The 56,486-nt window shown below is 57.2% G+C and carries 55 protein-coding genes, 3 tRNA genes and 1 other RNA gene (2 of these 59 only partly in view); 15 read left to right on the top strand and 44 right to left on the bottom strand.

Annotation, left to right across the window (positions count from 1 at the left end; translation table 11 throughout):
• On the bottom strand, positions 1-5 hold the 5' portion of the coding sequence (gene bioB, locus HFD94_RS01335; protein WP_010260213.1) for a biotin synthase BioB. The gene continues 1,027 nt to the left of window position 1, outside the view; only the first 5 of its 1,032 coding nucleotides appear in the window; the start codon lies at positions 3-5; its stop codon lies off the left edge, out of view.
• Positions 6-90: 85 nt separating this feature from the next.
• Here bioB and bioA point away from each other — a divergent pair, with 85 nt between their 5' ends.
• Together bioA and HFD94_RS01345 are read left to right on the top strand one after the other, a co-directional pair.
• Positions 91-1,395, top strand: coding sequence for an adenosylmethionine--8-amino-7-oxononanoate transaminase (bioA, locus tag HFD94_RS01340; RefSeq protein ID WP_167432715.1), 1,305 nt, complete (start codon positions 91-93; stop codon positions 1,393-1,395).
• 75 nt (positions 1,396-1,470) lie between these two features.
• Entirely contained in the window at positions 1,471-1,947 is a 477-nt protein-coding gene (locus HFD94_RS01345; RefSeq protein WP_167432716.1) for a kinase inhibitor, read from the top strand.
• A 343-nt stretch (positions 1,948-2,290) separates the two neighbouring features.
• Here HFD94_RS01345 and pgl read toward each other — a convergent pair whose 3' ends face one another.
• Positions 2,291-3,292 (bottom strand): 6-phosphogluconolactonase, encoded by a 1,002-nt coding sequence (gene pgl / locus HFD94_RS01350; RefSeq protein WP_122889084.1) that lies wholly within the window; start codon positions 3,290-3,292, stop codon positions 2,291-2,293.
• Positions 3,293-3,447: 155 nt separating this feature from the next.
• Here pgl and HFD94_RS01355 point away from each other — a divergent pair, with 155 nt between their 5' ends.
• A complete protein-coding gene (locus HFD94_RS01355; RefSeq protein ID WP_010260198.1) occupies positions 3,448-4,266 on the top strand; it encodes a pyridoxal phosphatase in 819 nt (272 codons plus the stop codon).
• Here the strand turns inward: HFD94_RS01355 and modC are convergent, their stop codons facing one another.
• The 4 genes from modC to HFD94_RS01375 all read right to left on the bottom strand — a co-directional run bounded on the left by modC (position 4,267) and on the right by HFD94_RS01375 (position 7,084).
• Entirely contained in the window at positions 4,267-5,325 is a 1,059-nt protein-coding gene (gene modC / locus HFD94_RS01360) for a molybdenum ABC transporter ATP-binding protein ModC (protein WP_122889085.1), read from the bottom strand.
• Positions 5,325-6,014, bottom strand: a complete 690-nt coding sequence (gene modB / locus HFD94_RS01365) for a molybdate ABC transporter permease subunit (protein ID WP_010260189.1) — start codon at positions 6,012-6,014, stop codon at positions 5,325-5,327. Before modB ends, modC begins: the two co-directional genes overlap by 1 nt.
• The gene (modA, locus tag HFD94_RS01370) at positions 6,011-6,784 is read right to left on the bottom strand and encodes a molybdate ABC transporter substrate-binding protein (protein WP_031293050.1); all 774 of its coding nucleotides are present in this window, start codon (positions 6,782-6,784) and stop codon (positions 6,011-6,013) included. The genes modB and modA overlap by 4 nt, the downstream gene beginning before the upstream one ends.
• Before the next feature lie 144 nt (positions 6,785-6,928).
• Complete coding sequence (locus HFD94_RS01375) at positions 6,929-7,084, bottom strand: AcrZ family multidrug efflux pump-associated protein (RefSeq protein WP_010260183.1); 156 nt, start codon at positions 7,082-7,084, stop codon at positions 6,929-6,931.
• A 136-nt stretch (positions 7,085-7,220) separates the two neighbouring features.
• On the opposite strand from HFD94_RS01375, the gene modE reads away from it, so the two are divergent.
• The 6 genes from modE (at position 7,221) to gpmA (ending at position 13,906) form a co-directional block, all read left to right on the top strand.
• Positions 7,221-8,003 carry a molybdenum-dependent transcriptional regulator gene (gene modE, locus HFD94_RS01380; RefSeq protein ID WP_052270815.1) on the top strand — a complete coding sequence of 261 codons (783 nt, stop codon included), beginning with the start codon at positions 7,221-7,223 and terminating at the stop codon, positions 8,001-8,003.
• A gap of 69 nt (positions 8,004-8,072) precedes the next feature.
• A complete protein-coding gene (gene modF, locus HFD94_RS01385; RefSeq protein WP_033771169.1) occupies positions 8,073-9,545 on the top strand; it encodes a molybdate ABC transporter ATP-binding protein ModF in 1,473 nt (490 codons plus the stop codon).
• A 237-nt stretch (positions 9,546-9,782) separates the two neighbouring features.
• Positions 9,783-10,829: a galactose-1-phosphate uridylyltransferase gene (galT, locus tag HFD94_RS01390; RefSeq protein WP_010669661.1), complete on the top strand. Its 1,047-nt coding sequence runs from the start codon at positions 9,783-9,785 to the stop codon at positions 10,827-10,829.
• Positions 10,826-11,974, top strand: coding sequence for a galactokinase (gene galK / locus HFD94_RS01395; RefSeq protein ID WP_122889086.1), 1,149 nt, complete (start codon positions 10,826-10,828; stop codon positions 11,972-11,974). The genes galT and galK overlap by 4 nt, the downstream gene beginning before the upstream one ends.
• Positions 11,968-13,002, top strand: coding sequence for a galactose-1-epimerase (gene galM, locus HFD94_RS01400; RefSeq protein WP_010669659.1), 1,035 nt, complete (start codon positions 11,968-11,970; stop codon positions 13,000-13,002). The genes galK and galM overlap by 7 nt, the downstream gene beginning before the upstream one ends.
• 151 nt (positions 13,003-13,153) lie before the next feature.
• Complete coding sequence (gene gpmA, locus HFD94_RS01405; RefSeq protein WP_033756988.1) at positions 13,154-13,906, top strand: 2,3-diphosphoglycerate-dependent phosphoglycerate mutase; 753 nt, start codon at positions 13,154-13,156, stop codon at positions 13,904-13,906.
• 202 nt (positions 13,907-14,108) lie between these two features.
• On the opposite strand, the gene aroG is transcribed toward gpmA, so the two are convergent.
• Positions 14,109-15,161 carry a 3-deoxy-7-phosphoheptulonate synthase AroG gene (gene aroG, locus HFD94_RS01410; RefSeq protein WP_010669658.1) on the bottom strand — a complete coding sequence of 351 codons (1,053 nt, stop codon included), beginning with the start codon at positions 15,159-15,161 and terminating at the stop codon, positions 14,109-14,111.
• 287 nt (positions 15,162-15,448) lie between these two features.
• On the opposite strand from aroG, the gene HFD94_RS01415 reads away from it, so the two are divergent.
• The 4 genes from HFD94_RS01415 (at position 15,449) to zitB (ending at position 20,517) form a co-directional block, all read left to right on the top strand.
• Positions 15,449-15,817: a YbgS-like family protein gene (locus HFD94_RS01415; protein WP_022626030.1), complete on the top strand. Its 369-nt coding sequence runs from the start codon at positions 15,449-15,451 to the stop codon at positions 15,815-15,817.
• A gap of 98 nt (positions 15,818-15,915) precedes the next feature.
• Positions 15,916-16,497: a response regulator transcription factor gene (locus tag HFD94_RS01420; protein WP_033756983.1), complete on the top strand. Its 582-nt coding sequence runs from the start codon at positions 15,916-15,918 to the stop codon at positions 16,495-16,497.
• Between the two features lie 14 nt (positions 16,498-16,511).
• Entirely contained in the window at positions 16,512-19,556 is a 3,045-nt protein-coding gene (locus HFD94_RS01425; RefSeq protein ID WP_181955340.1) for an ATP-binding protein, read from the top strand.
• Positions 19,534-20,517 (top strand): CDF family zinc transporter ZitB, encoded by a 984-nt coding sequence (zitB, locus tag HFD94_RS01430; RefSeq protein ID WP_122889089.1) that lies wholly within the window; start codon positions 19,534-19,536, stop codon positions 20,515-20,517. The genes HFD94_RS01425 and zitB overlap by 23 nt, the downstream gene beginning before the upstream one ends.
• Here zitB and pnuC read toward each other — a convergent pair.
• The 3 genes from pnuC to HFD94_RS01445 all read right to left on the bottom strand — a co-directional run bounded on the left by pnuC (position 20,511) and on the right by HFD94_RS01445 (position 22,988).
• The gene (pnuC, locus tag HFD94_RS01435; protein ID WP_167432717.1) at positions 20,511-21,233 is read right to left on the bottom strand and encodes a nicotinamide riboside transporter PnuC; all 723 of its coding nucleotides are present in this window, start codon (positions 21,231-21,233) and stop codon (positions 20,511-20,513) included. The genes zitB and pnuC overlap by 7 nt on opposite strands.
• A 24-nt stretch (positions 21,234-21,257) precedes the next feature.
• Positions 21,258-22,319 (bottom strand): quinolinate synthase NadA, encoded by a 1,062-nt coding sequence (gene nadA / locus HFD94_RS01440; protein ID WP_022626034.1) that lies wholly within the window; start codon positions 22,317-22,319, stop codon positions 21,258-21,260.
• A gap of 126 nt (positions 22,320-22,445) precedes the next feature.
• Entirely contained in the window at positions 22,446-22,988 is a 543-nt protein-coding gene (locus HFD94_RS01445; RefSeq protein ID WP_010260149.1) for a methylated-DNA--[protein]-cysteine S-methyltransferase, read from the bottom strand.
• 158 nt (positions 22,989-23,146) lie between these two features.
• Between HFD94_RS01445 and HFD94_RS01450 the strand changes: the two genes are divergently transcribed.
• The gene (locus HFD94_RS01450) at positions 23,147-24,622 is read left to right on the top strand and encodes an AlkA N-terminal domain-containing protein (RefSeq protein WP_167432718.1); all 1,476 of its coding nucleotides are present in this window, start codon (positions 23,147-23,149) and stop codon (positions 24,620-24,622) included.
• A gap of 572 nt (positions 24,623-25,194) precedes the next feature.
• Here the strand turns inward: HFD94_RS01450 and HFD94_RS01455 are convergent.
• The 23 genes from HFD94_RS01455 to sdhC all read right to left on the bottom strand — a co-directional run bounded on the left by HFD94_RS01455 (position 25,195) and on the right by sdhC (position 45,010).
• A non-coding RNA gene (locus HFD94_RS01455) (RtT sRNA) lies at positions 25,195-25,328 on the bottom strand.
• Between the two features lie 43 nt (positions 25,329-25,371).
• Positions 25,372-25,447: transfer RNA gene (locus HFD94_RS01460), tRNA-Lys, on the bottom strand.
• 46 nt (positions 25,448-25,493) lie between these two features.
• A tRNA-Lys gene (locus HFD94_RS01465) sits at positions 25,494-25,569 on the bottom strand.
• Positions 25,570-25,639: 70 nt separating this feature from the next.
• Positions 25,640-25,715, bottom strand: a tRNA-Lys gene (locus HFD94_RS01470).
• Positions 25,716-25,879: 164 nt separating this feature from the next.
• Positions 25,880-26,674: a cell division protein CpoB gene (cpoB, locus tag HFD94_RS01475; protein ID WP_010260773.1), complete on the bottom strand. Its 795-nt coding sequence runs from the start codon at positions 26,672-26,674 to the stop codon at positions 25,880-25,882.
• A 9-nt stretch (positions 26,675-26,683) separates the two neighbouring features.
• A complete protein-coding gene (pal, locus tag HFD94_RS01480; RefSeq protein WP_010260771.1) occupies positions 26,684-27,214 on the bottom strand; it encodes a peptidoglycan-associated lipoprotein Pal in 531 nt (176 codons plus the stop codon).
• Positions 27,215-27,264: 50 nt separating this feature from the next.
• Positions 27,265-28,560 (bottom strand): Tol-Pal system beta propeller repeat protein TolB, encoded by a 1,296-nt coding sequence (gene tolB / locus HFD94_RS01485; RefSeq protein WP_010260769.1) that lies wholly within the window; start codon positions 28,558-28,560, stop codon positions 27,265-27,267.
• A gap of 115 nt (positions 28,561-28,675) precedes the next feature.
• Entirely contained in the window at positions 28,676-29,977 is a 1,302-nt protein-coding gene (gene tolA, locus HFD94_RS01490) for a cell envelope integrity protein TolA (protein ID WP_022626037.1), read from the bottom strand.
• A gap of 27 nt (positions 29,978-30,004) precedes the next feature.
• Complete coding sequence (tolR, locus tag HFD94_RS01495) at positions 30,005-30,433, bottom strand: colicin uptake protein TolR (RefSeq protein WP_010260764.1); 429 nt, start codon at positions 30,431-30,433, stop codon at positions 30,005-30,007.
• Positions 30,434-30,446: 13 nt separating this feature from the next.
• Entirely contained in the window at positions 30,447-31,133 is a 687-nt protein-coding gene (gene tolQ, locus HFD94_RS01500) for a Tol-Pal system protein TolQ (protein ID WP_010260762.1), read from the bottom strand.
• On the bottom strand, positions 31,130-31,534 hold the full coding sequence (gene ybgC / locus HFD94_RS01505) for a tol-pal system-associated acyl-CoA thioesterase (protein ID WP_010260759.1): 405 nt from the start codon (positions 31,532-31,534) through the stop codon (positions 31,130-31,132). The genes tolQ and ybgC overlap by 4 nt, the downstream gene beginning before the upstream one ends.
• 178 nt (positions 31,535-31,712) lie before the next feature.
• A complete protein-coding gene (ybgE, locus tag HFD94_RS01510) occupies positions 31,713-32,006 on the bottom strand; it encodes a cyd operon protein YbgE (RefSeq protein WP_061704228.1) in 294 nt (97 codons plus the stop codon).
• Complete coding sequence (cydX, locus tag HFD94_RS01515) at positions 32,006-32,110, bottom strand: cytochrome bd-I oxidase subunit CydX (protein ID WP_010260755.1); 105 nt, start codon at positions 32,108-32,110, stop codon at positions 32,006-32,008. Before cydX ends, ybgE begins: the two co-directional genes overlap by 1 nt.
• Before the next feature lie 15 nt (positions 32,111-32,125).
• On the bottom strand, positions 32,126-33,265 hold the full coding sequence (gene cydB / locus HFD94_RS01520) for a cytochrome d ubiquinol oxidase subunit II (protein WP_122889093.1): 1,140 nt from the start codon (positions 33,263-33,265) through the stop codon (positions 32,126-32,128).
• Between the two features lie 11 nt (positions 33,266-33,276).
• The gene (cydA, locus tag HFD94_RS01525) at positions 33,277-34,848 is read right to left on the bottom strand and encodes a cytochrome ubiquinol oxidase subunit I (protein WP_122889094.1); all 1,572 of its coding nucleotides are present in this window, start codon (positions 34,846-34,848) and stop codon (positions 33,277-33,279) included.
• 574 nt (positions 34,849-35,422) lie between these two features.
• Positions 35,423-36,298, bottom strand: a complete 876-nt coding sequence (gene sucD, locus HFD94_RS01530; protein WP_010260744.1) for a succinate--CoA ligase subunit alpha — start codon at positions 36,296-36,298, stop codon at positions 35,423-35,425.
• Positions 36,298-37,464: an ADP-forming succinate--CoA ligase subunit beta gene (gene sucC / locus HFD94_RS01535; RefSeq protein WP_003853151.1), complete on the bottom strand. Its 1,167-nt coding sequence runs from the start codon at positions 37,462-37,464 to the stop codon at positions 36,298-36,300. Before sucC ends, sucD begins: the two co-directional genes overlap by 1 nt.
• A 70-nt stretch (positions 37,465-37,534) precedes the next feature.
• Positions 37,535-38,758 carry a 2-oxoglutarate dehydrogenase complex dihydrolipoyllysine-residue succinyltransferase gene (gene odhB / locus HFD94_RS01540; RefSeq protein ID WP_010260740.1) on the bottom strand — a complete coding sequence of 408 codons (1,224 nt, stop codon included), beginning with the start codon at positions 38,756-38,758 and terminating at the stop codon, positions 37,535-37,537.
• Between the two features lie 15 nt (positions 38,759-38,773).
• Positions 38,774-41,581, bottom strand: coding sequence for a 2-oxoglutarate dehydrogenase E1 component (gene sucA / locus HFD94_RS01545; protein WP_010260738.1), 2,808 nt, complete (start codon positions 41,579-41,581; stop codon positions 38,774-38,776).
• Between the two features lie 200 nt (positions 41,582-41,781).
• Positions 41,782-42,498: a succinate dehydrogenase iron-sulfur subunit gene (locus HFD94_RS01550; RefSeq protein WP_010260736.1), complete on the bottom strand. Its 717-nt coding sequence runs from the start codon at positions 42,496-42,498 to the stop codon at positions 41,782-41,784.
• A 14-nt stretch (positions 42,499-42,512) separates the two neighbouring features.
• Positions 42,513-44,279 carry a succinate dehydrogenase flavoprotein subunit gene (gene sdhA, locus HFD94_RS01555; RefSeq protein WP_022626042.1) on the bottom strand — a complete coding sequence of 589 codons (1,767 nt, stop codon included), beginning with the start codon at positions 44,277-44,279 and terminating at the stop codon, positions 42,513-42,515.
• Positions 44,280-44,627, bottom strand: coding sequence for a succinate dehydrogenase membrane anchor subunit (gene sdhD, locus HFD94_RS01560; protein ID WP_009091417.1), 348 nt, complete (start codon positions 44,625-44,627; stop codon positions 44,280-44,282).
• Positions 44,621-45,010, bottom strand: a complete 390-nt coding sequence (gene sdhC, locus HFD94_RS01565; RefSeq protein WP_029519433.1) for a succinate dehydrogenase cytochrome b556 subunit — start codon at positions 45,008-45,010, stop codon at positions 44,621-44,623. Before sdhC ends, sdhD begins: the two co-directional genes overlap by 7 nt.
• A 633-nt stretch (positions 45,011-45,643) precedes the next feature.
• Between sdhC and HFD94_RS01570 the strand changes: the two genes are divergently transcribed.
• Complete coding sequence (locus HFD94_RS01570) at positions 45,644-46,927, top strand: citrate synthase (RefSeq protein ID WP_010260725.1); 1,284 nt, start codon at positions 45,644-45,646, stop codon at positions 46,925-46,927.
• Between the two features lie 368 nt (positions 46,928-47,295).
• Here HFD94_RS01570 and nei read toward each other — a convergent pair whose 3' ends face one another.
• From nei to HFD94_RS01625, 11 genes are all read right to left on the bottom strand, one after another.
• Complete coding sequence (gene nei / locus HFD94_RS01575; RefSeq protein ID WP_159227183.1) at positions 47,296-48,084, bottom strand: endonuclease VIII; 789 nt, start codon at positions 48,082-48,084, stop codon at positions 47,296-47,298.
• 11 nt (positions 48,085-48,095) lie between these two features.
• Positions 48,096-48,743 carry a pyroglutamyl-peptidase I gene (gene pcp, locus HFD94_RS01580; protein WP_010671296.1) on the bottom strand — a complete coding sequence of 216 codons (648 nt, stop codon included), beginning with the start codon at positions 48,741-48,743 and terminating at the stop codon, positions 48,096-48,098.
• Positions 48,744-48,749: 6 nt separating this feature from the next.
• A complete protein-coding gene (locus tag HFD94_RS01585) occupies positions 48,750-49,766 on the bottom strand; it encodes a DUF979 domain-containing protein (protein WP_031592206.1) in 1,017 nt (338 codons plus the stop codon).
• Positions 49,766-50,494: a DUF969 domain-containing protein gene (locus HFD94_RS01590; protein WP_010671295.1), complete on the bottom strand. Its 729-nt coding sequence runs from the start codon at positions 50,492-50,494 to the stop codon at positions 49,766-49,768. The genes HFD94_RS01585 and HFD94_RS01590 overlap by 1 nt, the downstream gene beginning before the upstream one ends.
• 53 nt (positions 50,495-50,547) lie before the next feature.
• On the bottom strand, positions 50,548-51,285 hold the full coding sequence (pxpA, locus tag HFD94_RS01595) for a 5-oxoprolinase subunit PxpA (protein WP_033766692.1): 738 nt from the start codon (positions 51,283-51,285) through the stop codon (positions 50,548-50,550).
• Positions 51,275-52,204: a 5-oxoprolinase subunit PxpC gene (gene pxpC / locus HFD94_RS01600; RefSeq protein WP_010671294.1), complete on the bottom strand. Its 930-nt coding sequence runs from the start codon at positions 52,202-52,204 to the stop codon at positions 51,275-51,277. Before pxpC ends, pxpA begins: the two co-directional genes overlap by 11 nt.
• Positions 52,198-52,854 (bottom strand): 5-oxoprolinase subunit PxpB, encoded by a 657-nt coding sequence (pxpB, locus tag HFD94_RS01605; RefSeq protein ID WP_167432719.1) that lies wholly within the window; start codon positions 52,852-52,854, stop codon positions 52,198-52,200. The genes pxpC and pxpB overlap by 7 nt, the downstream gene beginning before the upstream one ends.
• A 159-nt stretch (positions 52,855-53,013) precedes the next feature.
• Entirely contained in the window at positions 53,014-53,757 is a 744-nt protein-coding gene (locus HFD94_RS01610) for a type 2 GTP cyclohydrolase I (protein ID WP_010260703.1), read from the bottom strand.
• A gap of 18 nt (positions 53,758-53,775) precedes the next feature.
• A complete protein-coding gene (gene phrB, locus HFD94_RS01615; protein WP_022626044.1) occupies positions 53,776-55,200 on the bottom strand; it encodes a deoxyribodipyrimidine photo-lyase in 1,425 nt (474 codons plus the stop codon).
• A 12-nt stretch (positions 55,201-55,212) separates the two neighbouring features.
• On the bottom strand, positions 55,213-56,169 hold the full coding sequence (locus tag HFD94_RS01620) for a 2-thiouracil desulfurase family protein (protein WP_010260698.1): 957 nt from the start codon (positions 56,167-56,169) through the stop codon (positions 55,213-55,215).
• A gap of 154 nt (positions 56,170-56,323) precedes the next feature.
• Positions 56,324-56,486: the 3' portion of a DUF2517 family protein gene (locus tag HFD94_RS01625; RefSeq protein ID WP_010671290.1), read on the bottom strand. The gene runs 38 nt beyond the window's last position; 163 of the gene's 201 nt are visible here — the last part of the coding sequence; its start codon lies beyond the right edge, outside the window — the gene reads right to left on this strand; it ends in the stop codon at positions 56,324-56,326.

Genomic DNA, 56,486 nt, shown 5'->3' on the forward strand with positions numbered 1-56,486 from the left:
GCCATTACTTACTCCAAAAAGGGTGTCATCCCGACGAAAAGCAGGGTTATACTTGTAAACTATATTTTTTTATTTTGGTTTACAACCCCGATGACTATCCCCGTTTTCTCCTCAGACGATGCCCGCTTTGACCGCCAGCATATCTGGCATCCCTACACCTCTATGCAGGATCCGCTGCCCTGCTACCCGGTGGTCGCCGCACAGGGTTTTCAGCTGCAACTGGCCGATGGCCGTGAGCTGGTGGATGGGATGTCCTCGTGGTGGGCGGCGATCCACGGTTACAACCATCCGCGCCTGAACCGGGCACTCACAGAGCAGGTCACCCAGATGTCGCACGTGATGTTTGGCGGCATTACCCATCCGGCGGCGGTGGCGCTCTGCCGTCAGCTGGTGGCGATGACGCCTGAGGCGCTGGAGTGCGTCTTCCTGGCCGACTCAGGCTCGGTGGCGGTGGAAGTGTCGATGAAGATGGCGCTGCAGTACTGGCTGGGGCGTGGCGAGACGCGCCAGCAGTTCCTGACGCTGAAACGCGGCTATCACGGCGATACCTTTGCAGCGATGTCGGTGTGCGACCCCGAGAACTCGATGCACAGCCTGTGGCGCGGCTATCTGCCCGAGCATCACTTTGCGGCGGCCCCGGCCTGCGGCTTTGATGATGAATGGCACCAGCCTGATTTCGATGATTTCGCCAGCCTGATAGAACAGCATCACCGGCAACTGGCAGCGGTGATTCTGGAGCCGATTGTGCAGGGTGCGGGCGGCATGCGTTTCTACCATCCGCGCTATCTGCAGCAGGTACGGGAAGCCTGTGATCGCTATGGCGTGCTGTTGATTGCGGATGAGATCGCCACCGGGTTTGGCCGTACCGGCAAACTTTTTGCCTGCGAGCATGCGGGCATTACCCCGGATATTCTCTGCGTCGGCAAAGCGCTGACCGGCGGCATGATGACGCTGGCGGCGACCCTGACCAGCCGCGAGGTCGCGGACACCATCAGCCGCAGCGCGGCGGGCTGCTTTATGCATGGCCCGACCTTTATGGGCAATCCGCTGGCCTGTGCGGTAGCGGCGGAGAGCCTGACCATGCTGGCGGAAGGTCACTGGCAGCGCCAGGTGGCGGCGATCGAACAGCAGTTACGGGCTGAGCTGCTGCCGCTGCGCAGTTCACCGCAGGTGGCCGATGTGCGCGTGCTGGGCGCGATTGGCGTAGTGGAAACCCATCAGGCGGTTAATATGGCGGCGCTGCAGCAGTTCTTTGTTGAACAGGGCGTCTGGATCCGGCCTTTTGGCCGGCTGATCTACCTGATGCCACCCTACATCATCACGCCGCAGGCGCTGAGCAGGCTGGTGCAGGCGATTGGCGGCGCGCTGGAGCATTCTCAACATTTTGCCGCCTGAAGCGGGCTGACCGCTGGCACTGACGGCACTTTTGGTTATGATGACAGGCTATTCATCGACAATTAAGGAGATGTGATGCGCGTTTTTAGTCAGGATTTTAATGACGGCGAGAAGATGCCTGAAAAACATGTTTTCAACGGCATGGGTTATCAGGGCGAGAATATCTCTCCCCATCTTGCCTGGGAAGCGGCGCCGGAAGGCACCAAAAGTTTTGTGGTGACCTGCTACGATCCTGATGCCCCGACCGGTTCCGGCTGGTGGCACTGGGTGGTGGCGAATATTCGGGCCAGCACGACGTCACTGCCGCAGGGTGCCGGTTCCGGCAAAGCGTCACTGCCAGCAGGCGCAATCCAGACCCGTACCGATTTCGGTCAGGCGGGTTACGGTGGCGCGGCGCCGCCACAGGGCGAAACCCATCGCTACATTTTCACCGTGCATGCGCTGGATGTGGAGACGATTGAAGTAAATGAAGGCGCCAGTGGCGCAATGGTCGGCTTTAATGTGCATTTCCACGCACTGGCGAGCGCCTCGCTGACCGTGAATTATCAGTAATTCAGCACGCCAGACTACTGGCAAACCCAAGGCTGGGTGACCTGGCAGCAACGTATTAGCTCAAAACGCAGGGAACGGCGTCAGAAGAGGAAAGCGTCCCACGCCCAGGGACAAAAACGCCGGGAGCGTTTTTGAACAACGCAAAGCGTTGGCCCGGCTACGGGCGCACCTCAGGGATGAGGTGCGTAATCGCGGGGGCAGAGCGTGCCATGGATGGCGGTTTTTGCGTCTTTTCGATCTGACGCCGTTCCCTGTGTCTGCTCGATCTCACAGCTGGGCTGTGGCAGACTTCGTCAACTATCTCATACCTCTCCCTGACAGGAGAGGCGTTTTTCGTAGCGGGTTACGCCTGTAACTGATGAATCACAACCCACATCGGGCCCTGCCCCACCGCATAACGTCCCAGCGGCTTTAACAGCCCTTTCGGTTCGGTAATCGCATAAACTTCGATGTGATGAGATTTCTGTCCCGCCGCCACCAGATAGCGTCCGCTGTGGTCGATATTAAATCCGCGCGGCTGCGTTTCCGTCGGCTGGAACCCTTCCAGGGTCAGCTCATCGCCCAGGTCGCTGACGCTGAAGACTGCCAGCGTGCTGCTGGTGCGATCGCAGGCATAGAGGAAACGGCCATCCGGCGTCAGATGAATATCGGCTGCCCAGCGCGTACCGCTGAAGTCAGGCGGCATCATATCCAGCGTCTGCACGCTTTCTGCTTCGCCTTCGCCCGTATTTAATGCCCAGACCTCAACCGTGCTGTCGAGCTCGTTCACGCAGTAAGCGTACTGACCGCCCGGATGGAACTGCATATGTCGCGGGCCAGCGCCTTCTACCGTCGTGACCTGCGTCTGTTTACGCGGCGTCAGATGACCATCTTCGCCCAGCGTAAACAAACAGATACGGTCCTGCTTCAGAGCCGGCACGTAGAGCGTCTTGTTGTCATTATCGATGTTGGCCGAGTGACAACCATCCAGTCCGCTGATCACCTGCAGCGGGGCCTGCGGAATGCCGTCATCGCCAATCGGGCTGACGCTGACGCAGGCATCATTGTAGGAGCCGCAGAACAGGAACCTGCCCTGGCGATCGGTGGAAATGTGAGTCGGACTGCCGGGCAACGGCGCCTGACCCGCTTCGGTCAGCGTGCCATCGGCGGCAATGCGAAACGCCAGCACGCGGAAATTGGGACGCACACCGACATAGAGAAAATCGCGGTTCGGACTCACCACCATCGGCTGAACCTGGCCGGCGACATCGGTCACCTGAAGCAACGTCAGCCCGCCCTCATCATTCATCTGCCAGACGTGGATCTGCTGGCTCTCGGGACTGGCGGTGTAGACAACTTGTTTCATGCATTCTCCTTTTTTGCTGCCTGATCATGATCTGTGAATCACTGTAGCCTGTTTTATTGCCCTACGCTGGGATCATTTGTGCCCTGTTTTTTGTCTCCGGGCCGTGGTGAGGTGTAGACTTCAGCCCCTGCAAACCAGGAAAAACGAGAGGATTAATGAACTACCGTGTAATTGCCCTCGACCTCGACGGCACGCTGCTGACCCCAGCCAAAACGATTCTGCCGCAGTCAATCGAAGCGCTAAATCAGGCACGCCAGGCGGGCGTTCATGTCGCTATCGTGACCGGACGCCATCACTGCGCTATCCACCCTTTTTATCAGGCGTTACAGCTGGATACACCCGCAATCTGCTGTAATGGCACCTATTTGTATGATTACCAGGCGAAAAAGGTGCTGGCGTCCGATCCCCTCGACCCGCAGCTGGCGTTGCAGGTGATTGAGATGCTGAATCAGCAACAGATTCACGGGTTGCTCTACGTGGATGATGCGATGCTCTATCAGACCCCGACCGGCCACGTGATGCGCACCCTGAAGTGGGCCGAATCGCTGCCGGCCCACCAGCGTCCACTGTTCCGCCAGGTGCCCGACCTGGCACAGGCGGCACGCGACGCCGGTTCGATCTGGAAGTTTGCCCTGTCGCACAACAACATCCCGGAACTGCAGCAGTTCGCCACCAGGGTGGAAGCGGAACTGGGGCTGGCCTGCGAATGGTCGTGGCACGATCAAGTGGATATCGCCAAAGGCGGTAACAGCAAAGGCAAACGACTGGCGCAGTGGGTTGAATCACTGGGGCTGAGTATGTCCGATGTGATCGCGTTCGGTGATAACTATAACGATCTCAGCATGCTGGAAACGGCCGGACTGGGCGTGGCGATGGGCAATGCCGATGAGGCGATTAAAGCGCGGGCGAAAATGGTCATCGGCACCAACCTTGAAACCGGTATTGCCGATACCCTCTATCAGTACGTGTTGTAATCAGGGCGTCACCGAGACGCTTTTGATCTGGGCATAAAGCCACTGATCCGGCCGGATGCCCAGCTCATCCCGCGCCCACGGCGTGATGCGCGCCCAGAGTTCGCTAATGCCGATGCGCAGCTTCACCTCAACCTGGTCCCCGACCTCCAGCAATTCCACCACCTGTGCCGGTAAAATGTTGCGGATAGAGCTGTGTTGCGGCGGTTGCAACGCCAGCGAGACATCGGCCGAGGCAATGCGAATACGCAGCGGGGTTTTAACCGGCTGATTCACCCGGCTGACCCAGATGTGCTGATCGCCCAGCGACAGCGCGGTCATCGGATAGTCGGGATGCTGCTCCAGCACCTGCACCCGCAGCACGCTGGTCAGTTCACTCACTGGCAGCCAGGGCCGCATCGCGCTGCTGCTCCAGACCCGCTCCAGCGGACCAAAGGCTTTGACCTTGCCCGCATCCAGCACCAGCACGTTATCAGCCAGCTGCAGGATCTCCTCCAGACTGTGCGAAACGTAGAGCATCGGAATATCGACCTGCTTCGCCAGCTTTTGCAGATAGGGCATCAGTTCACGTTTGCGTGGCAGATCCAGTGACGCCAGCGGCTCATCCAGCAGCAGCATATCCGGTGCGGTCAGCAGCGCACGGCCAATCGCGACCCGCTGCTTTTCCCCGCCCGACAGCGACAGCGGAAAGCGCGGCAGCAGCGTCTCCAGACCCAGCAGAGAGACCAGACTGTCGAACTGCGCTTTCATCTTAGGTGCCATACCATATTGCAGGTTGCCTCGGACCCGATAGTGCGGGAACAGCCGCGCATCCTGGAACACATAACCGATACGCCGTTTTTCCGGCGGCAGCGCAATCTTCTGCTCCGCATCAAACAGCAGACGATCGTGCAGCTGGATCCGTCCCCGCTGCGGCTGGGTCAGTCCGCTGATCGCGTTGATCAGGGAGGTTTTTCCGGCGCCTGACACGCCGAAAATAGCGGTGATCCCTTTGGCCGGGATCTGCAGGTCGACCTCCAGCACGTGATCGCCCTGCTGCTGCATAACGTTGAGTGATAGCATCAGTTTCCCATCCGCTTACGGCCTGCACGTGCCAGCCATTCCGACGCCAGCAGTGACGCCAGCGCCAGCACGATCGCGATGACGCAGAGCCGTGCCGCCGCCCCTTCCGCACCCGGTGTCTCTATCAGGGTAAACATCGCCAGCGGCAGCGTCCGCGTCTCGCCGGGAATATTAGAAACAAAGGTGATGGTGGCGCCGAACTCACCCAGCGATCGGGCAAACGCCAGTACCGTACCGACGATGACGCCAGGCAAGGTCAGCGGGAGCGTAATGGTGAAAAAGACCCGCCAGCGTCCGGCGCCCAGCGTGCGCGCCGCCTGCTCCAGCCGGCTATCCACCGCCTCCAGCGCCAGCCGGATGGCGCGCACCATCAATGGAAAAGCGATCACGGCAGAGGCCAGTGCGGCACCGCGCCAGCTAAAAGCAAAGCTGAAGCCAAACCAGTCATAAAGCTTTTCGCCTATGATGCCGCGCCGCCCAAGGCTAATCAGCAGCAGATAACCCACCACCACCGGCGGCAGCACCAGCGGCAGGTGGATCAGGCTGTCGAGCAGCGCTTTACCAGGAAAACGGCAGCGCACCAGAATCCAGGCCATCAGGATGCCAAACGGCAGACTGCCTATCACGGCTATGCCAGAGACTTTAAGGCTAAGCAGTACCGCCTGCCATTCGGGATCGCTGAGTATCATTTCGTCGGTGTGAATCCGTAATGTTTAAAGATAGCCGCGGCCTGAGGCCCTTTCAGATAATCATAAAACGCTTTAACGGCAGCGTTGTCGTGATCGTTCACGATCGCCATCGGATATTCTACGGGTTTATGGCTGGTTGCCGGAAAATGCCCGACGACCTGCACTTTGTCGCTGGCGACCGCGTCGGACCCGTAGACAATGCCATAGGGCGTTTCATTACGCTCCACCAGCGCCAGTGCTGCCCGCACATTATTGGCTGGCGCTAACGAAGGCGCAACGCCTTCCCAGGCACCCAGCTTTTGCAGCGCCTCTTTGGCGTAGATGCCCGCAGGAACGTGGTCCGGATCGCCGACTGCCAGACGCTCACCGTGCAGCAAGGTTTTCCAGTCAGTCTGCGGGTCCAGCGTCACCGCTTTCGCGGCGGCACTGCGTGGCGCAATCAATACCAGATCGTTGCCCAGCAGGGTATAGCGGCTGCTGGTAATCACACTTTTTTTCGCCACCGCATCATCCATCCACTGCTGATCGGCAGAGATAAAGAGATCGGCAGGAGCCCCCTGCTCAATCTGGCGCGCCAGCGTTGATGAGGAGGCAAACGAAGAGACCACCGTCACCCCCTTTTCCTGCTTGTAACGGCTGGCAATATCCTGCATCGCGTTGGTCAGTGAAGCCGCGGCAAACACAGTAATGTTGTCGGCGGCCACAGCCTGTCCGGCCAGCGAAACGGTGATCAGGGCCGCGACGCCCCAGCGATAGTGTTTAAATGACATGATTTTCTCCGGCTATTCGTTGTGTAGCGGATAATATAGCGCAATGTCAGTGAGGTTCAGTAAATTATCGGCAGGGGCAACAAAAGGTTAAATCAGAAGAGGTAAAAACGACCACGCCCGCGCAGATGGCGGGCGTGGCAGCAATTAATTGTGCGAACGGGCTGAGGATTTTTCGCGATGACCAATTTTAGAGATGACGTTAAACACTTCACCCAGGCCATAAATCATGCCCAGCATCAGCGCCATCACGACAGGCACCATCAGTATGGCAACGGCGAGGCTTTTAAGTAATTCCAGCATGGAGAGTCTCACTCTGCTAACAAAAAACAGATTGTAACGGGTCAGCAAAATTTTGCGCAGCCCTTTTCGTGCTTTTACTTTGGTCACAAAACGCCGCTATCATCGGCCTTCGCCTTAACCCTTTGCCGGAGCTGTCATGGAAGCCGAACTGTCCCTTCATATCCGTTTACAACAGAAACTGTTTGCCGATCCGCGACGTATTGAGCTGCTGAAACGCGTACAGCAGACCGGGTCGATCAGTCAGGGGGCGAAGCTGGCCGGTATCAGCTACAAAAGTGCCTGGGATGCGATTAATGAGATGAACCAGATGGCGGATGAAACGCTGGTGGAGCGGGCCACCGGTGGCAAAGGCGGCGGCGGTGCAACGCTGACCCGCTACGGTGAACGCCTGATTCAGCTGTTCCAGCTGATGGAGCAGATCCAGCAGAAAGCCTTTGATGCGCTGCAGCAGGATACGTTACCGCTCGACAGTCTGCTGGCGGCCATCGCCCGTTTCTCGCTGCAGACCAGCGCCCGTAACCAGCTGTTTGGCACCGTCGTCAGTAACGATGCGCAGCAGGTGGTCCAGCATCTGCTGATTCAACTGGCCGATGGCGTCACGCAGCTTAATGTGGCGCTGACCCAGCGCAGCGCCGATCGCCTGCAACTGGCCGCAGGTAAAGAGGTGCTGGTGCTGATCAAGGCGCCGTGGATCCGCATCAGTCGTGACGCCGCACAGGATGACAATCAGCTGGCAGCGACGGTCAGTGCCATCGAACCCGGCGAGCAGATGAGTGAAGTGCTGATGAAGCTCCCCAGCGGCGAAACCCTGTGCGCGACCCTGAGCAACGATCAGCTGCAGCAACTGACGCTGCAGCCCGGCGACGCCGTGATCGCCAGTTTCAATGCCGAACACGCCATCGTCGCCACCCTGCTCTAGCGGTTGATTTGACTTCATTAAGGGCAATGGTTACAACTCAGTGACACGATGCAAAAAATGGAACAGATCATGGCTTCATTGCACATTTCGCAAGGCACGTTTCGTCTTAGCGATACCCGGATACTGAGTCTGAATCAGGTGGAACTGCAGCGCGGCGAAAGCTGGGCGTTTGTCGGAGCTAACGGCAGCGGCAAATCATCACTGGCGCGCGCACTCTCTGGTGAACTTCCGCCGCTGGCCGGTTCAGTCAGCAGCGATTTCAGACGGCCGGTCCGGCTGTCGCTGGAGCAGCTACAAACCCTGGTGGCGCAGGAGTGGCAGCGCAACAACACCGATATGCTCAGCGAAGGTGAAGAGGATACCGGGCTGACCGTGGCAGAGGTGATTCAGGCGGAGGTGCAGCAGCCCGAGCGCTGCGAGCAGCTGGCACAGCAGTTCGGCATCGAAGCGCTGCTTTCACGCCGCTTCAAATATCTCTCTACCGGCGAAACCCGCAAAACCCTGCTCTGTCAGGCATTGATGAACCAGCCAGATTTGCTGATTCTGGATGAGCCGTTTGACGGGCTGGATGTGGCGTCGCGCGCCAGCCTGACCGACACGCTGCGCGGCCTGCAGCAACCGACATTTACCCTGGTGCTGGTGCTCAATCGCTTTGACGATATTCCCGATTTCATTCAGCAGGTTGGCGTGCTGGCGGAGTGCACCCTCACCCACAGCGGGCCACGCCAGGCCATTTTAACGGAAGCGCTGGTGGCGCAGCTGGCACACAGTGAACAGCTGATGGGAATGGCGTTACCTGAGGCGGATGCGCCGGATCAGCTGCCATCGCTGGCGGATGATGCGCCGCGCGTTATCCTGCGCAACGGCACCGTCTCATACAACGATAAGCCAGTAATTCAGGGGCTGAACTGGCAGGTCAACGCCGGCGAGCACTGGCAGATTACCGGCCCGAACGGCGCCGGAAAATCGACCCTGCTCAGCCTGGTGACCGGCGATCATCCTCAGGGCTACAGCAATGATTTAACCCTGTTTGGCCGCCGTCGCGGCAGTGGTGAAACCATCTGGGATATCAAGCAGCATATTGGCTATGTCAGCAGCAGCCTGCATCTCGATTACCGCGTCAGCACCAATGTGCGCACGGTGATCCTGTCGGGCTTCTTCGACTCCATTGGTCTCTATCAGGCGGCTTCTGACCGGCAAAAAGCGCTGGCGCAGCAGTGGCTGGCACTGCTGGGGATGGATAACGGACAGGCCGATGCGCCGTTCCACTCGCTCTCATGGGGACAGCAGCGGCTGGTGCTGATTGCCCGCGCGCTGGTTAAGCATCCGACGCTGCTGATACTGGATGAGCCACTACAGGGTCTCGACCCGATTAACCGCCAGCTGGTGCGGCGCTTTGTCGATGTGCTGATTGGCGAGGGACGGACTCAGCTGCTGTTTGTTTCGCATCACGCGGAAGATGCGCCCGCCTGCATTACACATCGCCTGAGCTTTATCGCCCATGACGGCGGCTATCACTTTCAGCAGGAAACCCTGCACTAAGGCTCATGTAACGCTTCACCCCACGCCGCTGCTGCGGCGTTTTAAAGCGCTCTTGTGTAAGCGCTACCATTCCACATCACCTTTCACGCCATATATCCGCGCACATTGCCACGAAATAAGAATATTCAGCTTGTGTAAACGATACCATTTATCCAGACTTGATCACGCTTTCGGGCGCGCTGATGTGCTACTTTTTACCGATGCCTCTTTGGCTTTTGACGCTTACCAGGATCTAACATGGAAAAATTCAACCCGGTCGATCACCCGCATCGCCGTTACAATCCACTGATTGATCAATGGATTTTAGTTTCACCTCATCGGGCCAAACGTCCGTGGCAAGGCGCGCAGGAAACCCCGGCGGTCAATACGTTACCGGCGCACGATCCGGACTGCTTCCTGTGTGCCGGAAACACCCGCATCACCGGCGACAAAAACCCGGACTATGCGGGCACCTACGTATTTACCAATGACTTTGCTGCGCTGATGACCGACACGCCAGACGCGCCCGAGAGCGACGATATCCTGATGCGTTGTGAAAGCGCACGCGGCACCAGTCGGGTCATCTGCTTCTCGCCCGATCACAGCAAAACCCTGCCGGAGATGTCGCTGAACGCGCTGGAAGAGGTGGTGCGTACCTGGCAGGCAGAGACCGCCGATCTGGGTCAGCACTATCCCTGGGTGCAGGTGTTTGAGAACAAAGGCGCGGCGATGGGCTGCTCCAACCCGCATCCCCATGGTCAGATCTGGGCCAACAGCTTCCTGCCGAATGAAGCGCAGCGTGAAGATGATCATCAGCGCGACTATTTCGCTAAACATGGCTCGCCGATGCTGGTCGACTATCTGGCACGTGAACAGCAGGATGGCAGCCGCACCGTGGTGGAAACCGATCACTGGCTGGCGGTGGTGCCGTGGTGGGCCGCCTGGCCGTTTGAAACCCTGCTGCTGCCGAAAGCGCACGTCAAACGAATTACCGACCTCAATGAGGCGCAGCGTACCGACCTGGCGCTGGCGCTTAAGCTGCTGACCAGCCGCTACGACAACCTGTTCCAGTGCTCATTCCCCTACTCCATGGGCTGGCACGGCGCGCCGTTTAACGGCGAAGCCAACGATCACTGGCAGTTGCATGCTCACTTCTATCCGCCGCTGCTGCGCTCAGCAACGGTGCGTAAATTTATGGTTGGCTATGAAATGCTGGCCGAAACCCAACGCGATTTAACGGCGGAACAGGCGGCGGAACGTCTGCGTTCTGTCAGCGACGTTCACTTCCGTGAGGCACAACAATGAGCTTAAAAACCATCATGCAGCAGCTTTTCTCTGACACCTTCGGTTACGCCGCTACGCATACCATTCAGGCACCGGGCCGGGTTAACCTGATTGGCGAGCATACCGACTATAACGACGGCTTCGTGCTGCCGTGCGCCATCGATTACCAGACGGTGATTGCCTGTGCCCGCCGTGACGATCGCCAGATTCGGGTGGTCGCTGCGGATTATGAGAATGCGCAGGACACATTCTCGCTGGATGAAGAGATCGTCAGCCTGCAGGAACCGATGTGGGCCAACTATGTGCGCGGCGTGGTGAAACATCTGCAGCAGCGTCATGCCGATTTCGGCGGTATCGATATGGTGATCAGCGGCAACGTGCCTCAGGGCGCGGGCCTCAGCTCATCTGCGTCGCTGGAAGTGGCGGTCGGCACCGTGGTGCAGCAGCTCTATAATCTGCCGCTGGATGGCGCCGCCATTGCCGTGAATGGTCAGGAAGCGGAAAACCAGTTCGTCGGCTGTAACTGCGGCATCATGGACCAGCTGATCTCAGCGCTGGGCCGGAAAGATCACGCCATGCTGCTCGACTGCCGCACGCTGGGCACGCGTCCGGTGTCGATGCCGGAAGATATCGCGGTGGTGATCATCAACTCCAACTTCCGTCGTACCCTGGTTGGCAGCGAATACAACACGCGTCGTGAGCAGTGTGAAGCGGGCGCGCGTTTCTTCAATAAGAAGGCGCTGCGTGACGTTGAACTGGCCGAGTTTGAAGCGGCACAGGCGCAGCTCGACCCGCAGGTGGCAAAACGCGTGCGTCATGTCCTGACCGAGAACGCCCGTACCCTGGAAGCAGCCGATGCGCTGACGCAGGGCGACCTGACCCGTATGGGCCAGCTGATGGCCGAATCTCACGCCTCGATGCGTGACGACTTCGAGATCACCGTGCCACCGATCGATACCCTGGTAGAGATCGTGAAAGCGCAGATCGGTGAGCGCGGCGGCGTGCGTATGACCGGCGGCGGCTTTGGTGGCTGTATCGTCGCGCTGATGCCACTGGATCTGGTCGATCAGGTCAAAGCCGCCGTAGCGGAGCAGTATGAAGCTGCGACCGGCATCAAAGAGACCTTCTACGTCTGCAAAGCCTCTGAAGGAGCCGGCCAATGCTGAACGACGTCAACTCCCATGCGCCCGACGGTCAGCCGTGGCGCATAACGGTGCTGCGCAATGCCAACGGCATGCTGGCAACCTTTATGGACTGGGGCGCAACCTGGCTCTCCGCCCGCGTGCCGATGCAGGATGGCACGGTGCGTGAAGCCCTGCTCGGTTGCGCCACGCCCTCTGACTATCTGCATCAGGATGCCTATCTGGGCGCGACGGTCGGCCGCTACGCTAACCGCATCGCCGGGGCAAAACTGAATAAACTGAACCGCCAGCTGGTGCCGAACCAGGGCGCACATCAGCTGCATGGCGGACCGGAAGGCTTTGATAAGCGCCGCTGGCAGATTGTCAGCCAGTCTGACAGCGAGGTGCACTACCGCATTGATTCGCCCGATGGCGATCAGGGCTATCCCGGCAATCTGATTGCCGATCTGCGCTATCAGCTGGATGACCAGAACTGCCTGAGCATAAGCTATGAAGCGCGCTGCGATCAGCCCTGCCCGGTCAATCTGACTAACCACGCCTACTTTAACCTTGATGCGCATCATGGCGACGCCCGCCAGCATCGCTTACAACTGCACGCCGACCATTATCTGCCGGTCGACAGCGAAGGCATCCCGAATGCGCCGCTGAAAGAGGTTGCCGGAACCAGTTTTGATTTCCGCGAGGCCAAAGTCGTGGCACAGGAGTTTCTGGCAGACGACGACCAGCGAGCGGTGAAGGGCTATGACCATGCGTTTCTGCTCAACAGCGCAGGCGACGACACTCAGCCTGCGGCAGAACTCTGGTCGGAAGATGGCAGACTGCAGCTCAGCGTGACCACTTCGGCACCGGCGTTGCAGTTCTACTCCGGCAACTACCTGGCAGGCACCCGTGCCCGTGAGCAGGCGAGCTATACTGCTTTTCAGGGTATTGCGCTGGAGAGCGAATTTTTACCGGATTCGCCTAATCATGCTGAATGGCCTCAGCCTGATTGCTGGCTGCAGCCGGGAGATCGCTGGGAATCCGTGACGCGTTATCGCTTCACGCCACGCTGAGCCTCCGGCTGAAAAACGCGCAGTGCGTCACACACAGGCTTACGCGCTGCCCGCTTTTCCGTTATGGTATGGCGCAATCAGCTCGCGTGTCAGGCGGGCAGCAGCAGGTTTCCAATCTCACAGAAACATCACAGTATTAAGGAGTTAAGCTATGGCTGTAACTAAGCTGGTTCTGGTGCGACACGGCGAAAGCCAGTGGAACAACGAAAACCGCTTTACCGGTTGGTATGATGTTGACCTTTCTGAGAAAGGTCGTGGCGAAGCCAAATCAGCAGGTCAGCTGCTGAAAAAAGAGGGCTTTGTTTTCGATTTCGCTTACACCTCAGTACTGAAGCGTGCCATTCACACGCTGTGGAATGTGCTGGATGAGCTGGATCAGGCCTGGCTGCCGGTTGAAAAAACCTGGCGTCTGAACGAGCGTCACTACGGTGCGCTGCAGGGTCTGGATAAAGCGGAAACCGCTGCCAAATATGGTGATGAGCAGGTTAAGCAGTGGCGTCGCGGCTTTGCCGTTACTCCGCCAGAGCTGGATCGTTCAGATGAGCGCTTCCCGGGCCATGATCCGCGTTACGCGAAACTGACCCCAGAGCAGCTGCCAACCACCGAAAGCCTGGCGCTGACTATTGACCGCGTTATCCCTTACTGGAACGAAACCATTCTGCCGCGCATCAAAAGCGGTGAGAAAGTGATCATTGCCGCACACGGCAACTCACTGCGTGCGCTGGTGAAATATCTGGATAACCTGAGCGAAGATGAAATCCTCGAACTGAACATCCCTACCGGCGTACCGCTGGTTTATGAGTTCGATGAAAACTTCAAACCGCTGAAACGCTACTACCTGGGCGACCAGGACGAGATTGCCGCGAAAGCCGCAGCCGTTGCGAATCAGGGTAAAGCGAAGTAATTTCTCGCTGAAATGCAAAAAGGCCAGACGAAAGTCTGGCCTTTTTTATTGGGCTGCGCGCACGAACGCTGCGCACTGTGTTCGTTGTCAGAATAAAGAGATCAATGAGCCAGGCAACAACTGATTGGCTCAAAGCGCAGGGAATACGGTCAGAGGCACAATCCTCAACGCGAACCGGGTCAGACCTTGTCAGTTATCCCACTCAGCCGCGGCGCTGTTTAACCGCTGCCGCCAGCTGACGCAGCACCTTGTCGGTATCTTCCCAGCCGATACAGGCGTCGGTGACGCTTTTGCCATAGACCAGCGGCTCGCCGCTCTCCAGACTCTGGTTGCCTTCCACCAGATGACTCTCGATCATCACACCGACAATCGCCTGCTCACCATTAATCAGCTGCTGTGAGACATCGTCTGCCACAACCATCTGACGCTGGAACTGCTTGCTGCTGTTGGCGTGGCTGAAATCGATCATCACCTGCTGTGGCAGACCCGCTTTTGCCAGGCCCTCTTTGACCTCTGCAACATGCTGCGCACTGTAGTTCGGCTCTTTGCCGCCGCGCAGAATGATATGGCAGTCACCATTGCCGCTGGTTTCCACAATGGCGGAGTGACCATACTTCGTCACAGACAGGAAACAGTGCGGCGATCCCGCCGCGTTAATGGCATCGATCGCCACCTTAATGGTGCCATCGGTGCCGTTTTTGAAGCCGACCGGACAGGAGAGACCGGACGCCAGCTCACGGTGTACCTGGGATTCCGTGGTGCGCGCGCCAATCGCGCCCCAGCTCATCAGGTCAGCCACATATTGCGGGGTAATCATATCCAGAAACTCGCCCGCCGCCGGTAAGCCGCTGTCGTTAATATCCAGCAGCAGTTTACGCGCCAGACGCAGACCGTCATTGAGCTGGTAGCTGTTGTCCATGTAGGGATCGTTGATCAGCCCTTTCCAGCCCACCGTGGTGCGCGGCTTTTCAAAATAGACCCGCATCACCACTTCCAGCTCGCCTTTCAGCTCATCACGCAGCGCCAGCAGGCGGTCGGCATACTCTTTTGCCGCTTCAGTGTCATGAATTGAGCAGGGGCCGATCACCACCAGCAGGCGATCGTCCTTGCCCTGCAGGATCTGATGAATCGCCTGACGGGCCTGTGAAACGGTCTGTGCAGCACGATCGGTCGCCGGGAATTTTTCGAGCAGCGCAACCGGAGGTAACAGCTCTTTAATCTCTTTGATGCGTAAGTCATCGTTCTGGTAATTCATACTGATTCCATATTATTTCTGGCCCGGCGCCCGCCGGACACAACCTGCCCAATGTAGCCCGAAGCGCCTGGGGTGTAAATTCCCGCTGCGGGTTAAATGTGCGGGTGATATTTGCATTAATCAGGTTAGCGACTAGACTTTTTAATGGTAAGCACTGAGGAACGTCCCGCTTACCAAATTAAATCACCCTGTTTAAGCCAACCGGCGAATTATATTTCGTCAGGGATTTTCTTACCCGAAATTGCACCTCTGGGCTTAAAGCATCTTCATTTATTAACGGGAGCATAATGATGAAAAAGTTTGCCTTACTCTTTTTGACAGCAGCAATGACACTGAGCAGCGGTGCGGTACTGGCTGCAGACAGCAGCAGCAATAACGGTACATCGAATCAGGCAGCCAGTGCAGGTGCAGCAGCGGGCGGAGCGAAAGAGAATCTGCCGCCAAATAATGTCGATAACAGCAAAATTAATAACACTGGCAACGATACCAATCCTGCAACGTCTGGCAGCACCACCAGCCATGGTAATATGTCTGCTAACGAAATGGACCAGAACGCCCAGTGTAAAGATGGTAAATGTCCGAACATCAATAAAAAAGTTCAGACTAAAGTGGGCGGCGGTGACGTAGATACCAAAACCGACGGCACCACCCAGTAATTCTGTTTAGCCAGGAGAGCTGACGCTCTCCTGGTTTTTCTCCCCTCTGTCCCACTCTTCCGCTATGCTAATCCTGTGAATTTTACAGGAAATCCTTCATGGCCGTTTTGCTTCTGATTGACGATCATCCGCTGGTTGAAGTGGCACTTGAAGCCGCTCTGAGCCAGTCGCCTATTCCGGTTCAGCTCCTCTCTGCCAGCAGTGAAAAAGCCGCCCGTCCCCTGCTTCAGCAGCCACTGGACATCATCGTGCTGGATATTGGCCTGCCGGACAGCGATGGGCTGGAGTTCCTGCGTCGCCTGAAGATCCATCGGCCCGACTGTCCGGTATTGATCTACTCTGCTCAGCAGACCCGCCACTATGTGCGTCGTGCCCAGGCGCTGGGTGCCGCCGGTTATGTGGTGAAGAGCCAGCGCATGGCGCAACTGCTTAGCGCTATCCTGGCGGTGCTGGGCGGTCAGACGGCGTTTCCGGTGATGGATGATGAGCCGGAACTTCCGCTGACCCAGAAAGAGCGTCAGATTCTGGCGCTGCTGGCCAGCGGCCTCTCCAATCTGCAAATCGCCGCCCAGTTGCACATCAGTAACAAAACGGTCAGCACCCATAAAAAGAACATTCTGGAAAAAACCGGCGCCCGTTCGGTGGTGGAACTGGCTGACCTGTGGAAGGCGCAGCAGTGAGAACTCTCCTGCTGATGCTGCTGTTGCTGTGCGGCTCCGTTCTGGCTGAGGTGCGTCCGGTGAGCAGCATTAATCTGCCGATGATGCTGCCGGTGACACACGCGGAAACCATGCAGGGCAAAATTCTGCGTGTTGGCCTGCTGGAAGAGAACCACGCCCCCTGGGCGATGCGCATCGGTAACGACCTGTATGGCATCAATGCTGACTATCTTTCCGCACTGCGCCAGCTGACTGGCGCGCAGTTCAGCCTCAACCTCTACAGCGATCAGCCGCATCTGATGCAGGCGCTGAACAGCGGCCAGATCGATTTTGCGCTTGGCATGTGGATTTCTCCCCTGCCAGCCGGCGCGCTGAGCAGCGATAACTGGTACAGCAGCCCGCTTCGGGTCTACCGCAATCAGCAAAACCAGCGTGCCGTGATGTTTAACAGCCAGAATGCCCAACTGGCGATCAGCGAAAGCACGCTGGCACAGCTGCCGCCTGCGCTGGCGGCCCGCCACAGCTGGCGACACTACAGCAGTGATCTGCAGGCGCTCTATACCCTGCTGAATCAGCAGAATGATTATGTGGTGGCGGATGAGACCAGCGCCGGTTTTCTGCTGAGCCAACTGCAACAGGGCCAGATTTATCAGATCGCCTCACACATCGAGGCCGGACAGCTCAACCTGCGCGCGGTCTCCCGCGATCCGGAGCTTATCAGTTGGATTAATCAGAGCCTGCGCCAGCTGCCAGCAGAACTGATGAACACGCTGCAGGCGCGCTGGAGCAGTACCCTGCCGCGCTATCAGGATACGCAGACCCTGATGCTCAGCCCCACTGAACGCGCCTGGATTGCCGATCATCCACGTATTACTTACACCGCCGAACCGGACAACTATCCCTGGAGTTATCGCGATGCCAGCGGGACCGCCAGAGGCTATGGCGTGGATTTGCTGAAAGCGATAGCCCAGAGTACCGGCCTGCAGTTTGAACCGGTGTGGGTCAGCAATCCGCGTCAGGCGAACACGCTGATCGGCCAGCAGCAGGCGATGCTGCAGCTGATGCAGCCGCTGAACGGCGATGCGATGCAGAGCACCTCGCTGCCGGTTTGGCGCGCGCTGTGGGGCATCTACAGCCTGCAGCCCGACACGCTGGCGCACTGGCGCGACCTGCGCGGCAAGCGTATCGGCGTCTTGCAGGATGACCTGGCGCTGCGTCTGCTGCCTGCGGATCTGCAGCCGCAGCAGTTTGCCGATCGTAATAGCCTCTATGATGCGCTGGCAAAGGGGCAGATCGATGCGCTGGTCGATAACGTGCTCTCTGCGCGCTGGCGTATCGCCAGCCGCGATGATGCGCGCATCCACCTCGCCTTTGCCGCCAGCGACATCGCCTGGCCGATCGCGCTGGGCGTGACGCCTGACCAGCCGGTGCTGCGCACCCTGCTGGATCGCGCGCTGCAGCAGATCCCGGCTGACACACAGAGTCAGATGCGCGACAGCTGGTCAACCCCGCCACAGCCCGGCAGCGTGATGGTGATGCGTTCGCTGCCGATGATGGTGCTGGCGGTGGCAGGTGCGGCCATTGCGCTGCTGCTGTTGCTGCTGGCGCGCCGCTACTGGCAACAGCGCCGGGAGCGTCAGCAGCGTGAACAGGCTGAGCACGCCAATGCGATGAAGAGCCAGTTCCTGGCGACCGTCAGCCATGAGCTGCGCACGCCGATGCAGGCGATCCTCGGACTGCTGGAGCTGGAGAAGCAGCAGCACAGCAGCCAGAACCTGACGCTGCTGCACAGCAGTGCGCAATCGCTGCTGACGTTGCTGAATGATCTGCAGGATCATGCGCGCATCGAGAGCAACAGTTTTACCCTGGCGCCCCGTCCGCTGGCGCTGGCGCAGTGGCTCAATCAGCAGCAGCACTTTTATCATCCGTTAATGCGCGAAGACGGCCCGCATCTGATCGTCGAGGCGCTGACGCCGCTGCCTGATGCCGTGATGATCGATGCCGATCGCCTGCAGCAGGTGGTCAACAACCTGATGACCAATGCGCTGAAATTTACCCGCCACGGCGCGATTCGCCTGACGCTGGCCGCACAGCAACAACAGTTGATTCTGACGGTGAGCGACAGCGGCAGCGGCATTCTGCCAGAGGAGCAGCAGAAGCTGTTTGATCCCTGGTATCAGGCGCCGTCCGGTAAATCGGTTTCGGTGCAGGGCAGCGGCCTGGGGCTGTTTATCTGCCGGGAAATGGTGCTGCGGATGGGCGGCGACATCCGGCTCGCCTCTGAACCCGGTCACGGCACCCAGGTCACCGTGACGCTGCCACTGGCGGTCTGCGCACCAGCAAACCACGTGGACGAAACCGCCCTGCCCGACCTTCCACCGCTGCGGGTGGCGATTGTCGATGACCATCCGACCAATCTGCTGGTGATGCAGCAGCAGCTGTCGCGTTTTGCGATTCAGGCTGACATCTTTGAGCAGGGACGCGCGCTGCTGCAGGCCGATGCGCAGCAGCCTTATGACCTGCTGTTTATCGACCAGATGATGCCGCGGCCTGACGGCACACAGCTGCTGCGGATACTGCGGCGGCGTGACCGTCAGCGGAAGCGTCAGGCGATGCGGGTGCTCTGCTCCGCGGATGCCCAGCTGCTGTCACGACCGCTGGAGGCGCGGGAGCGGGTAATGATAAAACCGGTGCAGTTAGCCGATCTCAGCGCGCTGCTGGCAGAGTGGCAGGAAGATCCGCTGGCGGCGCTGGATGATAATCTGTGGCAACTGGCGCAGCAGAATGAGAAATTCCTCCGCCGTCTGAGCCAGACGCTGCACAACACGGTGACGCAGGATCTGGCCGTGATGCGCGAAGCACGCGAGCGCGAGGAGTGGATGCCGTTCGCAGAAGCGGCACACCGGATGAAAGGAAGCTGGTTACTGGTGGGACTGGATCACGGCGCACAGCTCAGCCAGCAACTGGCGGAGCAGGCAAAACAGCATCAGGACACGTCTGAGACGTGGCAATTACTGATATTATTAGCAAACAGGTTACTGAAAAAACTGGAATCTTATGGCACATACCCACACTCATAGCGGGCAGGATAGTAATCGCACGCGTCTGGCGGCCGCCTTCGGGGTGACCGTTGTCTTTATGGTGGCTGAAGTGATTGGCGGCTGGCTCTCGGGTTCACTGGCGTTGCTGGCGGACGCCGGGCATATGCTGACCGATGCCGCCGCGCTGCTGATGGCATTGCTGGCGGTGCAGTTCTCGCGCCGTAAACCCAATGCACGCCACACCTTTGGTCTGCTGCGTCTGACCACGCTGGCCGCATTTGTTAACGCCATTGCGCTGCTGGGCATTACCGCACTGATCGTCTGGGAGGCGGTGCGCCGCTTTGCCGACCCGCAACCGGTGACCGGCGGCCTGATGCTGGGGATTGCTATTGGCGGCCTGCTGGCCAATATTCTGTCGTTCTGGCTGCTGCATCACGGCAGCGAAGAGAAGAATCTCAACGTGCGTGCCGCGGCGCTGCATGTGATGGGCGACCTGCTTGGCTCGGTGGGTGCGATTGTCGCGGCGGTGATTATTATGCTGACCGGCTGGACCCCAATCGACCCGATTCTGTCGTTACTGGTGTCACTGCTGGTGCTGCGCAGCGCCTGGGCGCTGCTGCGTGAGAGTCTGCAGGAGTTACTGGAAGGGGCGCCGCGATCGCTGGATGTGAACCGGCTGATACGGGATCTCACCCTGAACATCGCAGAGGTGCGCAATGTTCACCATGTGCATCTGTGGCAGGTGGGCGAAAAGCCGCTGCTGACGCTGCATGCGCAGGTGATCCCGCCTTACGATCACGATGCGCTGCTGCATCGTATCCACGACTATCTGCGCCAGCACTATCAGATTGCGCATGCGACCGTGCAGATGGAGTATCAGCCCTGTGCCGGTGCCGAGTGTGAACTCGGCTTAAGCGGTGCTGCCGCCACCGGCCATGACCATAGCCATTCACACGACCATAAGCATGCTCACGCTAAAGGCGAAGTGCACACTCACTGAGCCGACAGCGCGCGGGAACCCTGTTGCCGCGCGCTGCGGATCCACATGCGTGAGCCGTTCAGCGCAATCAGCGTCAGAATCACATACTCCAGCGACATCGCATAGACGCCCTGACGGGCAAAAATCATCACGCTAATCACGTTGATGATGACCCACAGCAGCCAGTTCTGAACATATTTGCGCGTCATCAGCACCATCGCCGCAATCGACAACACCATCATGCAGGAGTCCCAGAACGGGAACGCATCCGGCTGCAGCGCGGGCATCGCCACCGACAGGCCAACGCCGTTCATCAGCGTGACGGCCGCACGGGTTAACAGCGCAAACACCGGATCGATATAGAGGGTCATCAGTGCAATCGCAATCACACAGCCCGCCGTCCAGGCCAGCGCCTTAGGCAGCGGCAGCCAGCGGATTTTCAGCGCCGCCTGATGATCGGAGGTTTGCCGACTCCAGGCGTACCAGCCGTAGATATTGGCGGCAAAAAAGAAGAGCTGCAGCAGCAGGCTGGCGTAGAGCTGGATCTGAAAGAAAATCACCGCAAACAGCGTGACGTTAATCAGGCCAAAGGGATAGTTGATGATTTTTTCCAGGCTGGCAAACCAGATGCAGAGTAAGCCTGCCAGCGTGCCGATAGCCTCAATCCATGAGAGATCGTAGCCTCCGGCACCCAGAGGAATGTGAACCAGAATATTATGTGTGCTGAAGAAGTCCATGCTGAGCACCTGTCCGGAAAACGCTTACGCGTTTCCCTTCACGTTGAGTTTAAGTTCCGCTGCAAAGGATAGCATGCGATTAAGCGGCAGTAACGCCGCCTCACGCAGCGTCTCATCCACCTGAATCTCATGTTCCACCCCACCCGACTCCAGCGCCTCTGCGATGGCTTTAAGGCCGTTCATCGCCATCCAGGGACAGTGAGCACAGCTGCGGCAGGTGGCACCTTCACCGGCTGTGGGCGCTTCAAGCAGCTCTTTATCCGGCACCGCCTGCTGCATTTTGTAGAAAATGCCGCGATCGGTCGCCACAATCATCTGCGGATGCGGCAGGGATTTGGCGGCCTGAATCAGCTGGCTGGTCGAGCCGACCGCATCGGCCAGATCGACAATCGCCTGCGGTGACTCAGGATGCACCAGCACTGCCGCGTCGGGATAGAGCGCTTTCATACGCTGCAGCGCCTGGGTTTTGAACTCGTCGTGCACAATGCACGCGCCCTGCCAGCAGAGCACGTCCGCGCCCGATTTTTGGGTAACGTAGCGGCCAAGATGGCGATCCGGCGCCCAGATAATTTTTTCGCCCAGACTGTCGAGGTGCTCAATCAACTCGACCGCAATGCTTGAGGTCACCACCCAGTCGGCCCGCGCTTTTACCGCCGCCGAGGTATTGGCGTAGACCACCACAGTGCGATCGGGATGGGCGTCGCAAAAGGCATTAAACTCTTCAATCGGGCAGCCGAGATCCAGTGAGCACTCCGCCTGCAGCGTCGGCATCAGTACGGTTTTCTCCGGGCTGAGGATTTTGGCGGTTTCCCCCATAAAGCGCACGCCCGCCACCAGCAGTGTCGTCGCCGAATGGTTGCTGCCAAAGCGTGCCATCTCCAGCGAGTCGGAAACGCAGCCGCCCGTCTCTTCCGCCAGCGCCTGAATTTCCGGATCGGTGTAGTAGTGCGCCACCATCACCGCGTTTCGCGCCTTCAGCAGCGCTTTAATTTTCTCACGGTAGAACGCCTTCTCGTCGTCACTCAGACGGGCGGGTTTGGGCGGAAAGGGATAAACGGCGCTTTCTGGATCGAACATCACACTCATGACACAGCTCTCGTTTTGTCTAATTAACGAAAATCGCCTGTTCCGGCGACTTATGGCGTCCAATCCGCCATCGTGTTTTATATGCTAAACACGATAGCGGAAAAGCCTGGCTGTGTCGTGCGATATTTATTCTGTCTGCATCACAGCGCCGACCCTGCCGGGCTGCGTTTCATCTGCCAGTACCAGCGGTTTTTGCGGCGCTTCCAGTGCCAGCAGAAAGGCTTTGATATCCAGTCCGCCCGCAAAGCCGGTCAGCTTGCCGTTGGCTCCAATCACGCGGTGGCACGGTGCGACAATCGAGAGCGGATTACGCCCATTGGCCGCCCCGACGGCACGCACCGCCAGCGGATGGCCGATCTCCCGCGCAATCTGGCTGTAGCTGCGCGTCTCACCAAACGGGATCGCCACCAGCGCCTGCCAGACTTTTTTCTGAAACTCAGTGCCGACAAAATCGAGCGGCAGCTCAAAGCAGCGACGAGCACCGGTGAAGTACTCGCTGAGCTGACGCTCAGTTTCGATCAGAATGGGATGATCGTCATCGCGCGTTTGCGGCAAAAACCGGGTGCGTTTTGGATCGTCGTTTTCCCACAAAATACCCGCCAGGCCGCTATCGCTGGCGACCAGTTTCAGTTCACCCACCGGGGTGACTATCGGTTTGAAGTAGTACATGGTGATTCTCCCGTCACGGTTCTGTCGCCTATTATCGCACTTTTCATCAGCCTGACTGGCTGTTTTCGGTCATGGCGATAAACTGTTGTGCTGTCCGAAAACAGCCAGTCTGCCGGGATTCACCGGTGTAGGCTGCGCTTATTTACCGGAGAACTGCCATGCTCGATCCCGACATTGCCTATCAGGCGCTGACCTCTCGTGATACCCGCTTTGACGGCGTTTTCTTTGTTGGCGTGACCTCAACCGGTATCTATTGTCGTCCGGTCTGCCCGGTCAAAGCGCCGATGCAGAAGAACTGCCTTTTCTTCAGCAGCGCCGAAGCGGCGGAGAAAGCCCGCTTTCGCCCCTGCCTGCGCTGTCGGCCCGAACTGGCACCCGGTAATGCGCCGGTTGATCAGCCGCACCGTGTGGCAGAGCGGCTGGTTCAGCGTATCGAGGAAGGCATGCTGGAGGAACGTGAAGGACTGGAGGCAATTGCTGCTGAATTCGGTATCAGCCTGCGTCAGCTGCGCCGTATCGTGCAGCAGGAGCTGGGTGTCTCGCCGCTGGAACTGAAGCAGACGCGGCGCATGCTGCTGGCTAAACAGCTGCTGACCGAAACCCGGCTGCCGATTATTGACGTTGCCTATGCCAGCGGCTTTGGCAGCCTGCGGCGCTTTAATGATGTCTTCCAGGCGCGTTACCGCATGACGCCAGGCGCGCTGCGCAGGGACGATACGCGCTCTCAGTGTGCGCAGCCCGGCGACCGCGTGACGCTGCGGCTGGCCTATCGCCCTCCCTATGACTGGGCGGCAATGCTCTGGTTTTTGCAGACGCATCTGATGAAAGAGGTCGAGGCGGTGGAAGATGGCTGCTGGCGACGCACCGTGGTGCTGGGCCGCTGCCGGGGCTGGGTCTCTGTTTCGCATCTGCCGCAAAAGAACGCGCTGCAGGTGACGCTCTCCACCTCGCTGACGCCGGTTCTGCCTCTGCTGCTGCGCCGTCTGCGCGATCTGTTCGATCTCGACGCACAGCCGCAGCGTATCGCCGCCTGTCTGGCGCAGGACCCACTGCTGGCACCCAGCCTGATCTCGCATCCGGGTCTGCGTGTGCCTGGCGCATTCGACGCCTTTGAGCTGGGCGTGCGCGCCATTATCGGCCAGCAGGTGACGGTCAAAGCGGCCACCACGGTCAGCAGCCGTTTTGCCGCCGCCTTTGGCGAACCCTGTGAGACGCCGTTCGCCGATCTGACCCGCTACACCGCCCATCCTGAACGCATCGCCGCACTGACGGTAGACGATGTCGCGCCGATGGGGATTGTCAGTGCCGCCCGCTCCCGCGCCATCATCGCCTTTGCAAATGCCTGCGCCAGCGGAGATCTGCGTCTCAGTGCCGCTCAGGCGCCAGACGAGGTCATCAAAAAACTGGTCAGCCTGCCGGGTATTGGTCCCTGGACCGCGCACTATATCGCGATGCGCGCCCTGCGCTGGCCGGATGCCTTTCCCAAAGAGGATATTGCCATCCGGAATAACCTGGGCGGCATGTCATCGAAAGAAGCGGAGGCGCGATCGCAGTCATGGCGTCCCTGGCGCAGCTATGCAGTGATGCATATCTGGGAGAGCCTGGCAGTAGCAAAGGCAAAGAAAAAACCGTGACGGTTGATTGTAAGGATGCAGATAGTCTGCCCTGACCTGCATAGTCGGTATCGCAGAAACTAAAAATGCAGAGCCTCTTCCAGACTGCTTACAAACTCGCACCCGACTGAATCTGACCGCAACGAAAAAGCTCAACGCGCAGGGAACAGGGTCAGAAGAGAATGGCGCGGGCCGACAGCCATCGCCAGAGGCTTTTCCAGACTGCTTACAAACTCGCACCCGACTGGATTTGGCCGCAACGAAAAAGCTCAACGCGCAGGGAACAGGGTCAGAAGAGGAAAGCGTCCCGCGCCTGGGACAAAAACGCCGGGAGCGTTTTTGAACAACGCAACGCGTTGGCCCGGCTACGGGCGCACCTCAGGGATGAGGTGCGTAATCGCGCGGGTCGAGCAGGTCAGGGATTGGCTTTAGCGTCTTTCCGATCTGACCCTGTTCTCTGCGCAGGCTCAATCTCAAAGCGGCTTGCGGCAAACTTCATCGACAACTTTAAAAACCAATCACGTTTTGCTTTGAAAAAGTAATCAGATACCGCAGAAACAAAAAAAGCGCCCTGAGGGCGCTTTTTTCTTAATTGGTGGGTCGTGCAGGATTGCCTCGGCCCATCCGGGGCCTCGCCCTTCGGGTGATGCTGTCGCATCAGCCTGAATCGCCTGGCGATTCAGTCGAACCTGCTGCAGGTTCTCACCCTGCACGGGGAACGCCGTGCCGCATAAACAAAAAAAGCGCCCTGAGGGCGCTTTTTTCTTAATTGGTGGGTCGTGCAGGATTCGAACCTGCGACCAATTGATTAAAAGTCAACTGCTCTACCAACTGAGCTAACGACCCGCTGGGGGCTTACAACTGTTCAACGCGCCAGGCGGCTGAGATAAGATGGTGGGTCGTGCAGGATTCGAACCTGCGACCAATTGATTAAAAGTCAACTGCTCTACCAACTGAGCTAACGACCCATCTTAGGTTGTGAAGCAATGCTGAAGTATTCTTCTTAAAACTGCGCGGTAAAAGCGCGTCTGAGGAAGATGGTGGGTCGTGCAGGATTCGAACCTGCGACCAATTGATTAAAAGTCAACTGCTCTACCAACTGAGCTAACGACCCATCTTCAGGCTTACCAGACACTTTGCAATGTGTCCCGGCAACGGCGGCATATATTACTGATTTAGCGGGGTAGCGCAACTCTTATTTCTGCTAAATGCTTCAGTTGCTTAGCTTTCATACGGCAAGACCAGAAATCACACGATATCTGGCCTGAACCGTACAGATTACAGACTTGTCAGACGTTTTTGCGCCTGCTTAGCAGATTCGGTGTCTGGATAAAGTTTGATCACCTGCTGGAAGACCGCTTTAGCTTTCGCTGTGTCTTTTTTCTCCTGCATGATGACGCCCACTTTCAACAACGCTTCTGCAGCTTTCGGCGACTTCGGATAGTTTTTCACTACCGTGGCGTAATAGTAAGCCGCGTCGTCCTTTTTGCCTTTGTTATAGTTCAGCTGTCCCAGCCAGTAATTGGCGTTCGGCTGATAGGTCGAATCCGGGTAACGTTTTACCCACGCCTGGAGCGCGCTGATCGCCTGATCATACTGTTTCTTCTCCAGAATCAGCGCCACAGCCGCATTGTAATCGCTGTTAGCGTCACCGGTCTGCGCAGGTGCGCTATCCGTTGATGCTGCCGCGCCTGCGGTTGCTGCTGCGCCGGTATCCGCTGCGGCATTACTGCCCGCTGCCTGCTGACCGCCGCTGGTGCTGGCGCTGCTCAGGCTGTCAATCTGCTGGTAAAGCTGCTTCTGCCGCTCAACCACCTGATTCAACTGATAGGTGTTTTGCTGGATTTGCCCACGCAGCGCGTCGATATCACGCTGGTTATCGCTCATCTGCTGCTGCAATTGCTGCATCAGCTGTGCCTGGGCATTAGAAATTCGTTCAAGAGTGGTGACACGGTCTTCGACCGAGCCGGAGCCAACGCTACTGATTGACGCTTGGGCATTAGCGGCCCAGGGGGCCGCTACGCCAATCAGTAACGACAGACTCAACAGGTGATGTCTGAAGTTACTAACCATGTGATTCTCTTAGTAGACCAGAACGGCACGACGGTTTTTAGAATACGCTGCTTCGTCATGACCCAGAACGGCTGGCTTCTCTTTACCGTAAGATACGATAGACATCTGATCAGCCGACACGCCTTTGCCCTGCAGGTACATTTTAACCGCGTTAGCACGACGTTCGCCCAGGGCGATGTTGTATTCCGGCGTACCGCGCTCATCCGCATGACCTTCGATGGTCACTTTGTATGACGGGTTGCTGCGCAGGAAGGTTGCATGCTGATCCAGCATCTGTGCGTAATCAGACTGAACGTCATACTTGTCCAGGCCGAAGTACACGATGTTGTTCTGCTGCAGCTGCTGCATCTGCAGACGAGCCTGCTCGTCAGAAGACATGTTGCCGCCGTTGCCGTTCATGCCAGAATTTGCACCGTAAGCGCCGCCATCAGCGCCCATGCCAGTCTGGTCATTGTTGTTGTTCTTGTGTGAGCTACAAGCCGCTACTGCCAGAACCGGCAGAGCCAGCATCAAACCCTTCAGCACTTTGTTAAGTTGCATTTCAAAATCCCATTATTGTTTATTGTTTGTGATGTCTGAACTGTCAGACATTACAGATACGGCGACCAGGCAGGAAATTTTACCTGTCCATCAGTTGCCGGAAGACGCGCTTTGAAACGGCCGTCGGTAGAAACCAACTGCAACACGGAACCCATACCCTGAGTAGAGCTGTAGATTACCATTGTGCCATTGGGTGCCAGGCTCGGCGTTTCATCCAGGAACGTGTCCGTTAACGTTTGAACGGCTCCCGTTTCCAGATCCTGTTTGGCGACGTGTTGAGCACCACCGTTGGTGCTAATCATCACCATAGACTTACCATCTGTTGCGACATCCGCATCCTGGTTCTGACCGCCTTCCCAGGTAATACGTTGTGGCGCGCCACCGTTAAGTCCGACTTTGTAGATTTGTGGAGCACCAGCCTGATCGGAGGTGTAAGCCAGTGTCTGGCTGTCCGGGAACCAGGTTGGTTCGGTGCTGTTATAGCGACCATCGGTAATCTGACGCGTCTGACCTGAGGCCAGATCCATCACATAGAGGTTCAGGCTGCCGGTTTTAGAGAGCGCGAACGCCAGTTTAGAGCCATCCGGCGAGAACGCTGGGGCACCGTTGTGACGTGGATAGGAGGCGATCTGACGGATAGCACCGTTCGACAGCGTCTGTACCACCAGCGCAGATTTGCCGCTTTCAAAGGTCACGTAAGCAACTTTGCTGCCATCCGGAGACCAGGCTGGCGACATCAGCGGCTGTGGTGAACGATGCACGACAAACTGGTTGTAACCATCGTAGTCAGCAACGCGCAGCTCATACGGGAACTGGCCGCCGTTGGTCTGCACCACATAGGCGATACGGGTACGGAAAGCGCCCTTGATGCCGGTCAGCTTCAGGAACGTTTCGTCACTGGCCGTGTGAGCGGCATAACGCAGCCACTGCTTCGTCACTTTATAACTGTTTTGTGCCAGCACGGTACCGGGAGCACCGCCAGTGTCGACCAGCTGGTACGAAACCTGATAGCTGCCATCCGGGTTAGACGCGACCTGACCGACGACCACGGCATCAATGCCGAGTGCACTCCACGCGGCAGGCTGAACTTCCTGCGCGCTGGCAGGCTGCTGTGGCAGACGCGAGCGATCCAGTGGATTAAATTTGCCACTGTTGCGCAGGTCAGCTGCAACGATGCCGCCAATATCTTCCGGCGCTGCGCCAGCACCGGCCCATTTAAACGGCACCACGCCAATCGGGCGCGCAGTGTTGACACCCTGGGTGATCTCAATTCGAACTTCTGCATGCAGCATGGCTGCCCACAGCAGGATAAAAAAGCCTAACGTAACGCGAAGAGCTTGCTTCATTTTATCTCCCTTATCTGAACCTCAGTCCACGATAATTGGCACTGTTCCTGGAAACCACGAGTACAACTTAAGTACGGCACGCTAAACATAGATCAACTTGCCGCCCGTTACTGCATTATTGCGGTTTAAAACGCATTGGGGCGTTTTTAAACACTTCGTAGACCGCCTGCGAAGGCGGCTTCGGAATACGTGCCTGTTTTGCGGCAGCAATCGCGGCCTGACAGAGCGCGGGATCGCCACCCTCTGACTTAACATCAATCAACAAGCCATCAGGCGCAAGTTTAATCCGCAAATCACAGGTTTTTCCGCGATACAGATCCGCATCATAGAATCGGCTCTGAATCGCACTCACAACCTGACCCATGTAGGAGTTGATTTCCGCGCCTGATGCACCCGCTTTCTTCTGGTTTCCCTGCCCTGCTGCGCCACCAGAGGTGCCGCTTTTCGGTGCATTTTTACCGGAAGCAAGTCCACCCAGCAAATCATCGACATCGCTGTCGTTGGCAGCATCGGCGGCGGCTTTCGCTTTAGCATCCGCTTTGGCCTTAGCGGCAGCATCGGCTTTGGCTTTCGCCGCGGCATCGGCTTTCGCTTTGGCGGCAGCTTCCGCCTTCTCTTTGGCGGCCTCTTTAGCCGCTTCCGCTTTCTCTTTTGCTGCTTCTGCGGCTTTCTCTTTCGCCGCCTCTGCGGCTTTTTCTTTGGCCTCAGCTGCTTTTTGTTTAGCCTCTTCAGCCGCTTTGGCTTTGGCATCCGCCGCCGCTTTCACTTTGGCCTCAGCCGCGGCTTTCGCATCTGCTTCAGATTTCGCCTTCGCTTCCGCAACGGCCTTCTCTTTTGCAGCAGCGGCAGCGGCGGCTTTCGCCTGCTGATCAGCCTGCTTCTTTGCTTCGGCTGCGGCCTGTTTCGCCTGCTCAGCCGCGGCTTTTGCCTGCGCATCTGCCTGAGCTTTTGCATCCGCTTTGGCTTTGGCAGCCGCCGCTTCCGCCGTTTTTTGCTGCTCCTGCGCCTGCTTAGCAGCGTCTTCGGCAGCCTTCTGCTGCTCAGCCTGCTGTTTTGCCTCTTCTTTCGCGGTTTCCTGCGCGGCTAAACGCTCTTTTTCCAGCGCTTTCAGACGCTGCTGTTCAGCAGCCTGTTTCTGTTGCAGCTCTTCAGCCTGCTGCTGCGCCTGCTTTTTACGCTGCTGCTCAGCCCGCTGGCTGTCACTTTGCTGGTTCTGCTGACGATTGTATTGACTCACGACGGCACCGGGATCGACCATCACTGCATCAATATCACTGCCTCCGCCACCCGCACTGCTGGCGTCAATGTGCTCATTAAACGAGCTCCAAATCAGCAGCGCGATCAGCACGATATGCAGAATCACCGAAATGATTATCGCGCGCTTTAACTTCTCGTTTTGCTCGGTTGCCTTCGACACACTCGGTTCCCAAAAAACGGTTCGATTTTAAATCGGCTGCGTCATCAAACCGACAGATTTAACACCCGCCTGGTGCAGCAGGTTGAGCGCTTTAATAATTTCATCGTAAGGCACCTCTTTCGCGCCCCCGATCAAAAAGACCGTCTTAGGATTCGCTTCCAGTCGACGCTGCGCTTCGCTGATTACCTGCTCTGGCGGAAGTTGATCCATACGATCGTGATCCACGACCAGGCTGTACTGACCCACGCCCGCCACTTCGACAATCACCGGCGGATTATCATCGCTGGCAACGGTTTTCGAATCGGTCGCATCAGGCAGATCCACTTCCACGCTCTGGGTAATAATGGGCGCCGTTGCCATGAAGATCAGCAACAGCACCAACAGGACGTCCAGTAGCGGAACGATGTTGATTTCCGACTTCAGGTCGCGGCGTTTGCGACCACGTACTCTGGCCATCATTAACCTCTATTTACTTAGCGCTATCGCTGGAGAAAGCCTGGCGATGCAGAATGGCAGTGAACTCTTCCATGAAGTTGTCGTAGCCCTGCTCCAGTTTGTTCACGCGCTGGTTCAGACGGTTGTACGCCATCACCGCCGGAATCGCGGCAAACAGACCGATAGCGGTCGCAATCAACGCTTCAGCGATACCCGGTGCAACCATCTGCAGGGTTGCCTGCTTCACGGCACCCAGTGCGATAAAGGCGTGCATGATCCCCCAGACGGTGCCGAACAGTCCGATATAAGGGCTGATAGAACCGACGGTGCCGAGGAATGGAATGTGGTTTTCCAGCGCTTCCAGCTCACGATTCATTGAGATACGCATCGCACGGCTCGCACCATCAATGACCGCTTCCGGCGCATGGCTGTTGGCGCGATGCAGGCGGGCAAACTCTTTAAAGCCGGAATAGAAAATCTGCTCCGAACCGCCCAGTTCTTCCCGGCGCTCCTGGCTCTCCTGATAGAGGCGCGAGAGTTCGATGCCGGACCAGAATTTGTCTTCAAACGCCTCCGCTTCTCTTCCCGCCGCATTCAGAATACGTGTGCGCTGAATAATGATGGCCCAGGAGGCAATAGAAAAGCCGATCAAAATCAACATGATAAGTTTGACCAGAAGGCTCGCCTTCAGGAACAAATCAAGAATGTTCATGTCAGTCACTGCTTGAACTCCGCGACAATAGACTTGGGAAGCGCAATCGGCTTCATTAGATGTGGGTTAATGCAGGCAATCAGGACTTCTGCCTCATTGAGCACTTTGCCTTCAGTATTCACGATACGCTGAGTGAACGTCATGGTAGCCCGTGTCATTGATGTGACCTCGCTCTGGATCTCCAGAAGGTCATCAAGACGCGCCGCCGCCAGATAGTCCACCGATATACGCCGTACCACAAAAGCGATCTGCTGTTCTAACAGCGTCTGCTGATTGAAATGGTGCTGTCGCAACATTTCAGTACGTGCTCGTTCATAAAAAGCGATATAGCTGGCGTGATAAACCACACCACCGGCATCAGTATCTTCGTAGTAGACCCGAACCGGCCAGCGAAACAGCGTTGTACTCACTCTACATCCCGGCCTCGTTTTAAACGTTGTTACTATACGCAAGAGAATTGGGGTTGGGAATGGCTCGTCAGAGCCAGGCGAAAATAATTATCGCTCCGTAACAAACGGAACGATTTCAGGGAGATTAATTGACCAGACGCTGACAAAAATTCACTGACAGCGCCGATGAGACGGGGTCTTAAAGATAAAAACGGTAAAGCGCAATAAATAGCACCAGCATGGCGGGTAACGGGGCAAACAGCGCCTGCCATCGGGTTTGCTGTGGCCGGAAGCCCACACCGTGGATCACCCCACTGCAGACCGCCCAGATCAGCACCAGCCCCTGCAGAGCCGGTAACTGGCCTGCCTGATTGGCAAAGCGTGTCGGATCCCACATCACGCCGCCTGCGGTCAGCAGCGCCAGCAGCAGTGAAAGGGCCCGTAACGGGCCCTTATCCATCAGATCATACAGCATCCGAATTAGCGTTCGCATCAGTGAGGCTCATCCTGCGCTTCAATGTGCTCAATCGCCAGCGCGGTCACGATACCAAAGGCACAGGCCAGCAACGTGCCGAGAATCCAGGCAAAATACCACATGCGACGTCTCCTTAATTAATAGAGTGAGTGACTGTTGCTTTCAATATGCTCTTTGGTGATACGACCAAACATCTTCCAGTAGCACCAGGTGGTGTAAGCCAGAATGATCGGCACAAAGATAGCGGCGGCAACGGTCATGGTTTGCAGCGTCAGCAGGCTGGACGTTGCGTCCCACATGGTCAGGCTCACACCCGGCACCGTGCTGGATGGCATGATGAACGGGAACATTGCAATGCCGGCTGTCATGATGACGCAGGCCAGCGTCAGTGAAGAGAACAGAAACGCCCAGGCGCCCTTCTCAATCCGCGAGCAGAGTATGGTCAGCAGCGGCAGCACAGCGCCCAGCAGCGGGAACAGCCACAGCACAGGATGGTTCTGGAAGTTGACCATCCAGGCACCCGCTTCGCGCACCACGGTTTTACCCAGTGGGTTAGAGGCGGCGAAGTGATCCATGGTGCTGGTCACCACATAACCATCGATACCATATCTCACCCAGACGCCCGCCAGGATAAAGCAGACCATCATCACCAGGGCGGCAAGTTGTGCTGCGGTGCGTGAACGCAGATGCAGTTCGCCGGTAGTGCGCATCTGCAGATAGGTTGCACCCTGCGCCAGAATCATCGCCACACTGACCACACCCGCCAGCAGCCCAAACGGATTCAGCAGTTGGAAGAAGTTACCGGTATAGAACAGGCGCAGATACTCATCGGCATGGAACGGCACGCCCTGTAACAGGTTGCCAAACGCTACGCCAATCACCAGCGGCGGCACGAAGCTGCCAATGAAAATCCCCCAGTCCCAGGCACCGCGCCAGCGATTGTCTTCAATCTTCGAACGGTAATCGAAGCCAACCGGACGGAAGAACAGCGACGCGAGCACCAGAATCATCGCCACGTAGAAGCCAGAGAAGGCTGCAGCGTAGACCATCGGCCAGGCGGCAAACAGCGCGCCACCTGCGGTGATCAGCCAGACCTGGTTACCGTCCCAGTGTGGGGCGATACTGTTAATCATGATGCGACGTTCAGTATCATTCCGGCCCAGAATGCGCGTCAGCATCCCGACACCCATATCAAAACCATCTGCGACGGCAAAGCCAATCAGCAGTACGCCAATCAACAGCCACCAGACAAAGCGCAGAACTTCATAATCAAACATGGTCGCTCTCCTTATCCCTGTACCGGCTGGGTGATTGCCGTGATCTGCTCATGATGATAACGCCCGGTTTTCAGGCTGCTCGGCCCAAGGCGGGCGAATTTGAACATCAGGTACATCTCAGCCACCAGGAACATTGTGTAGAGTCCGCAGATCAGGATCATTGAGAACAGCAGATCGCCAACGGTCAGGGAGGAGTTGGCCACCGCAGTCGGCAGAACTTCCCCGATAGCCCACGGCTGACGACCATACTCCGCCACAAACCAGCCTGATTCGATAGCGATCCACGGCAGCGGAATACCAAACAGCGCCGCTTTCAGTAACCAGCGATTTTTGCCGATGCGGTTACGCAGTACGCTCCAGAACGCCAGCGCGATAATGCCCAGCAGCAGTACGCCACACAGCACCATGATGCGGAAGGCAAAATAGAGCGGGGCGACACGCGGGATAGAGTCCTGCGTCGCCTGTTTAATCTGCGCTTCGGTTGCATCAGCCACGTTGTCGGTATAACGCTTCAGCAGCAGACCGTAGCCGAGATCCTGTTTGTGACTGTTGAACGCGTTACGCACCGCCGGATCCTGGCTGCCACCGCGTAGCTCATTCAGCAGGGCATAGGCTTTCATGCCGTTGCGGATGCGCACTTCATGCTGTGCCATCAGATCTTTCAGGCCGGTGACCGGCGTATCGGTTGATCGGGTGGCGATCAGGCCCAGCAGCCAGGGGATCTGTACTGCGTATCGGTTCTCCTGAGTTGCCTGATCGGGCAGGCCAAACAGGGTAAACGAGGCCGGTGCCGGCTGGGTTTCCCACTCCGCTTCGATAGCGGCCAGTTTGGTTTTCTGCACGTCCCCCATCTCGTAACCTGACTCATCGCCCAGAACGATGACTGACAGCACCGCCGCCATGCCAAAGCTGGCCGCGATAGCGAACGAGCGTTTAGCAAAGGCGAAGTCACGACCTTTCAGCATGTACCAGGCGCTGATGCCCATAATAAACATTGCACCGGTGGTGTAACCGGCTGCCACGGTGTGAACGAATTTCACCTGCGCGACCGGGTTCAGCACCAGCTCTGAGAAGCTGACCATCTCCATGCGCATGGTTTCGAAGTTGAACTCAGAGGCGATCGGATTCTGCATCCAGCCGTTAGCCACCAGAATCCACAGCGCCGACATGTTTGAGCCCAGCGCCACCAGCCAGGTGACGGCGAGGTGCTGCACTTTGCCCAGGCGATCCCAGCCAAAAAAGAACAGGCCAACAAAGGTGGATTCCAGGAAGAACGCCATCAGACCTTCGATGGCGAGCGGCGCGCCGAAGATATCGCCGACGTAGTGAGAGTAATATGACCAGTTAGTCCCGAACTGAAATTCCATGGTCAGGCCGGTGGCGACACCCAGCGCAAAGTTAATACCAAATAACTTGCCCCAGAACTTCGTCATATCTTTATAGATTTGTTTGCCGCTCAGGACATATACCGTTTCCATGATCGCCAGCAAGAACGCCATACCCAGCGTTAAAGGGACGAACAGAAAATGGTACATCGCCGTTAAGGCAAACTGTAACCGCGACAGCTCGACGATATCTAACATAAGGACTCCTTGCTCCTCGCTTTGTCTCCGTCACGCGCGCGAACAGATCGAACGCAATCAGAGTCAGCAACGACTGTTTATTGATTCCAGTTTTTTATTACCCGCAGAACAGGTCTGTGAGCTGCCCGAACAGGCGAGTAGCGAATGAAGCAGCTCAGAAAATTGTCAATCAGCGCTTTCGTTAACGCGTGCTTTAACAGGAGGAAAGCGGGTGTTATCCCGGGTTGAGCAGACGTTTGAAAATTTGTGTAAAAGGCTGGATTGATGCAGCGCAATTTACGCCCTTAGCGTTGCGCTTTGCCAGAGATATAGTTGGATATAAGTCGCGATTAATTGATCTGGATTAACGCAATAAGTTTCCAGATAGGGTCAGGTAGGTTTCTTGTTAATGAGATGTCAGTAATGAAATAAAGCGCGAAGAAATAATTTACCTTTGACACTTTTCCTTAACGTGATGAGCCGCAGACCGGTTATTTAACCGCGCACTCTTCTCTTTAGCTTCCTGCGTTATAGCTGTCATTTACAGGCATAAAAAAAGCCACCCGAAGGTGGCTTAGTCTCAGATGACGCTGACTTATTTAGCAGGTAATACGGCTTTAACTGCGTCACCGATATCCGCCAGGCTGCGGACGGTTTTCACGCCTGCCGCTTCCAGCGCAGCAAATTTCTCATCTGCTGTACCTTTACCACCAGCAATGATGGCGCCAGCATGGCCCATACGCTTGCCTTTCGGCGCGGTGACGCCAGCAATGTAGCCTACAACCGGCTTGGTCACGTGCTCTTTAATGAAGGCTGCAGCTTCTTCTTCTGCGCTACCGCCGATCTCACCGATCATCACGATAACTTCAGTCTGTGGATCATCCTGGAACATTTTCAGGATGTCGATGAAGTTAGAGCCTGGGATCGGGTCACCACCAATGCCAACACAGGTTGACTGGCCGTAGCCGATATCCGTGGTCTGCTTAACCGCTTCATAGGTCAGGGTGCCTGAACGTGACACGATACCGACGCGGCCCGGCTGGTGAATGTGGCCCGGCATGATGCCGATTTTACATTCGCCTGGGGTGATAACCCCTGGGCAGTTTGGACCGATCATCCGCACGCCTGCTTCATCCAGCTTCACTTTCACGGTCAGCATATCCAGGGTCGGGATGCCTTCGGTGATGGTGATGATCAGTTTGATGCCCGCGTCGATCGCTTCCAGGATGCCATCTTTACAGAAAGGAGCCGGAACGTAGATCACAGTGGCGGTCGCGCCGGTTGCTTCTACCGCTTCGCGAACGGTGTTGAACACCGGCAGGCCGAGATGGGTCGTGCCACCTTTGCCTGGCGTCACGCCGCCAACCAGTTGGGTGCCGTATGCCAGCGCCTGCTCAGAATGGAAAGTCCCCTGGCCACCGGTGAAACCCTGGCAAATGACTTTGGTGTTTTTGTCGATCAGAATGGACATTATTTACCCTCCGCGGCAGCAACAACACGCTGTGCGGCGTCTGTCAGGCTGGTTGCTGCAATGATGTTCAGACCGCTGTCCGCCAGTTTCTGGGCGCCCAGCTCGGCGTTGTTACCTTCCAGACGTACCACAACTGGTACGTTCACACCCACTTCAGCGACTGCGCCGATGATGCCGTCGGCAATCAGGTCGCAGCGTACGATACCGCCGAAGATGTTAACGAATACGGCTTTAACCGCATCGTCAGACAGGATGATTTTGAAGGCTTCGGTCACGCGCTCTTTGGTTGCGCCGCCGCCGACATCAAGGAAGTTGGCCGGTTGACCGCCGTGGTGTTTAACGATGTCCATGGTGCCCATCGCCAGACCTGCGCCGTTAACCATACAACCGATGTTGCCTTCCAGCGCAACATAGTTCAGTTCCCACTGTGTCGCATGGGCTTCACGCGGATCTTCCTGGCTTGGATCGCGCATTTCGCGCAGCTCTGGCTGACGGAACAGGGCATTGCCATCGGCACCCAGTTTGCCATCCAGGCAGATCAGGTCGCCCTGTTTGGTGATCACCAGCGGGTTGATCTCAACCATCGCCAGATCGCGCTCCAGGAACAGTGTCGCCAGGCCCATGAAGATCTTGGTGAACTGGCCAACCAGCTTGCCGGTCAGGCCAAGTTTGAACGCCAGCTCACGGCCCTGATAAGGCTGCGGGCCAGTCAGTGGATCCAGCGCCATTTTGTGGATCAGGTGCGGGGTCTCTTCCGCCACTTTTTCAATTTCCACGCCGCCTTCAGTGGAGGCCATGAAAATTACGCGACGTGTTGCGCGATCGACCACAGCGCCCAGATAGAGCTCCTGATCGATATCGGTCGCCGCTTCAACCAGAATCTGGTTTACCGGCTGGCCGTTTGCGTCTGTCTGATAGGTAACCAGGCGTTTGCCCAGCCAGTTTTCAGCAAAAGCGCGAATCTCTTCTTTGCTGTTAACCACTTTCACACCGCCCGCTTTACCGCGGCCACCGGCATGAACCTGACATTTAACTACCCACGGGCCTGCGCCAATTTTAGAGGCTGCTTCTTCCGCTTCACGTGGTGTAGTACAGGCGTAACCCGTTGGTGCCGGCATGCCATACCGTGCAAACAGTTGTTTCGCCTGGTATTCGTGTAAGTTCATGATGTTCTATCCATTCAGGTCTGAAAAGAGTAATGAGGTTGGGCGCGCGGCAAGGCGCACCCGGTGAAAATCAGACATCCAGCAGCAGGCGCGCCGGATCTTCCAGCATCTCTTTCACTGCAACCAGATAACCAACTGATTCACGGCCATCGATCAGACGGTGGTCGTAGGAGAGCGCCAGATACATCATCGGCAGCACCACAACCTGACCATTGACCGCCATCGGGCGATCTTTGATGGCGTGCATGCCCAGGATGGCGCTCTGCGGTGGGTTGATGATCGGGGTGGACATCAGTGAACCAAAGACGCCGCCGTTGGTGATGGTAAAGTTACCGCCGGTCAGATCCTCAACTGTCAGTTTGCCGTCACGGCCTTTCACTGCCAGCTCTTTGATTTTCTTCTCGATGTCCGCCATGCTCAGCGCATCCACGTCACGCAGGACGGGTGTAACCAGACCACGTGGCGTAGAGACCGCAATGCTGACGTCGAAGTAGTTGTGGTAAACCACATCTTCACCATCGATAGAAGCATTCACTTCCGGATAGCGTTTCAGCGCTTCAACAACCGCTTTGATGTAGAAGGACATAAAGCCCAGACGTACACCGTGACGCTTCTCGAAGGCCTCACCATACTGCTTACGCAGATCCATGATGGGCTTCATGTTGATTTCGTTGAAGGTGGTCAGCATCGCGGTGCTGTTCTTCGCTTCAAGCAGACGCTCGGCAACACGCTTACGCAGACGGGTCATCGGCACGCGTTTTTCGCTGCGGTTAGCCACTGGCTGCTGCGCGGCGGCCGCATCAGCAGCTGGCGCAGCGGCTTTGGCAGCCTGCGGTTTGTTGGCCAGATGTTTTTCAACATCTTCACGGGTCAGACGACCACCAACACCGCTGCCTTTGATCTGCGAGGCATCAAGATTGTGCTCTGCAATCAGACGGCGGATAGCCGGGCTGAGCGCATCGTTGCTCTCTTCTTCCAGTGACGCAGTCTGACGCTGAGCCGGGGTAGACTCTTTGCTTTCAGACTTCGCGCTGCTCTCTTTACCGGCGCTGTTGCCCTCTTTCAGACGACCCAGGATCTGGCGGGAAGTGACGGTGGCGCCCTCTTCTTCCAGAACGGCTTCCAGGATACCGTCCGCAGAGGCTGGCACTTCCAGCACAACTTTGTCAGTTTCGATTTCGACCAGCACTTCATCGCGAGTGACTGCATCGCCTGGTTTTTTATGCCAGGTTGCCACAGAGGCATCGGCAACCGATTCAGGCAGGTCGGGAACGAGAATATCTACGCTACTCATTATCTTTCCTTTTAATTAATTAACGTTCAGCGCGTCATTAACCAGGTCTTGCTGCTGTTGTTGGTGTACGGACATGTAACCCACGGCCGGTGAGGCGGATGCCGGGCGGCCTGCATAACGTAAGGTGGCACCAAACGGCACAACTTCACGGAAATGATGCTGACTGCAATACCAGGCGCCCTGATTCAGTGGCTCTTCCTGACACCAGACAAAATCCTGCACGTGAGCATACGCTTTTAATGCTTCCTGTACCGCGTGATGCGGGAACGGATAGAGCTGCTCGATGCGCACGATAGCCACATCGGTCTGCTCATTTTTACGACGCTGCTCCAGCAGGTCGTAATAGACTTTACCGGAGCACAGCACGACGCGTTTCACGCCCTGCGGATCCAGATCATCGACTTCGCCAATCGCAGGCTGGAAGCTGCCGTTAGCCAGTTCATCCAGCGTTGAGATCGCCAGTGGATGACGCAGCAGTGATTTCGGCGACATCACAATCAGCGGACGGCGCATACCGCGCAGCGCCTGACGACGCAGCATATGGTAAACCTGCGCAGGGGTAGACGGCACGCAGACCTGCATGTTCTGCTCAGCGCAGAGTTGCAGATAACGCTCCAGGCGCGCAGAGGAGTGCTCTGGCCCCTGACCTTCATAACCGTGCGGCAGCAGCATCACCAGGCCACACATCCGGCCCCATTTCTGCTCACCGGAGCTGATGAACTGGTCGATAACAACCTGTGCGCCGTTGGCGAAGTCACCAAACTGCGCTTCCCAGATGGTCAGGATGCGCGGCTCTGCGGTGGCATAACCATATTCAAAGGCCAGTACCGCCTCTTCTGACAGCACGGAGTCCCACACCTTGAACTGGCCCTGACCGCTGTGCACGTGGTGCAGAGGGGTATAGGTTGAGCCGTTCGCCTGGTTATGGACTACCGCGTGACGATGGAAGAAGGTTCCGCGACCGGTATCTTCACCCGACAGACGCACCGGAATGCCTTCATCAACCAGCGTGGCGTATGCCAGGTTTTCCGCGCCGCCCCAGTCAAAGGCTTTCTCGCCTTCAGCCATCAGGCGGCGGTCGTTGTAAATCTTGGCAACACGCGACTGCACTTCCACCTCTTCAGGCACCTGGCTGATACGCAGCGCCAGTTCCTTCAGACGTTTCATGTCGACCTGAGCCGGGTAAGGTTCATCCCACTCATGATTCAGGTAAGGTGACCAGGTAAAGGAGTGCAGGCTCATTGGACGCCATTCCGGCACCACACACTCACCCGCATCCAGCGCGTCACGGTAGAGATTGACCATTTCGGTCGCATCTTCCTGCGTGGCAATGGCTTCACCTTCCAGACGGTCGGCATAGATTTTACGCGGCGTCGGGTGTTTTTTGATTTTCTGGTACATCAGCGGCTGGGTCGCACTTGGCTCATCCGCCTCGTTGTGACCATGACGGCGATAGCAGACCAGATCGATAAACACATCACGCTTAAAGGTGTTGCGATAGTCGAGCGCCAGACGGGTCACAAACGCGACCGCTTCCGGATCGTCAGCATTGACGTGGAAAATCGGTGCCAGCACCATTTTGCCGATATCGGTGCAGTAAGGGGTCGAACGCGCATCTTTCGGGTTGGAGGTGGTAAAGCCAACCTGGTTGTTGATGACGATGCGAACGGTACCGCCCACTTCATAACCGCGCGCCTGTGACATGTTCAGAGTTTCCTGAACCACGCCCTGGCCAATCACGGCCGCATCACCATGAATGGTGATCGGTAAGACTTTATTGCTGGCTGGCTCATCCAGACGATCCAGACGGGCACGCACTGAACCCATGACCACCGGGCTGACGATCTCCAGGTGCGACGGGTTAAACGCCAGCGCCAGGTGAACCAGGCCGCCTTCGGTTTCCACGTCAGACGAGAAGCCCATGTGGTACTTCACGTCACCGGTGCCCAGATGCTCTTTGTGCTTACCGGCGAACTCGTCGAACAGATCCTGTGGCTTTTTACCCAGCACGTTGATCAGCACGTTGAGACGGCCACGGTGCGCCATACCCAATACGACTTCACGGGTTCCGCTCTTACCGGCATGACGGATCATTTCGCGCAGCATCGGAACCAGTGCATCGCCGCCTTCCAGCGAGAAGCGTTTGGCACCCGGGAATTTCGCTCCGAGATATTTTTCCAGCCCTTCGGCCGCGGTCAGCTCTTTCAGGAAACCTTTTTTCTCTTCATTGCTGAAGGCTGCACGGCCCGCGACTGACTCAAGACGCTGCTGAATCCAGCGTTTCTCATCAGTGTTGTTGATGTGCATATATTCTGCACCGATCGAGCCGCAGTAAGTCTGAGTCAGCGCCTCGAACAGTTCGGCCAGCTTCATGGTCTCTTTGCCAATGGCAAAAGAGCCGACGTTAAAGCTTTCCTGAAAATCGGCCTCGGTCAGATCGTGAAAAGCGGGATCGAGATCGGCTACCCGGTCCTGTTTCCACAGACCAAGCGGGTCAAGATTGGCGTGCTGATGACCGCGGAAACGAAACGCGTTAATCAGCTGCAGCACTTTTACTTGCTTGGAGTTGGTTTCAGGATCGGAGACAGATGAGGTGTAACGAGATGCGTCTTTCGCCAGGCGACGGAAGTACTCACGTGTGGTGGAGTGAAACTGCTCAGGTTTCATTCCGGTGCCCGGTAACTGCTGGAACATCGAGCGCCACACTGCATCGACAGAGTCAGGATCGGTCAGGAAATCCTCATAGAGCTGCTCTATGTAAGACTGATTCGCGCCGGCCAGCCAGGAAGAGTCCAGCCAGGGCTTCATCGCGCTGTTCTGCATTGTGATCCCTTAAGCATTGCTATGCTTTTTTGAGGTTTCATTTGTTGCCGCTTTCGCGGTTTGCCGTAGTGAGTTCAGCGATACGAGCACTTTGCGCAGCGCGCGTGGCCCGTAAGGGAACCTTTGTAAACGTGGTAATCACCGCGCTTACAGAGGCTTCCGTAAAACACCGGGAACCTGAGGTTCCCGGCAGAAACTGCTTATGCGCCGCGCTGCAGCAGCATCGACTTGATATGGCCGATGGCGCGCGTCGGGTTCAGCCCTTTCGGACATACGCTCACACAGTTCATGATGCTATGGCAGCGGAATACGCTGAAAGCATCATTCAGATTGTCGAGACGCGCCTCGGTTTCGGTGTCGCGGCTGTCAATCAGGAAGCGGTACGCGGCCAGCAGGCCAGCAGGACCGATGAACTTCTCAGGATTCCACCAGAATGATGGGCATGAGGTTGAGCAGCAGGCACAGAGTATACATTCGTACAGGCCATCCAGGTGTTCACGCTCATCCGGCGACTGCAGATGTTCACGAGCTGGCGGATTTTCCCCATTATTCAACAGGAAAGGCTTAATTTTCTCATACTGTGCATAAAACTGGCTCATGTCTACAACCAGGTCACGCACCACCGGTAAACCTGGCAGCGGACGGATAACAATTTTCTGTTTGCCGTTGCCCAGCGCCGAGACGGGCGTAATGCAGGCCAGTCCGTTTTTACCGTTCATGTTCAGGCCATCGGAACCGCAGACGCCTTCACGACAGGAGCGACGAAACGCCAGGGTCGGATCTTTCTCTTTCAGGCGAATCAGCGCGTCCAGCAGCATCATGTCGCGACCATCTTCCGCTTCCAGGGTGTAATCCTGCATGCGCGGTTTGTCATCGACATCCGGATTGTAGCGATAAATTGAAAACTCGAGTCTCATGATCGTCTCCGAAATTAGTAGGTACGCACTTTCGGCGGGAAGGCCGCGCGCAGTTTCGGCTGCATGTTCACCTCACGGCGCGTCATGCTTTCGGTTTCCGGGACATAAAGACTGTGGCACAGCCAGTTTTCATCATCACGATCCGGGAAGTCGAAGCGACTGTGCGCACCGCGGCTTTCGGTGCGATAGTTAGCCGCTACCGCCGTGGCAAAGGCCGTCTCCATCAGGTTATCCAGCTCCAGGCACTCAATACGCTGGGTGTTGAAATCCGGTGAGCGGTCATCCAGACGCGCTGACTTCAGGCGCTGGCGAATCTCTTTCAGCTCTTCCAGACCCTGAGCCATCGCTTCGCCTTCACGGAATACCGAGAAGTTATTCTGCATGCAGCGTTGCAGCGCTTTACGAATCTCAACCGGATCTTCACCCGTGGTGTTATTTTCCCAGCGGTTGAAACGCGCCATCGCCCCGGCGATCTCATCTTCTGTGGCATCACGCAGGTCGCCCTGCTCCTGAATACTCGCCAGCAGATGCAGACCCGCTGCACGGCCAAAGACCACCAGGTCGAGCAGTGAGTTACCGCCCAGACGGTTGGCACCATGCACCGATACGCAGGCGATTTCACCGACGGCGAACAGGCCAGGAATCACTACATCTTCGCCCTGCTCATTGACGCGCAGTGCCTGGCCGGTCACTTTGGTCGGAATACCGCCCATCATGTAGTGGCAGGTCGGAATGACCGGAATCGGCTCTTTAATCGGATCGGCGTGCGCAAAGGTGCGTGACAGCTCAAGGATGCCAGGCAGACGTGACTCAAGCACCTCTTTACCCAGATGATCCAGTTTCAGTTTGAGATGTGGACCCCACGGGCCATCACAGCCGCGACCTTCACGGATTTCAATCATCATCGAGCGCGCAACCACGTCGCGGCCCGCCAGATCTTTGGCGTTCGGCGCATAACGCTCCATGAAGCGTTCGCCATGTTTGTTCAGCAGATAGCCGCCTTCACCACGGCAGCCTTCGGTGACCAGCACGCCCGCACCGGCGATACCGGTTGGGTGGAACTGCCACATCTCCATATCCTGCACCGGTACGCCCGCACGCAGTGCCATACCTACGCCGTCACCGGTGTTGATATGCGCATTGGTGGTGGACTGGTAGATACGGCCCGCACCGCCAGTGGCCAGAATGGTCGCTTTCGCTTTGAAATAAACGGTTTCGCCGGTTTCGATGCAGATAGCGGTACAACCCACGACTGCGCCATCGGCGTTTTTCACCAGATCCAGTGCATACCACTCAGAGAAGATAGTGGTTTTGTTTTTCAGGTTCTGCTGATAAAGAGTGTGCAGCAATGCGTGACCGGTACGGTCAGCCGCAGCCGCCGTACGTGCCGCCTGCTCGCCACCAAAATTCTTTGACTGGCCACCAAACGGACGCTGATAGACACGACCATCTTCAAGACGCGAGAAAGGTAAACCCATGTGTTCCAGTTCCAGAATAGCTTCCGGGCCGGTTTTACACATATATTCAATCGCGTCCTGGTCGCCGATATAGTCGGAACCTTTGACGGTGTCGTACATGTGCCATTCCCAGTTATCTTCATGGGTATTACCCAGCGCAACGGTAATACCACCCTGCGCAGATACGGTGTGGGAACGGGTCGGGAAAACTTTAGATAACAGGGCACAGCTCTGGCCGCCCTGGGAGATTTGCAGTGCGGCTCGCATTCCTGCGCCACCTGCGCCGATTACCACGGCATCGAACTCTCTGATTGGCAAACTCATTTACACACCCCACACCACAACAAATCCATAAATCGCATACCACAACAGCGCCACGACAATCACAAACTGCAACAACAAGCGGGTTGGCAGTGATTTAACGTAGTCTGTTAACACCTGCCACATGCCAATCCAGCCGTGGATCAGAATGGAGAACAGCGTCAGCAGCGTGAACACTTTGGTGAATGCGGAAGCGAAGAAGCCACGCCACAGGTCATAAGTCAGCGTGTCTGTCATCACCACGAAACCGAGGATGTAGACGATGTAGAGCGTAATGAGAATTGCAGTTGCCCGCAGCAGCAGCCAGTCCTGAATGCCGTTGCGACCCAATGCGGATGCATTGCTTACCATACGAGGACTCCCGCCAGAATTGCCAGCACGACAGTGATCACAAAAGTCATATGAGCGGAACGCTTACCAACCTGCAGCGTTTCGGCCAGATAACCAAAATCCATCAACATATGACGAATCCCGCTCACCGCGTGATAGGCCAGCGCCGTTAAGATGCCCCACATAATGAACTTCGCGAAGAAGCCATCCATGATGGACGCAGCGTGCTGGAAACCTTCAGGAGAGGAGAGAGAGAGACCGAGCAGCCACAGCAGGATGCCAATGGCAACCAATGTGATTACGCCGGAGACGCGGTGAAGAATGGACGATATTGCAGTAACGGGAAACCGGATCGTCGAGAGATCCAAGTTGACAGGTCTTTGTTTTTTCACGGTTTTGCCCACACAGCTCTTTTTTATTTTGCTTCCTCCGGACCTGAGGCGGAGTCTAATCACAACGCGTGGCAGACTTTAACCGTCACCAAAAAAGCAACATCCAGTGTTAATTGACGCGGTAGTAAACGCTGGGTGGCTCCTGGTGTCAGGGTGTTCCGGAGACCTGCCTGGAGTATAGGAGGATCACATTCTGATTACAATTCCCCTACAAACTCTTTGGTATATTTTAGGTGGAACAGTGATCCTACTCACGATTTTCACAATTGATACAATTTTAATTATCTGATTTGACAATAGTTCAACAATTCAGTTACAAACTAAGCCTGTAAATTCCTATGATGCGCAAAAGTTATGGGGATACACTTTCCCCTAAGCGCAAGTTATGTAACATTGCGATAATGAGCATTAAAAAGCATCAGGTTATTGGTTACCAAGAAGTTATGTCCTGACCGGATCTTTAACAACCGCGATATGCAGCATGTCCATGGCTCACCGGTTCCCGCTGGGAACGCGCCGCTCACTCTGTACCCTGCACCCGTTTTATCCCCGCAGAGTGATACTGTGTAGTTTTGCCAACCGCAACATGAACGCGTTTCAGGTGTCTAAAGATCCTTACCTACATAAGGCGCTATGGAGACGAAAATGACAGATAAAAAAGTAACGCTAACCCTGCAAGATGGAACATCTATTGAACTGGACGTGCTGAAAGGTACGCTGGGCCAGGATGTCGTTGATGTCCGCACTCTGGGTTCAAGTGGCCTGTTCACCTTCGATCCCGGTTTTACGTCTACCGCGTCCTGCGAATCTGCAATCACCTTTATCGATGGGGATGAAGGTATCCTGCTGCACCGTGGTTTCCCTATTTCTGAGCTGGCGACCCACTCTAACTATCTGGAAGTCTGCTACATCCTGCTGAACGGCGAAGCACCAAACCAGAAACAGTTTGATGAGTTCCGTACCACGGTTACCCGCCACACCATGATTCATGAGCAGATTACCCGCCTGTTCCACGGCTTCCGTCGCGATTCGCATCCGATGGCGGTAATGTGCGGTGTTACTGGCGCACTGGCTGCGTTTTACCACGATTCGCTGGATGTAAACATTGAGCGCCACCGCGAAATCGCAGCATTCCGTCTGCTTTCTAAAATGCCGACCATGGCAGCGATGTGTTACAAATATTCTATCGGCCAGCCGTTTGTCTATCCGCGCAACGATCTCTCCTATGCGGGTAACTTCCTGCACATGATGTTTGCCACGCCGTGCGAAGAGTATAAAGTGAATCCGGTGCTGGAACGCGCCATGGACCGCATCCTGATCCTGCATGCTGACCATGAGCAGAACGCCTCAACCTCTACCGTTCGTACCGCCGGTTCAAGCGGCGCGAATCCGTTTGCCTGTATCGCCGCCGGGATCGCCTCCCTGTGGGGACCGGCGCACGGTGGTGCCAACGAAGCGACCCTGCGTATGCTGGAAGAGATCAGCACCGTTGAGCATATTCCGGAATTTGTTAAACGCGCCAAAGACAAAAATGACTCCTTCCGTCTGATGGGCTTTGGTCACCGCGTTTACAAAAACTACGATCCACGCGCGACCGTGATGCGCGATACCTGCCATGAAGTCCTGAATGAGCTGGGTATGAAGGATGACCTGCTGGAAGTGGCGATGGAGCTGGAACACATTGCGCTGAACGACCCGTACTTCATCGAGCGTAAACTCTATCCAAACGTGGACTTCTACTCCGGTATCATTCTGAAAGCGATGGGTATTCCATCCTCCATGTTTACGGTGATCTTCGCGATGGCCCGTACCGTTGGCTGGATTGCACACTGGAAAGAGATGCACGACGAAGGCATGAAGATTGCCCGTCCACGTCAGCTCTACACCGGTTATACCGAGCGCGAATTCAGCTCACAGCTGAAAAAGTAAGGTTCAGTTAATAGCGGAGAGGGATCTCCGCCTGATGTTGCTTTAAAGCCGGGGGCGGTTGGCTGTGATACCGCGCCTGCGTAGAGAACATGGTCAGATCGGAAAGACGCAAAAGCCGTCATCCATGACACGCTCGGCCCGCGCGATTACGCACCTCATCCCTGAGGTGCGCCCGTTGCCGGGCCAACGCGTTGCGTTGTTCAAAAACGCTCCCGGCGTTTTTGTCCATGGCGCGGGACGCTTTCCTCTTCTGACCGTATTCCCTGCGCGTCAGACTTCTTCGTAGCGGCTGGAGTCACCCGGATTCGAGTTTGTCAGCTGTTTGCAGTAAGAACCTTTTCCTGTTTTGTTCGCCAATGCGGTCGCCCCTATCTCTGACAACCCGGACACCAGTAAAAAGGCCGTGATGAGAGCGTGCCCTTCTCAATCACCGTGCCACAGCGCCGGCATTTTTTGCCCTGCCGATGAAACACCTCAAACTGAAACGCCGCTTCCTCATGATATTTCTTCATGGTTCCACGCATCCGATAGGCATGGCGCGGCACTGAAAGCAGCGCTTCGCTGAAAGCAGTCAGCTGATCGTTACTGAGATCCTGCGCCCGATGATTTGGCAGCAGCTGTGCCAGCCAGAGAATTTCGGCACGCAGGTAGTTTCCCAGCCCGGCCAGAAAAGCCTGATCCAGCAGCAGACCACTGAACTGCCGCCGCCGGAAACGGGGTGACAGCAGCCGCTCTTTCACCTCTTCCACTGTCAGCGCACTGTTCAGCACATCCGGCCCGATACGATTAAGAAACGGATGCGCCGCCAGCGTATCTGCGTTGAGCAGCTCAATATCTGAGGCGCTGTAGAGCAGAATCGCTTTGCCCGCCGTCGCCAGTCGCACTCGCAACTGACGGGTGGAATTGAGTTCGGTGTCAGGTTTTACAATGCGCCAGACACCATACAGCTGGTTATGACTGTAGAGCGTCAGGCCATTGCTGAAATGAGTCAGCAGCGCTTTGCCCCGCGTCTCAATCGCATTAACCTGCTCACCAATCAACGCCGGTTCATAGGTCTTGAGCTGAGGAAACGCGAACCACGCTTCCGTTAAGGGCTGACCCACAATGGCGGCTTCAAGTTTATCCGCCACGCGGCGAATTTCCGGTCCTTCAGGCATCGTTCATCCTCTTAATGGGTGGCGCCGCCAGCCTGTCTGATATCCTCGCCGGTCTCCAGCGTGACCTTTACCGCAATTTCCAGCGCCTGAATAATGGACGCCAGCGCCATGCTCGGTGCGCCCGGATGCTGCGCCGCCTGTTCAGGCAGATAAGGAATATGGATAAAGCCTCCCCGCACCGGACTGTCATGCTGCTCAAGCCAGTGCAGCAGGCCGTACATTACGCGGTTACAGGTAAAGGTGCCCGCCGTTTGCGACACTGACGCGGGGATCCCCGCTTCCCGCACCGCCGCCACAATCGCTTTGATGGGCAGACGGGAAAAATAGGCTGCCGGGCCACCAGCTACGACGGGCTCATCCACCGGCTGATGACCGGCGTTGTCCGGGATACGGGCGTCATCGACATTAATACCAATACGTTCAACGGTAATGTCGCTTCGCCCGCCCGCCTGCCCCACCGACAGAATCGCATCCGGTTTCACCTCTTCCAGCGCCTGATTCAGCACCCTGAGTACGTCGCTGAATACCACCGGCAACTGGCGGATCACTATCGTCGCCCCGCTAATCTGTTTACCTTCCAGCGCGCGCACCGCTTCCCATGAAGGGTTAATCGTTTCACCGCCAAAAGGTTCAAAGGCGGTCATCAGGACAGTTTTCATGCAACCTCACAGGAACATCAGGAAATAGAGCAGGAAAATATTAACGATTAACAGTAGCACACCGGTCGGAATCTGAGCCTTGATCACCGCGTTACGATCGGGCAGTTCCAGCAGCGCTGCCGGGACGATATTGAAGTTGGCCGCCATCGGCGTCATCAGCGTGCCGCAGTAGCCGGAGAACATGCCAATTGCCGCCATCACTGCCGGATTTCCACCGTGCTGCAACACCAGAATCGGGATGCCGACGCCTGCGGTGATAATCGGAAACGCCGCAAAAGCATTACCCATGATCATGGTTAACAGCGCCATCCCGACGGCATAGACGGTGACCGCGACAAAGCGATTATCTACCGCCAGCCAGGTTTCTGTCAGATGCGATATAGCACTGCCCACGCCCGCGCTGGTAAACAGCAGCCCCAGGGTGGCAAGGATCTGCGGCAGGATAAAGGCCCAGCCAATCGAATCCAGCAGGCGACGGGTCTCCTGCATCGACTGCACCGGTTTCTCGTGGGTCAGTTTTAACGCCACCAGCCAGCCAATCACACAGCCGACCATCATTGAAAACAGCGTCACCAGCGTAGCGTGGTTACCGGGGCCGAACACCGCATCCTGCAAACCGGGAATATGGTTAAACGCCAGCACACCGACCACGGTCACGACCGGAATCGACAGTGCAGGCAGAAACAGTTTATTGCGCAGACGCAGCGCACTGGCCTGTTTCTCTTCATCGCTGCGCTGATGATAGCGACCCAGCCTGACACCGCCAAACCCGGCAATCAGCGCCATCACCACCACAATGACACCGATGCCGATGTGCAGCATACGGGTGCCCGCCGCATCTGAACCCATCCAGGCGCTCATCAGTTGCGTCGTCCAGTCACCGACCAGAAAAACCAGGCCATACAAGGCCCAGAACAGGCCGGTGGTAAAGCGACGTGGATTCGCGCTGTCACGCCAGGAAAGCACCGCCACTACCAGCAGGATAATGCCCGCCAGCCACATCAGATATTGTTGCTGGAACATTACTCACCTCCTTTGGCTTTCAGCGCCTGACGGTTCAGCTGCTGCAGCTCTCGCGCCAGTTGCCGATCCAGCCGCACCAGACGTGCCGAGTGGATCAGGAACGCGGCGACGGCAGTCGGAATGCCCCATAAGGCGATGTGCAGCGGTTCGGTCTGAATCCCGGCGGACTCCTGCATAAAGTTATGCATAAAGATAATCGCGCCAAACGCCACGAAGATATCCTCACCAAAGAAGAGACCGACATTATCGGTCGCCGCTGACATCGCGCGCAGCCGGTGGCGCAGCTCAGGTGAGATCTCGCCATAGCGGCTTTCAGTTGCTCCTTCCGCCATCGGTGCCAGCAACGGACGCACCATCTGCGGATGTCCTCCGAGACTGGTTAACCCCAGCGCGGCGGTGATTTCGCGCACAAACAGGTAGACGATCAGCAGCCGTCCGGCGGTTGCCGTTTTGATCTGTGCAATCCACGCCTGCGCCCGCTCTTTCAGTCCGTGACGCTCCAGCAGGCCAATGACCGCCAGCGGCAGCAGCAGGATCAGTGGCAGGTTGCGGGTGTTGAGAAAACCTGCCCCGAGCTTTTCCAGAATGTCCGCCAGCGGCATCATCGCGGCCAGACCGGTCACAAACCCGGCGACAATCACCACCAGCACCGGATTGAACCGTAACAGGAAGCCGACGACGATGGCGGCGATGCCCAGTAATGGCCAGAGATTTACTGCACTATCCATGGATTTCCCTCAGAGTTGAAAAACCCGGCATACGCCGGGCTAAGTGTGGTTATTCAGTTGCTGGTGACACGAATCTGCTGATCGGCAAACGCATCACGCAACCGCTGTGCAAATTGCAGAGCGTGCGCGCCGTCGCCATGTAAGCAGACGGTCTGTGCATTCACCGCTACCCATTCTCCGGTGATACTTTTTACTTTGCCCTGCTGCACCATCGTCAGCGTCTGACTGATAGCCAGCTGTTCATCTTCAATCAGCGCGCCCGGCTCGCTGCGCGGCACCAGCGCACCGCTACTGAGATAGCCACGGTCGGCGAACACCTCTTCCCGCGTGCGTAAGCCGTAGTGCGCCGCCGCGCGAATCGATTCGCTGTTAGCCAGTCCCACCACAATCAGCTGGCTGTCGACCGCCCTGATGGCACGGGCAATGGCATCCGCCAGCACCGGATCGGCCGCTGCCTGGTTGTAGAGCATGCCGTGCGGTTTAACATGAAGCAGCCGCGCACCTTCGCTTTCCGCCAGACTTTTCAGCGCACCAATCTGGTAGATCATCTGGGCGTAGACCGTTTCCGGCGGCAGCTGCATGGCGCTGCGGCCAAAGTTCTCCCGATCGGGAAAAGCGGGATGTGCACCAATCGCGACGCCGGATGCCTGTGCCCAGCGCACCGACTGCAGCATGGTCTGCGCATCACCTGCGTGAAAGCCACAGGCGATGTTGGCGGAACTCACCAGTTGCAGCAGCGCCTGATCGCTGGCGCAGCCCTCGCCCAGGTCGGCGTTTAAATCAATTTTCATTGAGTCCCCACTTCATCTGGTCCAGGGCGCGTTGCTGATGCTGACGTGCCAGCATCGCTTCCGGCAGGGTGCAGTGAATAAAATGAATCGGCTCACCCAGCCGGATTTGTGCCAGGTGATAGAGATCGGCTTCGATAACCGAGGCGATGCGCGGATAGCCGCCGGTGGTCTGGGCATCCGCCATCAGCACGATAGGCTGTCCGTTCGGCGGCACCTGAATCACACCCGGCATTACGCCGTGTGACAGCAGCTCGCGCGGGCTCTCGCGCTCAAGCTTGCGTCCCTCAAGCCGGTATCCCATCCGGTTACTTTGCGGGCTGAGTTTCCATGCGGTACGCCAGAATGCCTGCTGCGCTTCGCGGCTGAACTCGTGATACTCCGGGCCAGGTAGTGCGCGGATGCGGTTGCCCCACAGCAGTTGCCGCACCCCGACTTTACGGTCAAACGTGCGGGTCGGTTTACCCAGCGGGAGCTGATCGCCATCCTGCAAGGCTCGCCCCTGAAATCCGCCAAATTTTGCTTTTAGATCGGTGCTGGCGGAGCCGAGCATCGCGGGGATATCAAAACCGCCCTGCACTGCCAGATAGCTGCGCATGCCGCGCTGCGGCATCGCCAGTGACAGGAGCTGCCCCCGTTTCACCGGCGTGCGCCAGCCCGTCCAGACCGGCTGGCCGTCAAGCTCCGCATGGCAGCCTGCGCCGGTCAGCGCAAACCAGCCATCGCGGGTAAACTCCGCTTTGAACTGGCCGAGCACCATCTCCAGCACCGCGCTGTCGGGATCATTGCCCACCAGCACATTGGCGGTGAACATCGCGGGATGATCCAGCACACCACCAGGGCTGATGCCATACTGACGCCAGCCGTAACGGCCCGCATCCTGAATAGTCGCGGCCAGGCCGGCTCGCAGAATGTTTAACATACGCCCTCCTGTTGCGGCACAAAGCGAACCCTGTCACCGGGACGGAGCAGCGTGGGCGGTTGCTGCAGGGGATCAAACAGCGCGGTGCGCGTCTGGCCAATCAACTGCCAGCCGCCGGGCGAAGCCAGCGGATAGACGCCGGACTGGCTGCCGCCGATGCCCACCGAGCCGGCGGGCACTGCAACCCTGGGCTCAGCACGCCGCGGGATGTGCAGGCGCTGATCCAGTCCGCCCAGATAGGGAAAACCGGGCTGAAAGCCGATAAAAAAGACCACATAGTCGCTGCTGCTGTGCAGCTCAACCACCTGACGGGGCGTCAGCGCGGCGTGTTCCGCCACCACCGTCAGATCGGGGCCAGACTCGCCGCCATAGATCACCGGGATCTCCACCTGACGCGACTCCGGCAACTGCGCTTCACTCTCTTCCCACCAGCGCAGAAGCCGCTCTATTGCGTCCAGCGCGCTCTGCTGGGGATCACGCAGGATCAGGGTGATGTTGTTCATGCCGGGGATCACCTCCAGCACGCTGGCATAGTCGTGCAGTCGCTGATTCAGTCCCCAGATTCGTTGCTGGCTCTCCAGTGAGACCGGCGGTTCCAGCTCCAGCACGACAGCGCGTTCACCCAATAAATAACACCGTGCTCGTTGCAACAGCTACCTCCCGCTCAGTTGAGATCGCGCCTGGCCGACCTGACCGGATGCCCGGTGCAGCCCATTGCTTATCTACGTAAAGCAAACAGTTATGCGAAAGTGACAGGGATGTGTCAACAGATTTAGGTCCTGCGCAGGCGCGCAGGACAAGGGAGAGTGTCAGGCAGGATTGGGGATATCGATGAAGGTCACATCAAGATCGTGATGTTGCGCCAGCCAGTCGCCCAGCGCTTTTACGCCGCCGCGCTCGGTGGCGTGATGGCCTGCGGCAAAGAAATGCAGCCCCTGCTCACGCGCGCTGTGAATAGTCTGTTCAGAGACTTCACCGGTGATAAAGGCATCGACGCCCGCCGCCGCCGCCTGGTCGATAAAGCCCTGCCCGCCCCCGCTGCACCAGGCAATGCGACGGATCAGCGCTGGCGCGTTGTCACCACAATGCAGCGGTTCACGTCCCAGCCGCTCACCAATTCGGCGGGCCAGCTGCTCGCCGGACAGGGGCTCAGCCAGCTCACCCCAGAACACCAGCGGCATCACTTCGCCGCGCACTTCGATATCCAGCAGTTTCGCCAGCTGGGCGTTGTTGCCTAATTCAGGATGCGCGTCGAGCGGCAGGTGCCAGCCATAGAGATTGATATCGTTGGCCAGCAGGGTCCGCAGACGACGGCGCTTCATACCTTTAATCGCGGCCGGTTCACTTTTCCAGAAATAGCCATGATGGACAATAATCGCATCGGCCTGACGCGCCACCGCCTCATCCAGCAGCGCCTGACAGGCAGTGACGCCGGTGATAATCGTTTTGATCTCGCTGCGTCCCTCAACCTGCAAACCGTTGGGGGCGTAATCGCTGAAACTGTGGCTATCGAGTTGCTGATTGATCAGCGTCTCTAATTCGTAATGGTTCATTCAGGCTCCTTCGAGGCCTCAGGCTGCGCTCTTGGCGCGCTCAAAGGCGTCTAATGTCTTTTTACGTGCCACCTTATGATCCACGATTGGTGCCGGATAATCGAGTTTCTTATGATGCTTCTCCGCCCAGACATGGGGCTGGTGAATATCGCTGTCAGGGACCCCGGCCAGTTCAGGCAGATAGTGGCGGATAAAATCCCCCTTCTCATCGAAGCGCTCGCCCTGCGTGGTCGGGTTAAAGATGCGGAAATAGGGCGCCGCGTCGGTGCCGGTCGAGGCCGCCCACTGCCAGCCGCCGTTGTTCGCGGCCAGGTCACCATCAATCAGCTGCTGCATGAAATAGCGTTCACCTTCACGCCAGTCGATCAGCAGATCTTTGACCAGGAAACTGGCGGTGATCATCCGTAAGCGGTTGTGCATCCAGCCCAGCGCCTTCATCTGACGCATTGCGGCATCGACAATCGGATAGCCGGTTTTACCCGCTTTCCACGCGTCGAAATGTGCGTCGTTACGCTGCCATTCAACGTTTCGCGTCCAGTCGATAAACGGCTTGTGTCGGCACAGCGCCGGCCAGGCAACCAGCAGATGACGGTAGAATTCACGCCAGATCAGCTCGTTCAGCCAGGTGAACGCGCGGCTGTTGTCCAGCGCATCGGGATGTTCATGCAGCACGCGATGCAGGCACTGACGTGGCGACAGTACGCCGGTCGCCAGATAAACCGACAGACGGCTGGTGGCGTCCAGCGCCGGAAGGTCGCGCTTAGCGGGATAGTCGATAACCGGTTGCGTGGCGAAATGGCGCAACCGCTTCAGCGCCGCCGCTTCGCCTGGCGGAAACAGATCCTGATCAAAGTCTTCGGTTGGATAGTCAAAGGCGGGAATCGGGGAGGCTTTCAGCGGTGCGCCTTCGCGCGCTTTCGGCGCAGGCACGCACTCAGGCAGCCCCTGCTGCAAGCGGCGGACAAAGGCTTTGCTGAACGGGGTAAACACCTTATACATCGAGCGATCGCCGCTCTGCACACTGCCGGGCGGCAGCAACAGGCTGTCATCAAAGCCCTGGCAAATCACGCCCGCGTCGTCGAGACGCTTTTCAGCCTCCGCATCGCGCTGGCGTTCATTAACTTCATACTGGTAATTATAGAAGAGCTGATCGACCTGCTGCTTAGCGCAGAACTGCAGCAGCGCATCAATACTGTCGCTGAAGGCGTGACACGCCTGATAGTGCAGTTCAATGCCCCGCTCCGCCAGCGCACGCTGCACCTGCAACAGACTGGCGTGGATAAACGCCGCCTGCTTCGGTGACATGTCATGCTGCTGCCACTGTGCTGGCGTGGCAAGGTAGAGCGCAATCACTTTTGCATCGCTGTCGCGGCAGGCGGCGTGCAGCGCCAGATTGTCGTTGACGCGTAAATCGTTACGCAGCCAGACCAGATGGGTGGTCATACTCCTCCTGTATTACTGTCCGTAGCGTAAGCACAAGGCTTCGGGATAGGGATCGAAATAGCGTTGCTGGGCCAGCCACGGGTGCGGGTACTCCGCCATGTAGTGTTTGAGAATGGTAATCGGCACCAGCAGCGGTTGTGTGCCCTGACGATAGCGGTCAATCAGCGTTGCCAGTTCCTGGCGCTGCGGTGAACTCAGATGCGTGCGGAAGTAGCCCTGCACATGCATCAGCACATTGGTGTGATTGCGACGTGAGGCGGGACGTGACATCAGTTCCATCATGCGATTGCGGTATTCAAAGGCAAAGGCGTCCAGCGACTCCCACTGGCTCATGGAGGCGACAAAGGGTCCCAGCTCGCGGTATTTCTCCTGCGAATGCGCCAGCATCATCAGCTTGTAACGGCTGTGGAAGGCGATCAGTCCCTGCCGGGTCAGACCGCTTTCCCACATCTGATTAAATTCATGCAGCGCGCAGACACGACCGATAAAGTTCTCACGCAGGGCGGGATCGTGCAGACGACCATCTTCTTCCAGCGGCAGCCAGGGCATCTCGCGCTGCAGGAATTCAGTAAAAATACCGGTGCCTGCTTTGCGGTTATTGTTGTTATCGGGCTCATAGACCCGCACCCGTTCCATGCCACAACTGGGTGATTTGGCGCAGAGGATATAGCCACAGAGGTGATGCAGCGATTTTACCCGCTCAGCAGACCAGTCACGCATCTGCGTCGTAACCTCTTCTCCGCCATCTTTGCTGAAGCAGAGATGCAGCTCATCATCGCCCTGCTTCACCAGACGCAATGCCGGGCGCGGCGTTGGCAGACCAATCGCCATCTCAGGGCAGATGGGCTCAAAACGGACAAATGGGGTGAGATCGTCGGTCGCAAAAGTAAGACGCTTATGCCCACCATCAAATCTGACGCGGTCGCCGAGCAGGCATGCACTGATTCCAACGGGGATTTTTTTGCTCATACTTGTACAACCTCCGAAATCTTGTAGAGGTTTAAGTGTAGCGTAAAATGGTCAGGAATAAAGGGTTAAAACGGGATTCCGGATCGCTTATTCTCAGAAAAAACGCAAAAAAAAGCCCGGTCAGTTGACCAGGCCTGTTTTGCGGCAGGGGAAATCACCAGAACGCGCCACCACCCGCTTCCGCCTGCGCCAGCCAGACCGGCTTGGCGCTGGTCTTACACCAGACGCGGTGCAGATAGCTGTAGAAACGTGCCCGATCCTGTCGAAACAGCATAACAGGAAGCGCCAGTACGCCGAGAAGAACCACCAGCGTACGT

Source organism: Pantoea sp. EKM20T (genome assembly GCF_011800485.1).
Classification (GTDB): Bacteria; Pseudomonadota; Gammaproteobacteria; order Enterobacterales; family Enterobacteriaceae; genus Pantoea; species Pantoea agglomerans.

What these genes read in the sequence shown, in the direction of transcription:
- bioA (WP_167432715.1), top strand. Translation starts at nt 91, where the DNA reads ATGACTATCCCCGTTTTCTCCTCAGACGATGCCCGCTTTGACCGCCAG.
- HFD94_RS01345 (WP_167432716.1), top strand. Translation starts at nt 1,471, where the DNA reads ATGCGCGTTTTTAGTCAGGATTTTAATGACGGCGAGAAGATGCCTGAA.
- pgl (WP_122889084.1), bottom strand. Translation starts at nt 3,292, where the DNA reads ATGAAACAAGTTGTCTACACCGCCAGTCCCGAGAGCCAGCAGATCCAC.
- HFD94_RS01355 (WP_010260198.1), top strand. Translation starts at nt 3,448, where the DNA reads ATGAACTACCGTGTAATTGCCCTCGACCTCGACGGCACGCTGCTGACC.
- modC (WP_122889085.1), bottom strand. Translation starts at nt 5,325, where the DNA reads ATGCTATCACTCAACGTTATGCAGCAGCAGGGCGATCACGTGCTGGAG.
- modB (WP_010260189.1), bottom strand. Translation starts at nt 6,014, where the DNA reads ATGATACTCAGCGATCCCGAATGGCAGGCGGTACTGCTTAGCCTTAAA.
- modA (WP_031293050.1), bottom strand. Translation starts at nt 6,784, where the DNA reads ATGTCATTTAAACACTATCGCTGGGGCGTCGCGGCCCTGATCACCGTT.
- HFD94_RS01375 (WP_010260183.1), bottom strand. Translation starts at nt 7,084, where the DNA reads ATGCTGGAATTACTTAAAAGCCTCGCCGTTGCCATACTGATGGTGCCT.
- modE (WP_052270815.1), top strand. Translation starts at nt 7,221, where the DNA reads ATGGAAGCCGAACTGTCCCTTCATATCCGTTTACAACAGAAACTGTTT.
- modF (WP_033771169.1), top strand. Translation starts at nt 8,073, where the DNA reads ATGGCTTCATTGCACATTTCGCAAGGCACGTTTCGTCTTAGCGATACC.
- galT (WP_010669661.1), top strand. Translation starts at nt 9,783, where the DNA reads ATGGAAAAATTCAACCCGGTCGATCACCCGCATCGCCGTTACAATCCA.
- galK (WP_122889086.1), top strand. Translation starts at nt 10,826, where the DNA reads ATGAGCTTAAAAACCATCATGCAGCAGCTTTTCTCTGACACCTTCGGT.
- galM (WP_010669659.1), top strand. Translation starts at nt 11,968, where the DNA reads ATGCTGAACGACGTCAACTCCCATGCGCCCGACGGTCAGCCGTGGCGC.
- gpmA (WP_033756988.1), top strand. Translation starts at nt 13,154, where the DNA reads ATGGCTGTAACTAAGCTGGTTCTGGTGCGACACGGCGAAAGCCAGTGG.
- aroG (WP_010669658.1), bottom strand. Translation starts at nt 15,161, where the DNA reads ATGAATTACCAGAACGATGACTTACGCATCAAAGAGATTAAAGAGCTG.
- HFD94_RS01415 (WP_022626030.1), top strand. Translation starts at nt 15,449, where the DNA reads ATGATGAAAAAGTTTGCCTTACTCTTTTTGACAGCAGCAATGACACTG.
- HFD94_RS01420 (WP_033756983.1), top strand. Translation starts at nt 15,916, where the DNA reads ATGGCCGTTTTGCTTCTGATTGACGATCATCCGCTGGTTGAAGTGGCA.
- HFD94_RS01425 (WP_181955340.1), top strand. Translation starts at nt 16,512, where the DNA reads ATGCTGCTGTTGCTGTGCGGCTCCGTTCTGGCTGAGGTGCGTCCGGTG.
- zitB (WP_122889089.1), top strand. Translation starts at nt 19,534, where the DNA reads ATGGCACATACCCACACTCATAGCGGGCAGGATAGTAATCGCACGCGT.
- pnuC (WP_167432717.1), bottom strand. Translation starts at nt 21,233, where the DNA reads ATGGACTTCTTCAGCACACATAATATTCTGGTTCACATTCCTCTGGGT.
- nadA (WP_022626034.1), bottom strand. Translation starts at nt 22,319, where the DNA reads ATGAGTGTGATGTTCGATCCAGAAAGCGCCGTTTATCCCTTTCCGCCC.
- HFD94_RS01445 (WP_010260149.1), bottom strand. Translation starts at nt 22,988, where the DNA reads ATGTACTACTTCAAACCGATAGTCACCCCGGTGGGTGAACTGAAACTG.
- HFD94_RS01450 (WP_167432718.1), top strand. Translation starts at nt 23,147, where the DNA reads ATGCTCGATCCCGACATTGCCTATCAGGCGCTGACCTCTCGTGATACC.
- cpoB (WP_010260773.1), bottom strand. Translation starts at nt 26,674, where the DNA reads ATGGTTAGTAACTTCAGACATCACCTGTTGAGTCTGTCGTTACTGATT.
- pal (WP_010260771.1), bottom strand. Translation starts at nt 27,214, where the DNA reads ATGCAACTTAACAAAGTGCTGAAGGGTTTGATGCTGGCTCTGCCGGTT.
- tolB (WP_010260769.1), bottom strand. Translation starts at nt 28,560, where the DNA reads ATGAAGCAAGCTCTTCGCGTTACGTTAGGCTTTTTTATCCTGCTGTGG.
- tolR (WP_010260764.1), bottom strand. Translation starts at nt 30,433, where the DNA reads ATGGCCAGAGTACGTGGTCGCAAACGCCGCGACCTGAAGTCGGAAATC.
- ybgE (WP_061704228.1), bottom strand. Translation starts at nt 32,006, where the DNA reads ATGCGAACGCTAATTCGGATGCTGTATGATCTGATGGATAAGGGCCCG.
- cydX (WP_010260755.1), bottom strand. Translation starts at nt 32,110, where the DNA reads ATGTGGTATTTTGCCTGGATTCTCGGCACGTTGCTGGCCTGTGCCTTT.
- cydB (WP_122889093.1), bottom strand. Translation starts at nt 33,265, where the DNA reads ATGTTTGATTATGAAGTTCTGCGCTTTGTCTGGTGGCTGTTGATTGGC.
- cydA (WP_122889094.1), bottom strand. Translation starts at nt 34,848, where the DNA reads ATGTTAGATATCGTCGAGCTGTCGCGGTTACAGTTTGCCTTAACGGCG.
- sucD (WP_010260744.1), bottom strand. Translation starts at nt 36,298, where the DNA reads ATGTCCATTCTGATCGACAAAAACACCAAAGTCATTTGCCAGGGTTTC.
- sucC (WP_003853151.1), bottom strand. Translation starts at nt 37,464, where the DNA reads ATGAACTTACACGAATACCAGGCGAAACAACTGTTTGCACGGTATGGC.
- odhB (WP_010260740.1), bottom strand. Translation starts at nt 38,758, where the DNA reads ATGAGTAGCGTAGATATTCTCGTTCCCGACCTGCCTGAATCGGTTGCC.
- sucA (WP_010260738.1), bottom strand. Translation starts at nt 41,581, where the DNA reads ATGCAGAACAGCGCGATGAAGCCCTGGCTGGACTCTTCCTGGCTGGCC.
- HFD94_RS01550 (WP_010260736.1), bottom strand. Translation starts at nt 42,498, where the DNA reads ATGAGACTCGAGTTTTCAATTTATCGCTACAATCCGGATGTCGATGAC.
- sdhA (WP_022626042.1), bottom strand. Translation starts at nt 44,279, where the DNA reads ATGAGTTTGCCAATCAGAGAGTTCGATGCCGTGGTAATCGGCGCAGGT.
- sdhD (WP_009091417.1), bottom strand. Translation starts at nt 44,627, where the DNA reads ATGGTAAGCAATGCATCCGCATTGGGTCGCAACGGCATTCAGGACTGG.
- HFD94_RS01570 (WP_010260725.1), top strand. Translation starts at nt 45,644, where the DNA reads ATGACAGATAAAAAAGTAACGCTAACCCTGCAAGATGGAACATCTATT.
- nei (WP_159227183.1), bottom strand. Translation starts at nt 48,084, where the DNA reads ATGCCTGAAGGACCGGAAATTCGCCGCGTGGCGGATAAACTTGAAGCC.
- pcp (WP_010671296.1), bottom strand. Translation starts at nt 48,743, where the DNA reads ATGAAAACTGTCCTGATGACCGCCTTTGAACCTTTTGGCGGTGAAACG.
- HFD94_RS01585 (WP_031592206.1), bottom strand. Translation starts at nt 49,766, where the DNA reads ATGTTCCAGCAACAATATCTGATGTGGCTGGCGGGCATTATCCTGCTG.
- HFD94_RS01590 (WP_010671295.1), bottom strand. Translation starts at nt 50,494, where the DNA reads ATGGATAGTGCAGTAAATCTCTGGCCATTACTGGGCATCGCCGCCATC.
- pxpA (WP_033766692.1), bottom strand. Translation starts at nt 51,285, where the DNA reads ATGAAAATTGATTTAAACGCCGACCTGGGCGAGGGCTGCGCCAGCGAT.
- pxpC (WP_010671294.1), bottom strand. Translation starts at nt 52,204, where the DNA reads ATGTTAAACATTCTGCGAGCCGGCCTGGCCGCGACTATTCAGGATGCG.
- HFD94_RS01610 (WP_010260703.1), bottom strand. Translation starts at nt 53,757, where the DNA reads ATGAACCATTACGAATTAGAGACGCTGATCAATCAGCAACTCGATAGC.
- phrB (WP_022626044.1), bottom strand. Translation starts at nt 55,200, where the DNA reads ATGACCACCCATCTGGTCTGGCTGCGTAACGATTTACGCGTCAACGAC.
- HFD94_RS01620 (WP_010260698.1), bottom strand. Translation starts at nt 56,169, where the DNA reads ATGAGCAAAAAAATCCCCGTTGGAATCAGTGCATGCCTGCTCGGCGAC.